Origin of the sequence: Mesorhizobium sp. M2A.F.Ca.ET.043.02.1.1 (assembly GCF_003952405.1) — a bacterium.
GTDB lineage: Bacteria > Pseudomonadota > Alphaproteobacteria > Rhizobiales > Rhizobiaceae > Mesorhizobium.
Genome location: NZ_CP034445.1, coordinates 1,465,566 through 1,521,674, shown reverse-complemented (window position 1 = coordinate 1,521,674; position 56,109 = coordinate 1,465,566). Strand labels below are relative to the sequence as shown.

Below are 56,109 nucleotides of genomic sequence, written 5' to 3'. Positions count from 1 at the left end.
CCCACTTGCCGGCCTTGATGAGATCGTCGGGCGCCACCCACGAGCCGCCGACGCAGATGACGTTGGGCAGGCTCAGATAGTCGGCGGCGTTCCTGGCCGTTATGCCGCCGGTCGGGCAGAATTTCACGTCCGCCAGCGGCGAGGCGAAAGCCTTCAGCGAGGCGATGCCGCCCGACTGCTCGGCCGGGAAGAATTTCAGGAAGCGCAGGCCGGCCTCGCGCGCGGCCATGATCTCGCCAGGCGTGATGGCGCCGGGCAGCAGCGGCACGGGGCTGTCCTTGGCCGCCTCGAGAAGCTGGCTGGTGATGCCGGGGCTGACGATGAATGTCGAGCCGGCGGCGGCCGCTTCGTCGAACTGCCTGGCATCTAGAATGGTGCCGGCGCCGACAATCGCGTCCTCGACTTCGGCCGCGACGCGCCGGATCGCCTCCAGCGCGTCGGCGGTGCGCAGCGTGATCTCGATGGCCCGCAAACCGCCGCGCGACAAAGCACGAGCGAGCGGCACGGCATCGGCGACATTGGCGATCTTGAGCACCGGGATGACCGGCTGACCGTTGAGGAGCGACAGGAGCTTTTCGGTCTTGCTGGTCATGTGCTGGTCTCCGTTTCCATGTTTTAAACCGATTAGCAGAAGGGTCCGCCCAAGTCCACGAAGCCCGGCGTGTCGCGATGCCGCGCGGCGGATCGTGCGCCGCTTGAACTCCTTTGCCTTGAAACCGCTTTGACCACAGTCTAGTGGCATGGCCATGACGACAACCAAGGAAATTCAGCCCATCCAGGTCGCCGCGCTTTACAAATTCGCGCGGCTCGACGGATACGAGACCCTGCGCGCACCGCTCGCCGCCTTCTGTTGCGGGCGCGGTATCAAGGGCACGCTGCTTCTGGCGCATGAAGGCATCAACGGCACCATTGCCGGCAGCGAGGAAGCGATTACGGCGCTTGTGGACCATCTGCAGGCCATCGAAGGCCTTGCCGGGCTGGAAGTCAAATACAGCAGCGCCGCCGAGATGCCGTTCCACCGCATGAAGGTGCGGCTGAAGCGCGAGATCGTCACCATGGGCGTCGAGGATATCGATCCGGCAACCAGCGCCGGCACCTATGTCGCGCCGGCCGACTGGAACGCGCTGATATCGGACGCCGACACCGTCGTCATCGACACGCGCAACGCCTATGAAGTCTCGCTCGGCACCTTCAAGGGCGCGGTCGACCCAAAGACCTCCAGCTTCCGCGAGTTTCCGACCTGGGTGGAAGGGCACCGTGAAGAGCTTGAAGGCCGCAAGGTGGCGATGTTCTGCACCGGCGGCATTCGCTGCGAGAAGGCGACGGCCTATGTGAAGTCGCTCGGCCTCAAGAACGTCTTTCATCTCAAGGGCGGCATCCTGAAATACCTCGAAGAGGTGTCGGCGGAAGAGAGCCTCTGGCAGGGCGAATGTTTCGTCTTCGACGAGCGGGTGTCCGTCTCGCATGGCCTGACCGAGGGCGAGGCGGAGCTCTGCCGCGCCTGCCGGCATCCGCTGACGGTCGAGGACCGGCTGTCGCCGAAATACGCAATCGGCGTTTCATGCCAGCATTGTTTCGAAACGCGGTCCGATGTGGACCGTGAGCGCTATGCCGAACGTCACCGTCAGGTCGAACTTGCGCAGGCGCGCGGCGGCAAGCGTCATATCGGCAGCTAGCCTCACGCGCAAAACCTGCTCCGTCATTGTAATGTCAAAGCGCGGAGCCTACCTCTTGCCGGTCCGAACCTTGCCCGCGCGCATTCGGCCGGGCCAATTCTGGAGGCATTGATGCTCGACCCCAAGAAGCTGCTCGACGACCTTCTCGGCTCGCAAATTCCCGGCACGGGCTCGACCGTTCGCGACAAGGCGGGGCAGGCGGTGCAGATGGCGAAGGACAATCCGCTGGCTGCCGGCACGCTTGCCGCCGTGCTGCTCGGCACCGGCACTGGACGGCAGGTGACGGGCGCGGCCATCAAGCTCGGCGGCCTGGCGGCGATCGGCGGCCTCGCCTACAAGGCCTATCAGAATTACAAGGCCGGCAACGAGCCGGCGCAGCCGCCCGCGTCCGGCGAGCCTGAACTGCTGCCGCCGCCGGCCGATACCGCTTTCGATCCCGCGCAGGCGCCGCAAGGCGAGGCCGAGTTCACGCTGACGCTGGTCCGGGCGATGATCTCGGCGGCGAAGGCCGATGGCCATATCGACGACGAAGAGCGCAAGAAGATCGCCGACAAGCTCAAGCTCGCCGGCATCGGCGCGGAAGCGGAGAAATTCCTGCTTGCCGAGCTCGAAAGCCCGCTCGATCTCGACACGCTGGTGGCCGGCGCCAAGACCGATGCGCAGAAGCTGGAACTCTACACCGCCTCGCGTCTGACCATCGATCCCGACACGCGCGCCGAGCGCGGCTATCTCGACCTGCTCGCCGGCCGGCTCGGCCTGCCGGATGCCCTGGTCGATCATGTCGAGGCGACTGTCTCGGCGGCAAAGGTGCCGGCCGGCAGCGCGCCTAGCTCGCCTTGGTGAAGCGGTGTGGTAAACGCCATCCGGCGACGCCTTGCCGGTCGTTAGTCTCTCGTTAACCAAGCAAGCGCATCATTCTAATCAGTCGGACCGGCTTTTCCTCCTCCCAAGCGCGGTTCAGATCGGGGCGGTCGCCAATGGCCGCCCTTTTTGTTGGCCTCTTGTTTGTCGCCAAGAGCGGCTTGCCATGATCCCCGGCATTTGCGATGCCACGTCTTTCCGAGCATGACCGGGAGGACGACGATGACCGCCATAGCAGAGAAGACCGCCATCGTTACCGGAGCCGGCACCGGCATCGGCAAGAGCGTCGCCACCGCACTGCTCCAGGCTGGCTGGAACACGGTGTTCTGCGGCCGGCGCAAGACGGTGCTGGAGGAGGCGATCGCCGATGCGGGCAAGACGCAAGCCAAGGCATTGGCCGTCGCCTGCGACATCAGCAAGGCGGCGGAAGTCGATGACATGTTCGAGACTGTGCTCGAGGCCTTCGGCCGCGTCGACCTGCTCTTCAACAATGCCGGCATGGGCTACAAGTCGACGCTGATCGACGAGATCCCGGTCGAGGTCTGGAACGATGTCGTCGGCGTCAACCTCACCGGCGCGTTCCTGTGCGCGCGCGCCGCCTTCGGCGCGATGCGGAGGCAGAAGCCGATGGGCGGCCGCATCATCAACAACGGCTCAGTGTCTGCCTATGCGCCGCGCCCGGGTTCCGTGCCCTATACGGCGACTAAGCACGCCATCACCGGGCTCACCAAGACGCTGGCGCTCGACGGCCGGCCTTTCGACATCGCCTGCGGCCAGATCGATATCGGCAATGCGCTGACCGAGATGGCGCAGCCGATGACGGTCGGCGTGCCGCAGGCCAATGGCTCGATCGCCGCCGAGGCGGTGATGGACGTGCAGCGGGTCGCCGACGCGGTGCTGCATATGGCCAGCCTGCCGCTCGACGCCAACGTGCTGTTCATGACGGTGATGGCGACGAAGATGCCGTTTGTCGGGCGCGGATAAGCGCCTGACAGCTCACTTCTTCAGAAACGCCTCGATCCGCTCCAGCGCGCGCAGGATGTTCTCCTCGGAATTGGCGTAGGAAAGCCGGATATAGCCTTCGCCGAGCACGCCGAAATCGGGCCCGCCGATCAGCGCCACGCCGGCATCCTCCAGCAGCGCCGAGGCAAGCTTCTTGGCCTTCCAGCCGGTCTTCGACACGTTGGGGAAGGCGTAGAAGGCGCCCTTCGGCGTGATACAGGAGATGCCGGGGAGCGCGTTCAGGCCCTCGACGACGATTTTCCTGCGGTTGTCGAAGGCGCGCATCATCTTCTCGACATCGTCCTGCGGGCCGTCGATCGCGGCGATGCCGGCAAACTGGCTCGGCGCGTTGACGCAGGACCAGCAATTGACGGCCAGCTTGCGCACCTTGTCGTAGAGATGGGCGCCCTTGTCGCCGTTCGGCCAGATCGACCAGCCCATGCGCCAGCCGGTCATCGCCCAGGTCTTCGACCAGCCGTTGAGCACGATCAGCCTGTCGCGGATTTCGGGGAAGTTGAGCAGGGAGCAGTGCTTCTCGCCGTCATAGGTCATGACGTCGTAGATCTCGTCGGACATGATCGCGACCTCAGGATGCTTCTCAAGCCCCTTGACCAGTTTCTCGATCTCGGCGCGTGGCGTGACGCCGCCGGTCGGATTGGCGGGTGAGTTGAGGATGAGCAGCCTGGTCCGGGGCGTGATCAGCGCCAGCGTCTCGTCGGCCGAGAAGGCAAAGCCGTTCTCCTCGCGGATCGGCACCGGCACCGGCGTTGCGCCGGTGAACTCGATCATGGAGCGGTAGATCGGAAAGCCGGGATCGGGGTAGAGAATCTCGGTGCCGGCCTCACCGAACATCAGGATCGCGGCGAACATGGTCGGCTTGCCGCCGGGCAGGATCATCACATTCTCAGGCGACACCTCGACGCCGGTGGTGGTCAGCGTGCGGCGCACGACGGCCTCGCGGGTGGCGAGCAGCCCGTTTGCCGGCGTGTAGCCGTGGTGGCCGTCGCGCAACGCCTTGATCGCCGCCTCGACGATGTGCTGCGGCGTCTTGAAGTCGGGCTGGCCGATGCCGAGATTGACGATGTCGCGGCCCTGATGGGCAAGCGCGGTGGCCCTGGCCAGCACCGCGAAGGCATTTTCCTCGCCAAGGCGGTCGAAGGCCGCGATCGTGTGGAGCATTTTTCCCGTCCCTGTGGTTCTTTCTGTGAGCGAGCGTTTTTGTGACCGTCCGCTGGGAAAAGTCAACGGATTGGAGTGGTCGGTGTCGGAAGATCTGAAGAATTGGCAGCCGCGCCCACGGCCGGAACGCAAGGCGATCGAGGGACGCACAGTCAGGCTCGAGCCGCTGAGCGCGGCAAAGCACGGCGACGGCCTCTACGAGGCCTCGTCGGTTTCGGATGTCGGCGGACGTTTCGCCTGGCTGCCCGATTACCCGCCGGAGACACGCGCCGTCTTCCAGCCGTGGCTCGACAAGGCGGAAGCGAGCGAGGATCCGCTGTTCTTCACCGTCATCGACAAGGCGAGTGGCAAGATCGCCGGGCGCCAGACCCTGATGCGCATCGACGCCGCCAACGGCGTCGGGGAAATCGGCAACATCTACTGGGGTCCGCTGATCTCGCGCAAGCCGGCGGCGACCGAGGCGCAGTTCATGTTTGCGAAATATCTCTTCGACGATCTCGGCTATCGCCGCTACGAGTGGAAGTGCAACAACCGCAACGAGCCCTCGAAGCGCGCCGCCGAGCGCTTCGGTTTCAAGTTCGAAGGCATCTTCCGCCAGCACCTTGTGGTCAAAGGTGAAAACCGCGATACGGCGTGGTATTCGATCATCGACAAGGAGTGGCCGGCCTTGCGCAAGGCCTATGAAGGCTGGCTCGATCCAGCGAACTTCGATGACGAAGGCGGCCAGAAGCGGCGGCTTGAGGATTTTCGCGCCGACTTCGGAGGGTAACAGGAGTTTGACGATGGCGCACGGTTCGCATGATCACGGTTCCGCCGGTCATAGCCACGGCGCTGGGCATGTGCATGGCTCGACCGACAAGAAACGGGTGCTGATCGCGGCCTGCCTGACCGGCGGCTTCATGGTCGCCGAGGCGCTCGGCGGGCTGCTCACCGGATCGCTGGCGCTGCTCGCGGACGCCGGCCATATGCTTGCCGATTCGATCGCGCTCGGTCTTGCCTGGTATGCCTTCCATCTCGCCGGACGCCCGGCCACCGGCCGTCTGACCTATGGCTTCGGCCGGGTGAAGACGCTGGTCGCCTACACCAACGGCATCGCCATCTTCGTCATCGCGCTCTGGATCGTCTACGAGGCCTGGGGGCGGCTGATGAACCCGGCGCCCGTGCTTGGCGGGCCGATGCTGGTGGTGGCGGTGGCAGGCCTGCTGGTCAACATCGCCTCCTTCTTCGTGCTGCATGGCGGCGACCGCGAGAGCCTGAACATGCGCGGCGCGATCCTGCATGTGCTGGGTGACCTGCTCGGCTCCGCCGCGGCAATCGCGGCAGCCCTCATCATCCTGGCAACCGGCTGGACGCCGATCGATCCTATCCTCTCCGTCCTAGTGTCGCTGCTCATCCTGTCGACGGCATGGTCGCTGATGCGCGAGGCGGCGCATGTCCTGCTCGAAGGCGTGCCGGCAAGCCTCGATCGCGATGTGATCGCCAAGGACATCGAAGGCGCGGTCAAGGGCGTGCGCGAGGTGCATCATATGCATGTCTGGTCGCTCGACGGCACCTCCAACATGGCGACGCTGCATGCCTGCTTGAATGACGGCGTCGATCCGCATGTAGCGGTGAGCGCCATCAAGAAACGGCTTGCCGCCAAGCACGGCATCGATCATGCCACCGTCGAACCGGAATTCGGGCAATGCGCCGACAGTCATGACGAGCATGGCCATCACCGTGATCGCGACCATACGCATGGCGCGCCTGCCGATCGCCGGCACTATCACTGATCAGGATTATGCCTAACAGCCTCGAAGCCAGGAAAGTCTGCTGATGGATCGTGACACACGCAACGCGGCGATTGCCGCGGCTGTGATACTGCTCGTGTTCGGTCTCGCCGCCTATTTCCTGCCAGCCATCATGCTGGCCGCGGGCAAGGTATCGACCATCCTGGCGGCCGTCATCGCGGTGGTCTTCATGGTCGGGCTGTTCGTCGTCCTATGGCTGCGCGGACGCAGCCAACGCAAGAAAGGTCTCTGAAGATGAGAATTCTGATCACGGGCGCGGCCGGCATGGTGGGCCGCAAGCTTATAGCGCGGCTGGCCAAGGACAGCGCCTTGCGCGGGCGCAAGATCACGGCGCTCGACCTGCATGACATCGTGGCGCCGCAGCCGCCGGCGCTCACAGGCGTCGATGTCTCGATCCACACCGGCGATCTATCCGCGCCCGGCGCCATGGCGGCCCTCGTGGCTCCGCGCCCGGACGTGATCTTCCACCTGGCGGGCATCGTCTCGGGCGAAGCGGAAGCCAATTTCGATCTCGGCTACCGGGTCAATCTCGACGGCACGCGCGCGCTGTTCGACGCGGTGCGGCTGGCGGCCTTCGCGCCGCGCCTCGTGTTCACCTCGTCGATCGCGGTCTTCGGCGCGCCCTTTCCGGATGTCATTCCGGACGAGTTCCATCCGACGCCGCTCACCTCATACGGCACGCAGAAGCAGATGAGCGAAGCGCTGCTCGCCGACTACACGCGGCGCGGCTTTTTCGACGGCATCGGCATCCGGCTGCCGACGATCTGCGTGCGCCCCGGCAAGCCGAACAAGGCAGCCTCCAGCTTTTTCTCAGGCATCATCCGCGAGCCGCTCGCCGGGCAGGAGGCGATCCTGCCGGTGCCGCGCTCAGTGCTGCACACCCATGCCAGCCCGCGCTCGGCGGTCAATTTCCTGATCCATGCGGCCGAAATCGACGGCGACAAGGTCGGACCGCGTCGCAACCTCACCATGCCCGGAGTCGCCGTCACCGTCGGCGAGCAGATCGAGGCGCTGGAGCGCATTGCCGGCGCCGAAGTCGCGAAGCGGATCCGCGAGCAACCCGACGAGACCATCTGGGCAATCGTCAAAGGCTGGCCGACACGGTTCGAGGCAAGGCGGGCGCGGGAGCTCGGCTTTGCCGCCGAGAAGAACTTCGACGAGATCATCCAAGCTCATATCGAAGATGAGCTCGGCAAAACGGTGCTTAGGTGAACTCTAAGGGGTCACAGCTTTCCCGAGATAACCTTTACCCGCCTCTCTGCAATTAATTCGATCGTAGGGAGTGAAGGCGAAGGAACGCCCAGTCACCTGCGTTGTCAAAATGTCGTGGTGATGCCACCGTCCACGGCGATTGTCTGGCCAGTGACGAAGGAAGCCGCGTCGCTGGCGAGAAAAACCACGATGCCGGCGATCTCCTCCGGCTTTCCCCAGCGGCCGAGTGCCGTGCGTGTCTTCAGCCAGCGCGCCCAATCCGGATCCTCGGCGAGGCCGGCATTCACCTCGGTCGCGAAGGTTCCGGGGGCGACGGCGTTCACGGTGATCCCGTGGCCGCCGAGTTCGACGGCGAGCGCCCGGGTCAGGCCGTCGATACCGGCCTTGGCCGCGGGATAGGCGACGTCTCCGGCCCGGCCGAGTTGCGCGATGACGGAGGAAACATTGATGATCCGGCCCGGCGCGCCGCGGCGGATCAAGGCACGGGCGACCGTTTGGCTCATCGCATAGGCGGAAACCAGGTGGCCGTCGAGCATGGCGCCGAATTCCTCCGGCGACATGGCGTCGAAGCCGCGGCGATCGCGACGGCCGACATTGTTGACGAGGATGTCGATGTCGCCCAGCCCGGCAAGCGCCTGCTGCGCGGCGTCGCGCCGAGTGACGTCGAACGGCGCGCCATGCGCATCCAGGCCCTGGTCCCGCATTCCGGCGATGGCTGCCTCGAGCGTGGCGGGCTCGCGCCCGTTCAGGATCACGCGGGCGCCGGCTTCGGCCAGGCCGCGCGCCATCTCGAGCCCGAGCCCACGCACCGATCCTGTCACCAGGGCGGTTCGGCCGGCAAGCGAGAAGCTCATGCTGCACGCCATCGAATACCTCGACTGAAACGACCGTTTCAGTTAGGTATTACAGCGGGCATGAAAGGAGCGCAAGATGGCCGGGCATGAAGCAGTGACTGCCGAACCCTCCCTCCGCCGGGCGGAACTGCTCGATGCCAGCTATGCCTATGTGCTCGACCATGGTCTCAATGGATTGTCGTTGCGCCCGCTGGCGGCCGCCATTGGCTCCAGTCCCCGTGTGCTGCTCTATCTGTTCGGCAGTAAGGAGAAGCTGCTGCGCGAACTGCTGGTCCGGGCGCGCACCGAACAGATCGCGCAACTGACTGTCGCGCTCGCGGCCGAGGGCCGAAGCCATGGCCTCGAAGAAACCGCCGGGCGATTGTGGGCATGGATGTCCGCGCCCGAGCAACGTCCGATGGTCAGGCTCACCTATGAGGCGTTCCTGCTTTCTTTCAGCCATAAGCCCGGTCCGTGGGCGGGATTCGCGGCGGAAGCGGCCCAGGACTGGCTGGACCTGCTGATCGACACCCAGACGCAGCTCCCGCGAGCCGAGGCCGAGGCGCGGGCTACCCGTATACTCGCAACGATACGCGGCCTGCTGATCGACCTTCTGGCCAATGGCGATAATGAAAGAATTGCCGCCGCCGTGCGCATGGGCTGGCTCTGAGTTGGACCGGACGCCGCGCGAAGGCGCCCCCTCCATTATTGCGTTGCATACCGACAGCTGTTCCGCTCGCGCAACCGGATGACATCGAAGCTGTTCAGGCCATAGACGCGATTACCGCCAGTCCGGCGACCGCTTCGGGATCGGCCAGCCTGACATTGACGGCCGCGCGCGTCCTTCCTCCATCGTCGGCACTTCAGACGCCGCCCGACAGGCTGGCCGACAGAAGCAGCAAGCCGACGATGAAAATGAAGGCGGCGCCGCCGATCTCGACGATGGAATGGATATGGTTGCCGATGCGGCCGTCGCCGGCGAAGTAGACGGCCCAGTTCTTCGCCAGCACGGCGATCGTCGCCAGTGCCGAGACGGTGATCGCGGTGCCGATCGACATCGCCAGCACCGACAGCAGCCCGCCCAGCCACAGTCCGTTGAGCAGCGCGAAGCTCAGCACGATCAGCGCGCCGGAGCAGGGGCGGATGCCCACGGCGGCCACCGCCGACCAGGCGGTCTTCCAGTCGAAGCGGTCGCCTGACAGCATCGCCGGATCCGGCGCATGCGAATGGCCGCAGGTCTCGCAGACTTCGCCCGGGCCATGGTCGTGATGCTGATGTTCATGACTGTGACTGTGCGCGGCATGGTCGTGATGATGGAGATCGTGCGCGCCGTGATCATGGCTATGTGTATGGTCATGATCATGATCGTCATGCACGTGGAGGGCATGGGAATGCGCGGCGTGCGCGTGCGCATGAGCATGGCCGGCATGGGAATGCGCGTGAGCGTGGGAATGCGCGTGAGCGTGCGCGCGGGAGTGCCCGCCATGCGAATGGCCGGCATGGGCGGCCGACAGGCTGTAGGCGGGCGCTCTGCCGAACAGGCGCAGCGCCGATGGACCGAGCTTGCGCCAAAGCAGCCAGGCGCCGAACAAGGTGACCAGCACGAAGCTGGAGATTTCGAGGAACCAGGCGGCGTCGGTCATCGAGATGGCGGTGCCGCGCAGCACGAAATAGGCAAGCACCATGACGACCACCGCCGTCAGGCCCTGCAGCAGCGCCGAAACGAAGGAAAGCAGGATGCCGCGCCTCAGCGCCACTTCGTTTGCGACCATGTAGGAAGAGATCACCGCCTTGCCGTGGCCGGGGCCGGCGGCATGGAAGATGCCATAGGCGAAGGACAGGCCGATCAGCAGCCAGAGCTTGCTGCCGTCCTGACGCATCGCCTTCATGGCCGCCGCCAGCGAGTGATAGAATTCCTGCTGCCTGAGATTGATCCACATCAGGATATGGGCGAACGGACCTGTGGTGGTCGGCGCCATGCCGTCATTGGTGCCGATGCCGAGCGAGCTTTGCGCATGCGCGGCGCCGGGCAGGTGGGCGATCACCAATGTGGCGGCCAGCAGGCCAAGCGCCAAGCGGATATCCGTGGGATGCCCCACGAATATCCGCTTGGATTCCCTTGTCTGCCGCAGGTTCCGATCGCAAAACCGTGCGACACTTTTGCGGAACCTGCTTGCGCGTAACGACGGTTTCATCACCAAATCATCCTTCCGGCGGGCAGTCCAATTCGAGCTTGGTGGCGAAGATCTTGCTCATGTCCGTGCCTGTCGGATCGTTGAAGAACGCGTCCGTCAGGGTCTTCTGGTTTTCCTTGATCGCCTCGTCCGGATCCGGACGGATGACCTTCTTGGTGCAGGTCGAGGGCAGGCCTTCGACGGTCATGTTGGCGTCGTCGGTGAAGTCGATCGCGGTGTAGAAGGTCGGATCGTAGACACCGATGTCGACCTTGCCGGCAAGCTTGATCGGCGTCTTCGGCTGCGACTCGAACAGGATGATCAACTGATCGTTGTCGAAATTCGCCATCAGATGCGGCGGCGGCACCATGGGCACGTCCTTGCCGTCCTGGGTGACGAGCTGGAAGTAGTTGAACTCGGCCAGCGAGGAATGGACGGTGTCGGCCACTTCCTTGAGCTCTTTGTCGTCAAGCTTCAGATCGGAGTTCTTGTCGAACTCCATCATCACTGTACTCGAAAACAGGTCGTCGAAGCGCCAAAGGTGGCGCAGCGCCGTCACACTTTGGTGATCCTGGCTGAGGATGACGTCGAGCCGGGCTTCGGCGAAGACATGCGGATGGACTTCAGCCTGCTCGACCGAGGCCAATATGGCCGCAAGGGCCGAAGCCAGCATGGTTGCTTGCCGTTTCAGATGCATTCCGTGCCGCGATTCCATTGACTTAGAGCGGTTCTGCGTTCCACGCTGACCCGCTCTAATAATTTGTTTTGCGCAATTCCGGACGGAAAACCGCTACGCACTTTTCCTGGAATTGCTCTCGGGAGCGAGCCCAGAGTTAGCAGAAAGGGGGCGAAATTGGGACGCTCGCTCAGGCGCCCGTGTCGCGCGTCCTGAACCAGTGCACCAGGAAGTCGACGAAGACCCTCACCTTGGCCGGCAAATAGCGGCGGTGCGGGTAGACGGCGAAGATGCCGGTGCCGGCCAGGATGCGATCGTCGAGCGCGGTGACCAGCTTGCCGGACGCGAGGTCGGGGGCGGCGATGAAATCGGGCAGCATGGCAAAGCCCAGGCCGGAGAGCGCGGCGGCTCTCGCCACGATCGGGCTGTTGACCTCGATAGGCCCGGAAACGGCGACGCTGATGGATTCCTCGCCTTCGCCCTTGAAGCGCCAGTTGGCCAGCGAGCGGCCGTTGGTGTCGACGATGCAGGGCAGGTTTGCGAGATCCTGCGGGCGCGTCGGCGCGCCATGCTTGGCGATCAGCTCCGGCGACGCGCACAGCCTGACCGAGAACGGCGCCAGCCGCCTGGCGATCAGCGAGGAGTTCTCCAGCCGCGAGATGCGCACGGCAAGGTCAAAGCCTTCCTCGACAAGGTCGACGAAGCGGTCGTCGAGATGGATGTCGAGCACGATGTCGGGATGCTGCCTGGCGAAGTCGACCAGCGACTGACCGATCGGCGCGTCGGCGAAGGTGCGGGCGGCCGACAGCTTGATCCTGCCGCGGACGTCGCCGGAAGACTGGCGCACCGCCTCGGCAAGGCTGTCAACCTCGCGCACGATCTCCGAGGCGCGCTGATAATAGGTGTGGCCGGCCTCGGTCAGCGAGAACTGGCGCGTGGTGCGGTTCAAGAGCAGCGCGCCGAGCTCGTCCTCCAGCTCGCGCACATATTTCGACAACAGCGCCTTGGAGCGGCCGATCTTGCGCGCCGCGGCCGAAAAGCCCTCCGCCTCGACCACGTCGATGAAGGCGCGCATGCGGGTCAATGTATCCATGGTCAGACCTTTCGTGCCGCGTCGAGAATCTTGCGGCCGAGCCGTATCAGGGCAACGTCGCTGCCGGAAGGCCCAAGCAGCGACAGGCCGAAGGGCGCGCCGTCGACGGAGCCGATCGGCAAGGTGATCTGCGGAAAGCCCGAAAGACCCGAAAGGCATAAGAGATGCAGCGCCCTTTCGCGGTAGGCCTGGAACTGTTCCGGGGTGCTGGCGGCGAGCGGCGCCGCGCCGGGAACGGTGGGCAGGACGAGAAAGCCGTCATTGCCAAGCAGGGCGCCGAGCTCGGCCCGGAAAGCCAGCCGCCGCGCCGCTTCGGCGGCGGCAGTTTTGGCATCTATGGTGCGGCCGAAGGCAAAACGCTCCTCGACGCCCGGGCTGAGGCGACCGCCGGCCGAGATCCACGGGCCATGCTCGCGCCAGGCCTCGAAGGCCTGCAGGCGGCGAAAGCACCAGTAAAGCTCGTCGGGGAATGAAGCGAAGGCGTATTCGGTTTCCACGGGCTGGCCTATGACAGCGGCGGCCAGCGCCTTCATGCGCGCATATTGCGCGGCCTCCGCCGGACCCATGACGAAGGCGTCCAGCCAGCGGATCGAGAGCGGGCGGTTGAGCGGGTGCTGATGCAGGTCGCGGCCGAGCAGCAGCTTGCCGACCGTCTCATAGGTCTCGATGTCGTCGGCGAACCAGCCGAACGTGTCGAAGCTCGATGCCAGCTTCATCGCCCCGTCGAGCGAAATGCGGCCATGGGTGGTGCGTAGCCCGATCAGGCCGCAGAAGCTCGCCGGCGCGCGGATCGAGCCGCCGGTGTCGGAGCCGGTGGCGATGTTCGCCAGCCCGCCGGCAACCGCGGCCGCCGAGCCGGAAGAGGAGCCGCCGGTGACGCGATCGGGCGCGGCGGGATTGACCGGGTATGGGAAATGCGCGTTCTGGCCGAACAGCGAGAAGGCCAGCTCGTCGGTCTGGGTCTTGCCGACGAATCGCGCGCCGGCGTCGAGGATGGCCTGCACCGCTTGCGCCGTGCGCGAGGCGGCATGCGCCTCCTCGTATTTTTGCGGGTTGCCGCAGCCGGTGCGGTAGCCGGCGACGTCATAGATGTCCTTGACGGCCAGGCGCAGGCCGGCGAGCGGGCCCAATTCCGCATCCTCCACAGGCATTTGGCGCAGATTGAGGAAGGCGTTCAGCGGTCCTTGAGTTCCTGGCATCGTTCGATTTCCGGATACAGTCGGACCAACATTGTTCGATGCCAGAAATTTTACAACCTGGGCTTACGATTTTTATTGATTGTGAAACCCTTCGCTCCTATATCGCGCTTGCCCAAAGTCGCACGTGCCTGTGGGTGTCCGCCGATCCTCGAATGGTGAGGGCAATCGGTAAGGTAACTGGAGCCAACCCCTCCAGTCGGTCAGTGGCCAACCACAAGACCGAGGACACCTTGAAGCAACGACGGTGCGGGCCTTTCTGGTTCTCTTCCGGTTGTCCAAAGACCGGGGTTACTAAAGAGGCACACCTTCATTGCCGGCAGTGCGGACGGGGCTCTCCCATCCAAGCCAAGGCAGACAAAGCGAACCGAGGCCGGGCAAGGCCAAGGTTCATCGCCGCGAGACGGCATTTCATGGTTCCGGGGTCTCCACCGGCTGGTTCCATGGATTTGACGTCCCGCCTTTGTTTGACCGCGAGTTCGCGAGGCTGAGCGCCCGCGTTCCGCAGCCTTTGTGCGCGCCGAAAGGCGTTATGGAGAGACCCCGATGGCCACCCAGCGCATCCTTGACTTCCTCGCCACCCGACGTCCGAACGGTCCCTGCCTCGTCGTCGACCTCGATGTCGTGCGCGACAATTTCCGCGCCTTCGAGAAGGCGCTGCCCGATTCCAAGATCTATTATGCGGTGAAAGCAAACCCGGCGCCGGAGATACTGCGCCTCCTTGCTGCGATGGGCTCGTCCTTCGACACCGCATCGGTTGCCGAGGTCGAGATGGCGATGGATGCCGGCGCGCCGGCCGATCGCATTTCCTTCGGCAACACCATCAAGAAGGAGCGTGACATCGCACGCGCCTACCAGCTCGGCATTCGCCTCTACGCCGTGGACTGCGTGGAGGAGGTGGAGAAGATCGCCCGCGTCGCCCCCGGCTCGCGCGTGTTCTGTCGCGTGCTGACCGACGGCGAGGGCGCCGAGTGGCCGCTGTCGCGCAAGTTCGGCTGCGTGCCCGCGATGGCCGTCGACGTGCTGCGCCATGCCAAGGGCCTCGGCCTCGACGCCTATGGCGTGTCGTTCCATGTCGGCTCGCAGCAGACCGACCTGTCGGCCTGGGACCGCGCGCTGGGCGACGCCAAGAAGGTGTTCGCGACGCTCGCCGAGGAAGGCATCGTGCTCAAGATGGTCAATATGGGCGGCGGCTTCCCGACCCGTTACTTGAAGGACGTACCAGTGGCCCAGGCCTACGGCCAGGCGATCTTCTCGGCGCTGCGCAAGCATTTCGGCAATGCGCTGCCCGAGACGATCATCGAGCCGGGCCGCGGCATGGTCGGCAATGCCGGCGTCATCAAGTCGGAAGTCGTGCTGATCTCCAAGAAGGCCGACAATGACAATGTGCGCTGGGTGTTCCTCGACATCGGCAAGTTCGGCGGTCTCGCCGAGACGATGGACGAGGCGATCCGCTATCCGCTGGTCACCCGCCATGACGGCTCGGAGACCGCGCCTTGCGTGCTCGCCGGCCCGACCTGCGATTCGGCCGACGTGATGTATGAGAAGACGCCTTATCCGCTGCCCTTGTCGCTGACCATCGGCGACGAGGTGCTGATCGAAGGCACCGGGGCCTACACGACCACCTACTCGGCGGTCGCCTTCAACGGCTTCGAGCCTCTCCGATCCTACGTGATCTGAGCCGTTCGCAAGAACCGCTCAGATCGACCGGCGCGGGCGCCTGTCGCCCGCCCAGGCTCGCTTGTGGAACAGATCTCCGCTCGTGAAGGATCGCGGATATGGAATACCTGATCAAATCGGCCATCGCGGCCACCGAAATTGCCCCCTCGTCCGGACCGTCGGATGAGCTTTTCTCCGCGGGGGAGAAGAGCCCGATTGCGGAAGTGCTTCGTGGCGCATTTTCTTACGGCGAACCGGTTTCCACTTCGCCTGAAAATGCGCTGGCGCCCTCCCTTGCCCTGCGGGCACAGGCTGGCTCGCGCGGCGCGCCGGACGAGGGGGCCGTCGAGGCGCCTGCCTTCGTCATCGTCGGCGAAAGCGCGGCCGACACCACGGCGCGCGAAGCGCTGCTCGACCGCGCCATGGGGCCGAAGCGCAAGAAGAAGTCGTCCGAAAAGCTGCGGCGCGGCCGCCGGCCCTCGGAGGGACTGGCCTTCGTCGCCCGCGATGCGTCGGGCGTGGTCGTCGGCACGGTGCGGCTTTGGGATGTGAGGCTGGGCGAGGGCGGTCCGGCAGCGCTTCTGCTTGGCCCGCTGGCGGTCGAGCCTGGCTTGAAGAGCGGCGGCATCGGCTCGGCGCTGATGCGGCATGCGATCGCCGAGGCCGCGCGGCTCGGCCATGGCGCGATCCTGCTCGTCGGCGATGCGCCCTATTACGGACGGTTCGGCTTCTCGGCCGACCGCACCGGAACGCTTGCCATGCCTGGCCCCTACGAGCGGCACCGGCTTCTGGCATTGGAGCTGAAGGACGGCACGCTGGATGGCGTCAAGGGCACGATCAAGGCCGCCGGCCGCAAGATCAAGGGGCAGGCGCCGGGCTTTGTCGCCTGACGCCTACTATTCGACAGAAACAAGGCCGCCCGATGGGCGGCCTTGTTTCTTGCGAACGATCAGCCGAGCAGCTGGCTGAGCGCCATGGCGACCGTCATGTCGCCTTCGACCTTTAGCTTGCCGGCCATGAAGGCCATGGTAGGGTTGAGGTCGCCGGCGATCAGCGAATCCAGATCGTCGAGCGACAGCTTCACGGTGCAGTCGGTCGGCGCATCGGTGGTCGAGACGGTCGCACCGTCGATGACGATGACGCCGTCGCCGCCGGTGTCGAACTTGACCGAATGCTCGAAGCCCGCGCTTGCCACGCGCGACCTGATCTTGTCGGCAATCTCCTGAACGCCCATGGCTGTTCTCCTCGTTGGTTGCGTTGACGCGCACCGGCGCTTGGCCGCTGGGCGAGGTAGATGCGCCGCGCCTGCGCGGTCGCCTGTCACCGCGCATATAGCTTCGAGTTGACGTAAACGTCAACGCGGTCACCATGCGTCATGTCGCAACAGGGGTAAGCGCGGCTAGGCATCCGTGCCGGGCGATCAATGCTCCGGCGCGGCCTTGAACGCCTTGGTCATTGCCGCCGCGGTTTCCCCGGCGCCCCTGCGACGGCGCAGCGCGTTGTCCCGGATATCGTCCTTGGAGAGGAAGTTGACCTGGTCGATCAGCACGTCGTGCACCAGCTCGACGCCAATGCGGGTGTTGATGGTATCGCGGATCGACTTGCGGAAGGCGTCGAGATCGATCGATTCCTTCTTCGTGAAATCGATCTGCGGATTGGAATAGAGATAGGAATAGACTTGGTCGGTCATCAACGCCTGCGCCGGCACCGACAGCTTCTTCATCTGCTCCGGCTCGATCGTGTAGACGAGCTTGGTGAGGAAATAGCCGTCGATCGTGCCATCGCGCAGCAGCGGCACCGAGATCATGTCGGTCTTGACGTAGTCGAGGCCGCCCAGCATCGGCTTCGGCGGTTCGGCCGCGCCGCGTTGGCTGGCCGCCTGGAAGGAATAGAAGACCGCGCCCAGCGTCACGGCGCAAATCCACAGCGCGGCGGCGACAAACTTTATCACCGGGTCTTTCCTTGCGCCCAGATCATCTCCATCAGGCTCGGGCCATGCCGAACTCGGCGGCCGAATAGGTGCCGTCCGTATCGGCGCGCTGGATGGCGTTCCTCAGAAGCGTGGCGACCTCGTTGACGGCGTTGAGATGGGCAAGGATCGCCGCTTCGTTCTTGGCCAGCTTCTGGCGCAGCCGCAAAAGGCCCTCGCGATGCTGCTCGAGGAACTCGATCTCGTTGGCGCCCTTGAGCGCCCGGTTGAGCTCGTAAAGATACCGGCTCTTGCGCGCGTTCGAGGCCTTGAGGTCATAGGCCGTTCCACTGCGGATGCCGGCTGTCTCCTCGTCCACGACTTCCTCGATGCGGCCGATGATGGCGGCGAGGTTGCCGGGTCGTGCGGCGGCAGGCGCGTCCGATGCATTGGCGCGAGCGGGAAGGTTGTAAAGGTCCGTCTGGTCGGCCATGTAGGTCCCTAGATATTGATGTCCATTTTTATGGTTGTGTCGTCGCCGGTCATCGACCGTGCGGCCTTGCGCTCAAGCTCCTCGACCATCGAGGTCGAAAGCCTGGTTTGCTGGTCTATCTCGGTTTTCTGCGGTCCGCCGGCAACGGGGCCGACCGGCACCTTGCGCTTGCCATCCAGATAATGGTCGGCAAGCATGGATCGGGCGATGCCGATGCCCCCATGCGCGGCCATGACATCGGCTACCTTCTCGGCGAGCTGCGACTTCCACATGTCGCCGGCCAGGCCCTTGCCGTAAACGCCCTCCGCGTCCTTGGGCATCATGTTCTGGATGAAGGTCGTCAGCACCATCGCCTCGAAGCGCTGGAACTTCTTCGCGGGATTGGCGGCTTCCACCTTGTCGGCAGTGGCGCGCGAGAGCACGGAGCCGGCATCGACCGTGGCGGACTGATCGACAGAGAACGGTGCCGAAGTGCCATTCGCCCTTCTTGCGAGCGCCGCGCGCGCGGCTTCGACATCGGCCGGCTCCGCTGCGCGGGCAACGTCCATGACGATGTCGCTGGGTGGGGAAATGGCCAAGAAAGTCCGCCCTTTGCCGGTTTTGTTATCCGCAACATGACTGAACAAGCTTGTGGCAGGCTTGCGGGAAAAAGGGCGACGGAATGCCGATGTTGGATCGGTTGTCTGCTCGCGCTTCGAGTGGCATTCCCCACGCGATGTTCTGCTGATGTCGCCTTTGGGGCCGCAAGCCGACGGTCTGTTTACAAGACGAATTCGAGGTTTTGATCGGTAGCTCGGCGCATCTCGTCCAAAATAGTCGCCTAGCTCTGTGTGGTCGTGCCGAAGATGACGGCGGCTATTCTCGGCTCAGACTCAATTTGAGAATCGAAACACCCTACCCATTTCGTTAGGCATCATGAAAATCTCCTCCGCCTGGGAGAAGCCGGCGTCCGTGCCCATGCCGAGCCATGTGCCGACCGTCTCCGGGAAATCGGCAAGTCGCATGTGCCTTTCCATCGAAGCGAATTCCTCATCTGAAACTGCCGACCATTCGTCGCGCAGCAAAGAAAATCGTGCCAGCCAGGATAAGCGCTCCTCTCCTTCGAACAGCGCCGGCTCCCAAATTATAAACATGCCCTTCCCGCCCAGAGCGCGGTGGGCGTCGTGCATCAGCTGTGCCTTGCCCGTGGCAGGCAGGTGATGCAGCGACATCCCAATCCAGATTACATCGACAGGCTCAGACCACTTCGCCATGGCCTGGGCGAAATCATTGCACTGCAACTCGACCGGACATGGCATACCGTCGAGCTCTCGTGCCGCCAGTCGCAGAGATGCCTCAGACAAGTCGATGCCGACGTAATTTCCGATCGCCATCGTCTTCAGCATTGCGGCGGAGGCGCTGGCATCTCCACAGGCAATGTCGAGAAACCGGAATGACGCCGGCGCATGCTCGACAAGCAGATCGCGAAGGACGCCGTAGACCTCGCGATGGAACATGAGATTCGCGCCAACGATCTTGCGATAGGTTTGCAGTTCCTTGTTGAACATGTCCTGGGAGCCGACAGCGTCGTCGCCTGCCCTGACTAACGTTGTTTCGTTCGAGGAACCTGCCATGACGTCCTCCAAATAGATTCGGCTATGAGCGTGATCAGAGATTGGAATTCTGGCGCTGCGTCCCCAGTGCATGCAGATGCAGCGCCCGAAAAACCGCCGTGTGGCCTGGCGTGGCGACACCCAACTCAATTCCCAGTTGATGCATGCGCCCGGAAAGCCACGCGACCTCGATGGGTCTCCCACGTTCGAGGTCATTTGCCATCGAGGATTTCACATGCGGAGGAAACGCGGACCACCTGGTCTCGACGCGGCCCGGGAACCCGTCGGCCATTGGGTGGCCGGCCGCTGCGGCTACCGCCATCCCCTCATCCCTCAACTGTTCAATGAAGATGCGTGCTTCCGGATCGGCCAGGATCGGGCCGATGCCAGAGCGCATCAGCGATGTTCCTCCCGAGAAAGCGGCAAGCGTTACAAATTTCTCCCAAAGCACTTCGTCGATGTCTGCGACTGGCTTCAGCTCAAGCCCGATGGCACGATCACACAGCTCCCGCAGTTCCTCGATGACAGGATCATGTTGGCCGCCGACCAAGATGTGCGGCAGCCCGCCCGAATGAATGACCTCGCCGGGCTTGTTGATGAAACCGGAAAGGTATGTGGCGCCACCGATCACGCGCTCGACCTGCACGTGACGACAAAGAATTTCGACGCTATCGATGCCGTTTTGCAGCGTAACGACGCGCGTGTTATCGGCTATGAGCGGAGCGATCGACGCAGCGGCATCCTCGCTGTCGTAGAGCTTCACTGCAAAGATCACCAAATCGACGGGACCGATATGAACCGCCGCTTCGCTCGCGGTCACAGGCGCAAGAACAAAGCTGCCGAGGTCGCTCTGGATTTTCAGACCAGTCTGGAGCATTGCCGCGAGGTGCGCTCCGCGAGCAATGAAGCTCACGTCGCCCCCTGCCTGGGCCAGCCTGGCGCCAATATATCCGCCGATGCCGCCCGCTCCCATCATTGCGATCCGCATGCCGTCCCTCGACGTCAGCTGTCGCCATCAACCCGCCAAGCGTTGCGGACCAATTGGTGAGCCGAACGAATATTAGCAGCTTCTTCAGTGACGAACCAGTTCACAGGTCATTATTCCAGGCCTGCGCGTCGTAGGCCTTCGATATATCTGGCACGGTCCTGTGATCGTATCAGTGGGTGGTATTTTTCGACCCAATCGATGCTGAGATTCGGCTGTAGCCGTTTGCATTCGACGAGTCCTTGACGTGCGATTTCCAGATCACCGGCCAGTCCTGCGGCTGCTGTGAGTGTGCGCCAAGCGGTTCCAAAGTTTGGTCTCATCAGTACAGCCCGACGTTCAGCTCTTACCGCTTCGGCGTAACGGCCGGCGACCAGATGGCAAAGACCCTCCACCGAAAGATTCGCTGCTTGGGTTTGATCAAGGGGACTCAGTCGTCGTGCGATTTCGAGCTGGCGGAGGCCATCTTCAGCAAGCCCCGCATAGCCGTAGGCTACCCCCAAGATTATGTGGACGAATGCAAAGTTCGGGTTACGCTGCAGTGCCTCGTTCAGTTCCTCCACCGCCGGCCCAAATCGTCTCGAAAACGCTGATATGTAACCTGCCGCGAAATGGGCCCATGCGTCGTCGGGATCGAGGTCTATCGCACCTTGGGCAAGCGCGAGGGCACTTGATATGCCTTGCTCAAACTCCAAATTGCCGGAAATTACACGGGTGGCGAAGGCCCACGCGAGCAGGCTGCGGGCGCGAGCGTAGTGGGGATCAAGCTCAATAGCTCGCTTCAGGAGGTTGATGCCAGTGTCCTCGTCTTGAATAACCCATGTCCAGATATAAGGCATTGCTCGCACGACGCAGCCCCACGCATCGAGACTCTCAGGCGCCTTACTTTGAAGGCGAAGGCGTTCAGCTGCGTAAATCTGCGGCTCTATCGCTGCGACAACGCTGTGAGTGATCTCATCCTGCACTGCGAAAATATCAGAGGCGGGGCGGTCGTAGCGCTCTGCCCAGATGTGATTGCCGCTGGCCGCGTCAATAAGCTGGCCAGTTACCCGCAGTCGCTCACCCGCCTTGCGAACGCTGCCTTCCAGTACATAGCGAACACCAAGCTCGCGCGTGACCTGACGGATATCTGGCGCCTTGCCTTTGTACGCGAAGGACGAATTGCGCGCGATAACGAAGAAGCCCCGCAGCTTGGATAAGGCGGTAATGATGTCCTCCGCGATCCCGTCGCCAAAGTATTCCTGTTCGGGGTCGCCGCTCATGTTCTGGAAGGGCAGGACGGCGATCGACGGCTTGTCGGGCGGCGCCAGTCTTCCGCCGGACAGATCGGGCACTGTCGACACGCTTGCGATGTGACGGTCGAAGGCCACGCGATAGACTCGCACCGGCCGTGCAATGTTTTTGAGTTCTTTGTCGCCGAGATCCTCGAATTCTTCCTTCAGCTTGTCGCGCACCTGCTCATATGCCGCACCTGACAGGTAAATCTCACTTGGTTCCGCAATGCTTTCCAGGCGAGCAGCAATGTTAACACCGTCGCCCATTAGGTCACCGTCGCTCTCCTCGACTATGTCGCCGATATGGATGCCGATCCGGAACTCGATACGTCGATCAGGCGGCACTCCGGCATTTCGTTCAAGCATGGCATTCTGCACTTCGATAGCGCATCGGACGGCATCGACCACGCTACGGAACTCGACAAGGGCTCCGTCACCGGTGCGTTTCACCACGCGTCCGATGTGTACCGCGATGGTAGGATCAACCAGATCGCTGCGGAGCGCCCGCAGGCGCGCGAGAGTCCGATCTTCGTCCACGCCAGCCAGTCGGCTGTATCCCACGACATCGGCGGCCAGGATTGCCGCAAGCTTGCGGGTCTCGCTCATTTGCCCCTCCTTCCCTATCCGACATAGCACAGACTCAGGAGGGCCGCTGCATTTAGATCCGTTCCGCCTGGGGCCGCTTCGGGTCTGAACTGCGACACAAACGGCGATGTGTCCTTCCAGGAGGGCAAGGCCGGGCTGCCTGAGTGACAAGTATGCCGATCGTCTATACGTAACGGCGGCTCTCTGGCTAAACGCGACCTCTAGCGAGGTCGCCGGTTATTGGCGCCGGCACTGCACGCTCGCATTGGAGGTAGGACTAGACTACGCTCGCCAGTCGGAGCGATCTATGGGAGAGCCGGGACACAAGCATGGAGCGACGCCTTGCCGCAATCCTTGCAGCCGACGTCGTCGGCTACAGCCGTCTCATGGGAGCCGACGAGGCTGGCACGCTTGCGCATCTGAAGAGGCTTCGCGCCGAAGTTATCGAGCCCAAGATCAAAGAGTCGCGCGGACGGATCGTCGGTTCGGCTGGTGACAGCCTTCTTGTCGAATTCGCCAGCGCGGTCCACGCGGTGCAGTGTGCGGTCGAAGCCCAGGAGGGATTGGCCGCTCACAATGCAAGTTTGCCCGAAGACAAGCGCATGACTTTCCGCATGGGTGTGAATTTGGGCGACGTGATCGCGCAGGACGATACGATCTACGGTGATGGCGTGAACATCGCCGCGCGGCTCGAGAAGCTTGCAGAACCTGGCGGCATCTGCGTCGCGCGCAACGTCTACGAGCAGGTCAAAGGCAAACTAGACTACAGCTACACCGATCTCGGTAGCCATCAGGTCCACAACATCGTGGAAGCGGTGCGCGCCTATCGGGTCAGTCGAGCGAAACCCACTTCGGTATTCTCCACAAAGGATATGCTGGCGCTTCCCGAAAAACCGTCCATCGCGGTCTTGCCATTCGACAACATGAGTGGCGACCCCGAGCAGGGCTACTTCGCTGACGGCATGGTCGAGGAGATCATCACCGCGCTTTCCCGCACGCGCTGGCTGTTCGTCATCGCGCGCAACTCGAGCTTTACCTACAAGGGCCGGGCCGTGGACATCAAGCAGGTCGGACGCGAGCTTGGTGTGCGCTACGTGCTTGAAGGGAGCGTCCGCAAGGCGGCGAGCAGGGTTCGCATCACCGGTCAGCTTATCGACGCGACAACGGGAGCACATCTATGGGCCGACCGTTTCGACGGCGGGCTGGAGGATGTTTTTGATCTGCAGGAGGAAGTGACCCGGAGCGTCGTCGGAGCGATCGCTCCGAAGCTGGAACAGGCAGAGATCGAGCGGGCCAAGCGCAAGCCGACCGAACACCTTGACGCTTACGACTACTATCTGCGCGGGATAGCAAGCCTCCACCAATTGACCAGGGAATCCACCGCAAACGCCCTTCAGTTGTTTTACAAGGCCATCGAACTCGACCCTGAATTCGCCTCGGCATACGGCATGGCCGCGTTCTGTGCTGTCATGCGCAAGGCGAACGACTGGATGGCCGACCGTGAGCAGGAAACCGTCGAAACAGAACGCCTGGCTCTGAAGGCAGTGGATTTGGGCAGGGATGACGCGGTTGCGCTCTCACTCGGCGGGACCGCACTCGCCTTCGTCGTGGGCGACAACAATAGCGGGGCAGCGTTCATTGATCGCGCGCTTGCGCTCAACCCGAACCTGGCTACTGCGTGGCTATTCAGCGGCTGGGTCAGAGTCGACCTCGGCGATACGGAAACCGCCGTCCAGCACCTCGCGACTGCGATACGCATGAGCCCGGTCGACCCGCTCATGTTCGACATGCAGAATGCGCTTGCAGTGGCTTATCTCTTCGCTGGTCGATATGAGGAGGCATCATCCTGGGCCGAAAGGTCGTTACAGGAAAAGCCGGACTTTTTGGGTTCATTGCGCTATGCGGCTGCAAGCTATGCTCATGCTGGCCGAGCCGATGAAGCACAAAAGGTGGTGAGCCGAATTCTCGCCCTCAATCCCGGCCAACGAATTTCCAATCTGGCTGATGTCATGCCGACCTGCCGTCCGGCCGATTTGGCTCTGCTTGTAGAAGGCTTGCGAAAGGCGGGCCTGCCGGAATAGCGCTGTCGGGCTGGCGCATGACAGCGAGTGGGGAACGCACCGGGATCGCGAAAGACAGCCCCGTGGGTTGCGTTGGCCCGGCACAAGTCGCCGCAGGACGCCGTACAAAGCGATCCGCGTCATGTGAGGGGTGAGAGGTCCTGATCCCAACTCGTCGCCTGTGCCGGCGATTGGGGCGCCACCTGCTCGAAATCGAGCCAGTCGGCGATCCTTAGGACGTAGGCAACGGCTGCTTCGCAAGACAACGGCTGATCGTCCGTTTTCGTCGCTACCACCACCTCCTAGTCGCTCGGCAACGTCCACTTTGAGGAAGCTGCGAAGCCGACCTCTATGGCCGAGATAGGCGCAAAGCGGTCGTGGTATCGCCCGTAAATCACCTTCGGGTTGTTACCGAGCTACTCCTCGGCCCGCTTCTGCGTGATGAGATCGAGCCGCTCGCGGTCGGAGCATTCGCGTTCGTCGCGGCGGCGCACGTCCTTGTAGGCGCGCTCGACCATGTTGGTGCGCGCCGTCGCGGTGGCGATCAGCGCGGCTTCGTGCTTGGCATCTTCCAGGTTCTGTTTCTGGCGGCCGAGCGCGTCGGTGATGCGCTTGTGGTAGAGCGCGGGAAAGAGGCCTGCCAACGATCTGTCGGTGTCGAAATGCTCGATCAGTTCCTTGGCCTCCGCTTCTGCCTTGACGGCGGCGGCGAGGAAGCCGGCATGGCGGGTCTCGTGCAGCGCCTTCAGTTGCTCCTGCACCTTGACCAATTTCTTCAGACGATCCTTGCGCGTGGTCATGGCTATCTCGCCAGCGTGAGGTCGACGAAGCCGTCGACGAAGAGCGACAGCAGCGTGCCGACGGCGAAATAGAAGATGATCATGCCGCCGGCGATGACGAAGGGCAGCGAGATGAAATAGACCGGGATCTGCGGCGTCAGCTTGTTGACGAAGCCGATCGTCAGGTTAACCAGGATGGCATAGGCGACGAAGGGGCTGCCGAGCCGGATGACCAGGAAGAAGGCATCCGACACGGTGTCGGTGACATCGACCAGCGCCGCCTGCGGATTGAAGAACACGTTGACCGGCGCGACCTGATAAGAGGCGACCAGCGCCTTGACGATCTCGTGGTCGAAGTCGAAGACGAAGAGCAGAAGCAGGGCCGAGAACGAGATGATGGCGGCAAGGGCTGCCTGCGGCTCCGGCTCCTCGATCGCCGGCCCGCCCGAGCCGCCATAGCCGATCAGCGTGGCGATGGCCGAGCCCATGAAACGCAGCGCTTCCATATAGAGCCTTGTCATGGCGCCGATCAGCCCGCCGACCAGCAGCTCGGAGACGATCATCGGCGCCAGGATCTGCGGGCGCGGATCGACGAATGGATAGATGCGATCCCACAGGAAAGCGAGCAGGCCGCCGGTCGCGGCCACTGAAACGAACAACCGGATCTGCAGCGGTACGCGCGCGCTGGACAGGCCGGGCATCAGCATGAAGCAGGCGCCGATGCGGCAGAAGGCGAGGAAGGCGGCGATGACGACGCCTTGCGAGAGCGCGTTCACGAGATCGTTCCGAGCACCTTGATCTCGACGCCCTTGGCGATCTCGACATGGCTGAGAACGGGAAGCGTCGTGAACAGCCGCTCGATGATCATGCGCACATAGGGACGCGCGTCGGGCGCGGTGACGAGCACGAAGCGCTCGCCGGCCTCGAGATGCTTGCGGATCGCCTTGCTCGCGTCCTGGCCGAACTCCTCGAGCTGGCGCGGATCGATGTCGAACTCGCGCACCTCGCCCTTGGCGTCACGCTTGAGGCTTTGATGGAAGGCGAGGTCCCAGCGGTTGCCGAGGCGCAGCACCTTGAGCGTGCCGCCTTCGGAGAGGTCGCCGCAGATCTGCTGCGCCATGCGGATGCGCACATGCTCGACGATCTGCTCGGTGCGGCGCACATGCGGCGCGATCTCGGCGATCGCCTCGATGATCAGGTGCAGGTTGCGGATCGAGACGCGCTCGGCGAGCAGCAGCTTCAGCACCGCCTGCAGGCCGGGGTAGGAGATGTGCGAGGTGCAGATCTCGTCGGCGAGCTTGCGGTATTCGGGGTCGAGCCGCTCCAGCAGCGCCTTCATGTCCTTGTAGGAGAGAAGCTGCGGCAGGTTGTTGCGGATCACCTCGGAGAGATGCGTGAGCAGCACCGACATGTTGTCGGCGAAGGTGAAGTTCTCGCGCTTCAGATCCTCGGCGAAGGTTTCGAGCACCGAATAGGCGCGCATGCCGAAGGCCGGCTCGCGGATCTCCTCGCCGGGGATGTCCGGCACGCCGCGCGTGCCGAGCAGCACCATGATTTCGCCGACGCGCATCTGGTATTCGGCGACCACCGTGCCGTGCACCTTGATCTGGTAGCTCTTCGGCGGAATGGCGAAGTCGTCGGCGACGCGCACTTCCGGCACGACGAAGCCATATTGCTGGGCGAATTTCTTGCGCATCTTCGACATGCGGAAGACCAGTTCCTGGTGCGCCACCATCAGCCTGGTCGAAAGCTGCTTGCCGATCAGCAGCTCGATCTCGGCGGTGGCCAGCGAGGCCTTGACCGAGTTTTTCTCTTCCTCGACCTTGTTCGCCTTCTCCTGCGTCTTCAAGGCTTCGGCGGCGGCAAGCGCGCGGTTGTGGCGCAACGGGATGATATAGCCCAGGCCGGCCATGCCGCCGGCGAGCGCGAAGAAGGGGAACAGCGGCAGGCCGGGCATCAGGCCGAGGATGACCAGCAGCGAGGCCGCGACATAGAGGGCGCGCGGATGCGCGCCGAGCTGGCCGAACACCGCCTGGTTGGCCGAGCCGCGCGTGCCGCCCTTTGAGACGAGCATGCCGGCGGCGAGCGAGACGATGAGGGCCGGGATCTGGGTGACGAGGCCGTCGCCGACCGACAGCTTGATGAAGACATCGGCGGCCTGGCCGAGGCCCATGCCGTGGCGCAGATAGCCGATGGCGATGCCGCCGACGATGTTGATGGCGGTGATGATCAGGCCGGCGATGGCGTCGCCGCGCACGAATTTCGAGGCGCCGTCCATCGAGCCGAAGAAGGAGGATTCTTCCTCCAGCTCGCGGCGGCGCAGCTGCGCCGTCTTCTCGTCGATCATGCCGGCGGAGAGATCGGCGTCGATCGACATCTGCTTGCCGGGGATGGCGTCGAGGGTGAAGCGCGCGCCGACCTCGGCGATACGGGTGGCGCCCTTGGTGATGACGATGAAGTTCACCACGATCAGGATCATGAAGACGATGAGGCCGATGACGAAGTCGCTCGACATCACCAGCTTGGAGAAGCCGGAAATGACATAGCCCGCGGCATGCGTGCCCTCATTGCCGTGCGACAGGATCATGCGCGTGGTGGCGATGTTGAGCGATAGCCTGAGCATCGTGGCAATCAGCAGCACGGTCGGGAAGGACGAGAAGTCAAGCGGGCGCTGGATCCACAGCGCCACCATCAGGATCAGAACGGACAGCGCGATCGAGAAAGCGAGGCCGATATCGATGAGGAAAGCCGGGATCGGCAGGAACAGCACGGCCAGGATGACGACGATGCCCAGCGCGAAGAAGACGTCGCGGCCGTTCTTCGCCACCACGCCGGACGGGAGTGTTTCGCTGATCGCCATGTCGTCCCCAAATCAAGACCCGCCACGCACAGGTCAGGCCCTTGACCGTAACCCTCCAAGCTTGCGCGAAGGTGGGACAGCGGCTACGGGACCTTGCCACGGTCTTGCGAAAGGATGGCAAATGCTTCTGATCACCGGCACGGTTCGACTGCCGGCCGAAAGGTTCGAACAGGCAAAGCCGGCGATGCAGCGAATGATCCTGGCGAGCCGCGCCGAGCCGGGCTGCCTCCACTATTCCTATGCGCAGGATGTGCTGGATGCCGGGCTCATCCATGTTTCGGAAGCCTGGAGCGACCGCGCCGCGCTCGAAGCGCATTTCAAATCGGCGCATATCGCCGAGTGGCGCGCGAGCTGGGCTGAGCTCGGCATCGGCGACCGCAAGCTTACGCTTTTCGAGACGGATGGCGGCGCGCCGACTTGAGAGCCTCGGCTTTCTGGCTAAGGTCGCGTAGGAGGGCAGTCAGGCGGTTACCTACACTCAGGGCCAGACCTGGTTCGAAGCGCCGGGCGCGATCCACGCCTTCGCCGAGAACGCCGGCGCGGCCGAGCCGGCCGAGCTGCTGGCGATCTTGGTCGCGGAGGACAACGGCGGCCCGCTGACCATCCCGGCAGCTGATTAAATCTATTGCCTTTGTCGCGGCGGAAGCCTTCTTAACGCTAATTCGCGCAACGCCAAATTGGCGCCACATGCGGTCGGCATTGCGATTGCCACGCAAAGCCGCCGCGCGTATCAGGCACGGCAGTCTTTTCTTTCGCATACCGGCGAGCCGTTCCGTTGCCTGCCAGAAACGACCCACAAGTCTTCGCCCGCCGGCTTCGCGCGGTGCTGATCAGCTCGATCCCCGTGCTCGAGGCGCGCGGCATCGTCATCGTGCTGATGGCCGGCATGGTCGGCGCCATCGCGGGCGCGCTGGTCACCGGCATGAGCGCGCTGGTGCAAGGCATGCACTATCTGCTGTTCGACGTGCAGCCGGGCGGCCGGCTTTCGGCGATGTTCTCGCTCGCCGATCCGGTGCAGGCGATGTTCCCGGCGATCGGCGGCCTGCTGCTCGGGCTTTCCGTCATTTGGCTCAGAAAGCGCAAGTTCCGCACGCCGGTCGACCCGATCGAGGCGAACGCGCTCTATGGCGGGCGCATGTCGCTCACCGACACGTTCATCATCGTGGCGCAGACGATGATTTCCTCCGGCTTCGGCGCCTCGGTTGGATTGGAAGCCGGCTACACGCAGATCGGCTCCGGTATCGCTTCCAGGCTTGCCCGCGCCTTCCGGCTGCGCCGCAACGATGTGCGCATCCTGGTCGGCTGCGGCGCGGCCGGCGCCATCGCCGCCGCTTTCGATGCGCCGCTGACCGGCGCCTTCTACGGTTTCGAGCTGGTCATCGGCATCTACTCGGTCGCCAATGTGGCGCCGGTGATGACGGCGGCGATCTCGGCGTCGCTGACGGCGGAAATGTTCGGCGGCGTGCCGTTTCCGCTGGAATTGTCGGGCCTGCCGAATTTGACCGCCAGCGAATATGTGCCGTTCCTGCTGCTGGGCCTGCTTGGCGGCGCCGCCTCGATCGCCATCATGCATCTGGTCAGCATCGTCGAGCGCGTCTTCGTGCGGTTGGCGATCGACGCGTCGGTCAGGCCGTTCATCGGCGGCATCTTCGTCGGTCTGCTCGGGCTGGTCACGCCGCAGGTGCTTTCGAGCGGCCATGGCGCGTTGCACCGCGAGTTCGCCATGAACTACGCGCTGCCGGTCGTGGCGAGCGTCTTCGTGATGAAGCTGGCGGCCTCCGCCATCTCGCTCGGCTCGGGCTTCCGCGGCGGCCTGTTCTTCGCCTCGCTGTTCCTGGGCGCGCTGCTCGGCAAGGTCTTCGCGGGCGTCATGGCGATGACCGCGCCGTCCGCGGGCATCGACCCGGCGGTCGCCGCCGTCGTCGGCATGACCTCGCTTGCGGTCGGCGTCGTCGGCGGCCCGCTGACCATGACGTTCCTGGCGCTGGAATCGACCCGCGACCTGACGCTTACCGGCGTCGTGCTGGCGGCCTCGATCATGTCGGCGATCCTGGTGCGCGAGACCTTCGGCTACTCCTTCTCGACCTGGCGCTTCCATCTGCGCGGCGAGACGATCCGCAGCGCTCATGACGTCGGCTGGATGCGCAGCCTCACCGTCGGCTCCATGATGCGCAAGGACGTCCGCACCATTCCCGCCTCGACGACGCTCTCGGAATTCCGCAAGGAGGTCCCGCTCGGCTCCGCCCAGCGCGTCATTGCCGTCGAGCATGCCGACCAATATGTCGGCATGCTGCTGGTGCCGGAACTGCACAGCGATCGTTCCGACGGCGATACGCCGGTGAGCGCGCTGGCCCAGTTCAAGGACGCCGTGCTGGTGCCCTCGATGAATGTCCAGACCGCGGCCGAGACGTTCCAGCGCACCGGCGCCGAAGAACTGGCGGTGGTGGAGGATTTTGATGAGCGCATCGTCCTTGGCCTGCTCACCGAAAGCCATCTGATGCGCCGCTATGCCGAGGAGCTCGACAAGGCGCGGCGCGATCTGTCGGGCGAAGGTTGACCCGATCGACAGCCCGGCCAATAAGAGGCCGTTTGGAAATCCACTCCGCCGGCCATCTGATGGCGTTTTCTGCGCTTCCGGTGCTCACGGACCCGAATGTCCGCTCCGCTCCGGTTCTCGAAACCACCACCATATGACTCGCCGAAGCGAATTTCGAAACGGTCTCTAAGACGTCACTCCTGGAAGCCATCCCATGCAAGTCAAGCGCAACGGCGACATCTCGTTCTGGTATGCGGATCTGGGCGGCATCCCCGCGCCGTGTCCGCCTTTGCCAGGCGACATCGAGGCGGATGTCGCGATCGTCGGCGCGGGCTATACCGGGCTTTGGACGGCCTACTATCTGAAGAAGGCGAAGCCATCGCTGCGCATCGTGCTCGTCGAACGGGAGTTCGCCGGCTTCGGCGCCTCGGGGCGCAATGGCGGCTGGCTGTCGGGCGGTTTCGGCTGGTCGCGCGAGAAATATCTGAAGACCTCGACACGCCCGGGCGTCACCGCCATGCAGCAGGCGATGGCCGGCTGCGTCGACGAGGTCATCCGGGTGGCGACGGAAGAGGGCATCGATGCCGATATCCGCCGCGTCGACAATCTGACGGTCGCCACCAATCCGGCGCAGCTGGAGCGCGTGCGCGAGGAATGCGAGACGACCCGCTCCTGGGATGCCGATCCCGAACGGATCGAGCTGCTTGACGCCGAGGCGACACGGGCGCGCATCAACATCCGCAATGTCATGGGTGGCTTCGTCATCCGCGGCCAGGCGCGCGTGCAGCCGGCCAAGCTGGTGCGCGGGCTCGCGGCGGCGGTCGAGCGTCTCGGCGTTTCCATCTATGAGAAGACAACGGTCACCGCCATTGCCAAGGGCATCGTGGCCACGGACCGCGGCACGGTGCGGGCCGAAACCATCATCCGCGCCACCGAAGGGTTCACGGCCGGCATCCCAGGGGAAGAACGGACCTGGCTGGCGCTCAACAGCGCGCAGATCGTCACCGAGCCGCTGCCGGAAGAGCTCTGGCACAAGATCGGTTGGCAGGGGCACGAGCTGCTCGGCAATGCCGCGCATGCCTATTGCTATGCCCAGCGCACACGCGAAGGACGTATCACCATGGGCGGGCGCGGCGTGCCTTATCGCTACGGCTCGCGCACCGACATCAACGGCCAGACACAGCAGGCAACGATTGACCAGCTGCACACGATCTTGACCACGCTGTTGCCGCAGACCGCGGGGTGCCGCATCGATCACGCCTGGTGCGGCGTGCTCGGCGTGCCGCGTGACTGGTGCACGACGGTGGGGCTCGACCCGGCGACGCGCATCGGCTGGGCCGGCGGCTATGTCGGGCTCGGCGTGTCGAGCTCAAACCTCTCCGGGCGCACGCTGACCGATCTGGTGCTTGGCCAGGATACCGAACTCACGCGGCTGCCCTGGGTCAACCGCAAGGTGCGGCCCTGGGAGCCGGAGCCGTTCCGCTGGCTGGGCGTGCATTCGATGTATCAGCTCTACCGCATCGCCGACCAGCGCGAGGCGGCGGGGCTCGGCCACACGTCAAGGCTGGCCGCCCTCGCCGACAGCATCACAGGCCATTGATCGGCCAGAAGATCAGTGATCGATCGGCCCCTTAGGCGAGACAAGCGCTGTGCCAGCGGTGGTCGGGCGCTCGATCATGCGGCGTACGCGCGGCGGGTTCTCGCCGCTGTGCAGCGCGCGGATGCGTTCGCCGACCACAGCGTCGGCATGGGTGGCGCGGCGGTTGTGGCGGATGTACTCGACCCAGGTCGGCGTGTGGTAGTGCTCGATCCAGACCGACGGATCTTCGAGATCCCGCGCGAGCGTCCAGTTGCGGGCGCCGTCGCGGCGGCGGATGCGGCCGCGCTCTGCCATGGTCGCTAGGAATTCCGGCACGTCGTCCTCGCGGATGATGTACTCGATCATGACGGCGATCGGGCCGCTGCGCGGCTTGAGATCGAGCGACAGCGTCGGCTCCTTGAAGCGGTTGAGCGGATCGAGGTTGAGAACCGTCTGCTTCGGCAACGGCAGGACGAAGCCGATGGCACCGCCGGCAAGCATGGCGATCGCCGCCGCGATCAGCGCGGTCTCCGCCCCATGCGCGTCGGCGACGACGCCCCAGATCCAGCTGCCCAGCGCGATGCCGCCGAAGGTCGCCGTCTGGTAGATCGACAGCACGCGGCCGACCACCCAGCGCGGCGTCGACATCTGCACGGTGACGTTGAAATGCGAGAGCGCGATCACCCAGCAGGCGCCGCCGATGAGCAGGCCCGCTGATGTCTGCCAGCCATTGTGGCTGATGGCGGCGTTGAGGGCGCAAAGCGCGAAGCCGGCAAAGGCCATGCGCACCATCACCTCGCTCGACAGCAATTGCCTGAGCCGCACGCTGATCAGCGCGCCGCCGACCGCGCCGATGCCGAAGGCGCCGAGCATGATGCCGTAGGTCAGCGCGTCACCCTTGACGACGTCGCGCGCCACCAGCGGAAGAAGCGCGAGCACCGCGCCGGCGCTGAAGCCGAAGGCAGAGCCGCGGACCAGCACCTTGGCGATGTTGGGCGACATGGCGACATAGCGCAGGCCCGCTCCCATCGCCGCGCCCAGCGACTCGCGCGGCAGGGTCTGCTCGGGCAGCGCCGGCTTCCAGCGGGCGAGCACGACGATCAGGCCGATATAGCTGATGGCGTTGGCGGCGAAGGCGGCCGCGGCACCCGCGGCGGCGACGATGACGCCACCGATGGCCGGGCCGACGCTGCGGGTGATGTTGAAGCCCAGCGAATTGAGTGCGACCGCCGCCGGCACCTTGGCGCGCGGCACCATGTCGCCGACCGAGGCCTGCCATGACGGGCTGTTCAGCGCCGTGCCGCTGTCGATCAGGAAGGTGAAGGCCAGCAGCGTCCACGGCGTCATCCAGCCTTGCCAGGTGAACAAGGTGAGCAGCGCCGAGACGACCAGCATGAAGGTCTGCGCCACCAGCATCACCTTGCGGCGGTTGAAGCTGTCGGCAATGGCGCCGGCGACCAGCGCGAACAGCATGATCGGCAAGGTGGTCGAGGCCTGGACCAGCGCCACCTGGTAGGACGAGGTGGCAATCGTGGTCATCATCCAGGCGGCGCCCACGCCCTGGATCAGGCCGCCGAAATTCGACACCAGGCTGGCCGCCCAGACGGCTCGGAAGATGCCGTGCCGGAACGGCGCCAGCGCGGAGACGCGTTCGCTTTCCGGCTCGTCGTCGATCATGGTTGGGCCTTCGTCCGCTATCGAGGCTCGCCGCGCCCGAAGAGGCCGGCGACTCGCCAAAGAGTGAGACCCAACAACAGGATGGCAAAGGCGAAAATGCGTCGGCGAAGCTTTAAACCAAGCATCTCGCCGGTCTGGACCAACCCCGGGCTATTTTTCGCCTCTCGTCTCGGCGTGCAGGGCCTCGGTCAGGTCGCCTGTGGTGTCGCCGCGCATGTAGAGCCTGAGCAGCATTTCCATGCCGACGAGCCGCAGGCGCGACGTTTCCTGGCTTCTTGCCATGTCGATCAGGTCGTCCAATTCGGAGGACGACCATTTCATCGCGTCGCGGAGCAGACCGCCGCGCAGCAGCTCTTGCGTGCCGGCCGAAAAAGCATCGGCCATGTCGAAGCCGATCTTTGCCGCACGAATGTTTTCGCGCGGGAGATGGTGTTCGGCGACCTTCTTCAGCAGCCACTTGCCGGTTCCGTCGCGGTATTTCTGACGGCGCGGCAGGTGAAGGGCGAAGTCGATGAGCCGGTTCTCGAGGAACGGCACCCTGAGCTCGACGGACGCCGCCATGCTCAGCCGATCGTGCCTGTGCAGCAGGTCCTGCAGATGCGAGTACAGGTCGTAGAAGCAGCTTGCCAGGAAGGCGCGGTCGTCGAGCGGCGTGACGCCGTCCAGCCTGTCGAACAGCTTCGTCTGCAGGAAATTCAACTCGGGCGACAGGGCTCTGAGCGCCATGCTGCGCTCGGAGGGCGAGCCGCGGCCGATCGAGTTGCGGAACGGTGCGCGGCGCAGTTCGGCGAATTTGCGGTCGCGTCTTGCCTTCGAGCGGAACAGGCGCTGCAGCCAGGAGTGGCGCCAGAGCCGCATTGTCGATGCCTGCCATTTGTAGCCGCCGAAAAGCTCGTCGGAGCCCTCGCCGGTGAGCAGCACTTTGACGCCGTCGGCGCGGCACTGCTCGGCAAGCGCCAGCAGCGCCGCGTGGCTGGCATGCCAGCCGTCGGTCTCGAGGTGCCAGACCGCACGCGGCCAGAACTCGAGGAACCGCTCCCTGTCGAAAGGAACCCGGCGCAGGCCGATACCGATATGGCGGCCGGTGCGTTCGGCGTCCGGCGCCTCGCTACGGCCGAGCTTCTGGTCGATGACATAGCCGTGCAGCTCCGGCCTGAAGCGCTTGGCGAGCGCGGTGATCAGGCCGGAATCGACGCCGCCGCTGCAGGCGGTGGCCACGCTGGTGTCAGCGATGCAATGCAGCTCGACACTCTCCTCCAGCAGCCTCTCGAGCGTCGCCATGTGCTCGGCGTCGGATGTCTTGTCTTGGGCGATGCGCACCGTCGAGATCACATCGAGGACATGCCAAAAGCGGCGCTTCTCGATGCCAACGCTGGCAATCTTCCAGAGACCGGCGGGCGGCAGCCGTTCTATGCCGTCAAAGACGCTGTAGCTGGAATCGCGGCTCTGCCAGGCCAGCCGCAATGTCAGCTCGCGCGTGTCGATCCGGCGCGCAAAGTCATGGCAGGCGAGAATCGCCTTGTCCTCGGAGGCAAACAGCAAGCGCTCGCCGGTGTCGGCGACCGACAATGGCTTGATGCCGAGCCTGTCACGGGCAAGCCACAAGGCCCCGTCGCGGGCATCGAAATAGGCGAAGGAGAACATGCCGTCGAACAGCGGCACCGCTTTCTGCGGGCCCCAGTGATGCAGGGCCTGAAGCACCACTTCGGTGTCGGACACCGTGCGGAAGGTCAGGCCTTCCTCCTCCAGCGTCTTGCGTAGCGCGCGAAAATTATAGACCTCGCCATTGTAGCACAGCACGCCGTCGCCGGATGCGGTCAGCATCGGCTCGCGCGCGGCGGGTGAGGGGTCGATGATGGTCAGCCGGCGATGCCCGAGCGCCAAGCGGGCGTTGTTCCAGTTGCCGTGGTCGTCGGGACCGCGATGCGCCAATGCCTGCATCATGCGCGCGACATCGGAAAGATCGCCGCTCCCGATCGGATCGCGCTTTCGCCAGACGCCGGCTATTCCGCACATGGCCCGCCGGCCGTTCTTGCTTGATGCATCGCTTCCTGAATCGCCGTTTGCGACAAAGACGCCGGCCGATACCGGCACGGCTACAATCTAGCCGCAAAGAAGGCCACCGCAAGCGATCCCGCGGCTTGCAAACGGACCGCCGGAGGTTCGCTGCGGCATCGCGTCAGAAGCCGTGTTCGATGCGCTCGAAGATAACGTTGGTGAAGGCCGATATCTGGCTGCCGATGAATGGGCCGGTCAGCGCCACCACGAGCATGATGGCGACGATCTTCGGCACGAAGGTCAGCGTGATTTCCTGGATCTGGGTCAGCGCCTGGATGAGGGCGATGCCGATGCCGACCACCATCGCCACCAGCACCACGGGGGCGGAAGCGGTGAGAACCGTCCACACCGCGTACTGGACGATATCGAGGGCATCGGCCTCATTCATGCGGGCACATCCCCAGCGGTCAGACTAAAGCGCGCCGCGATCCTTCGGATTCGCTCCATGCGCTTTAGGTCTTTAGCTGGCCGGCTTGATCGAGACGCCGGCGCCGACCGGGACCTTGGTGCCATCCTGCAGCACGGCGATCAGACCGTTGCTGGAGAGCGTCACCGAAGCCACCGTGCCGGTGGTCTTGCCGTCGGCCGAGGTGATCGAGCGGCCGATCAGCGCGTCGGCCTGCGAGAGCGCCGATGACTGCATGATCTGGTCGAGCTTGGTGTTGGTCTGCACCGACTGCTCGACCTGGGAGAAGGTGGCGAGCTGCGCGACATATTGCGTGGAATCCATCGGCTTGGTTGGATCCTGGTTCTTCATCTCGGCGATCAGGAGCTTCAGGAACGACTGGTAGTCCACCGCCGTCTTCGAGGTCTGCTGGCTGGCCTGGTTGGCGCCAACCGGGATCGTTGTCGTCATGTCGACGGCCATCTTATGCTCCTACGGCCAGTGCGCGGGGCGCTTCGGAAATCTCGTCAGTGTCTTCGAGCGCCTTGCGCTCGAGCGGATAGAGCGCGCGGATCCCCTTCAGCGCCTCGTAGATCTCGTCCTCGCCGACCATGCGGTCGATCTGCTTCAGCCTGTTGCAGATGTCCTGGTTGTCGAAGCTCGCGATCAGCATCGGCAGCGAACGGCGGAACATGTCGCGCGCCTCCGCGGCGCCCGCCGGGTTGATCAGCATGATCTGCACGATGAAATAGAGCTGCCTGAGCGGCGTCGAGGCCTGGTCGGCCTGGATGACATGGCTTTCGAGCAGGAACTGCACATCGTTCATCAGCTCGATGGTGACCTTGCGGTCGACGCGGATGACAGCGCCGTTGATGTAGATCTTCTCGTTGGGCTTCAGCGAGATCTTCAGCGTGTTGGTCATTGGATGCCGTCTCGGATGATCTGGGAGACCTCGATCAATCCTTCGAAATTGTTGGTGCGGCCCTGGCGGATGTCCTCGGTCTCGCGCAGCAGCCACAGGCCGATGGAGATCAGGTTGGCGCGCAGCTCCTTGGGGAGCGCGTTGTCGCTGGAGCCGAGATCCTCGACGAAGGTGGTCCAGATGCGGTTGGTGAAATGCAGCGCCTCGACCGCCTCCATGGAGTCGGTGCCGACCGCGGCCGCCGCCGCCAGCATGTCGATCGAGCGGGTGAGCAGCTGCCGCTCCCGGTCCTTGGCGTCGGCGACGGAGTCGGTCTGGATGTCGGCGTAGGAGAATTGATACATCGTCGGCGCTCTGGCGTTCCGGTTTACGTGTTCAAGTCAGATAGTTGAGCAGGCTGAGCTGCTGCAAACGCGCGGTCAAGGCAAAGGATGTCTCGATATGCTGTGTCAGGTCGGCCACGCGGGTCGCCGCTTCCGTGGGATCGACACCTTCGAGATCAAGGATATGCTTCTCGAAGAGGTCGACCTGGGTCTTCATGCGGTCGCTGGCATCGGACACCCGTTGCTGGGCAATGCCTGTTTCGGCCCGTATCTGGGTGATGCCGCCGATGGCTTCGCCGACCAGCGCCTGCGCGCGGCTGACGACCGCGTTCTGCGCGGCCTCGCTGATGCTGCCCGTCATCAGGCTGCTGACCATGGCGGCCGCCATGGCGAGCTTGCGGATACCTTGGTCGTTGGCGCTGATCGAGGTCTGGGTGGTCTCGTTGAGCGAAATGCGGCTGGTGATCTGCTCGTCGGTGGCGCTCGACCAGTTGGCCTGCCAGCCGGAGCCCAGGAATTGCGGCTCGACCTGCGTGGTGATGAAGTTATCCATCTGCGCGGCGGTGATGTTGGCCGCAGCCGGGTCGGTCTGGGCAAAGCCGAAATAGCTGGTGAAAGCGGCGTCGAACGCCGCCTTGGCCGGCGAGCCGGCGGCGTTGAAATCGTCGATCGGCTTGACGTCGGTGTTGGTGCCGGCAAACAGATATTCGCCGTTGACGCTGGTGTTGAGGATGCCGGTCATCTGCTGCAGCGCCGAGGCGCCGGCGGTCCGCAGGATGCTGGTCGAGGAGTCGCCCGACACGCCGCTGGTCAGTGCGGACAGGAAGCTCTGCGCGCTGGCGGCGATCTGGCCGAGCGAATCCTGGGTCGATTTCAGGCGGGCCGAGACGAGCGCGTTGGAATCGACAATGCCGTTCAATCGGTCGAGGTCGCGCTGGAAGGTGACGGCCTGGGTGGTGCGGCTGCCGAGCGCCAGGCCGATATCGGCGACCGTGCCGGTCTGTGATTCCTTGGTCGCCTTGATGAGCTCCGCCTGCATCTTCGCCTGCTGGTAGCGCAGCGCGTTGGATATGGCAGCCGAGGAAACGCCTGTCGCTTTCATGAATTATCCCACCGCCGCCAACAGGGAATCCAGCATGTCGCCCACCGTCTTCATCATATGCGCCGATGCCTGATAGGTGTGCTCGAGGTCGAGAAGCAGGGACATCTCCTGATCGATATTGACCCCGGTGTCGTTGGACAGCGCCTCGGCCGTGCGTGCGGCCAGCGCCTGCTTGTTGTCGGCATTGGTCGAAGCCTGCTGGCGCACGCCTTCGAACCAGCCGATGGCGTTAGCCGCATAGTCGGAGACGCCGGAGCTGACGGCAATGCCGGTGGACGTATCGAAGGCCATCGGCTGATCCAGCTTGTTGCCGTAACCGATCAGCAGGTCCGCATAGGATGCGCCGCCGCCGGTGTTGGCGACATAGGCGGCGCCGTTGGCGCCGCCGTCGCGCAGCAGCGCGGGATTGCCGCCGGCGCTCGGATCAAAGGCGTCGTTGACGCTGATCGACCCGGCGAGGCCGTCGACCAGGGTGCTGGCGGGCGGAATTGCCGGCGCGCCGGGCCATGTGAACAGGCCGGTCGCGTTGGGCTGCGACGGCGCGGTCTCGGCAAATGCCGTGATCAGGCCGCGCGCGATTTCGTCGAGCTGGCTCTGCATGGTCGAGGCGACGCCGTCGCGCAGCTTCAACAGGCCCGCCAGCTTGCCATCGGCGGTGGTGTTGTCGCCGGTGCCCGCGGAAACCGGCACGTTGTCGATATAGATCGTGTTGCCGGGCGTGCCGGCCGAATAGCCGGACGACGGCGTGAAGGTCACCGAGCGCGGCACGGTCTCGAACAGCGTCGTGCCGTCCTTGGTGGTAACGACCATGTCGTTGTCGCCGCGCGTGAAGGTCGAGACCGGGACATATTCCGATATCTTCTTCAAAAGCGCGTCGCGCTGGTCGAGCGCGTCGGACACGTCCGTGCCCGAGCGTGTGCCCGAGATGACGGCCCTGTTGGCGTCCTGGAACTGGCTGAGCAGCGAGTTGAGATCGTCGACGGCGGTGGCGATCTGGCTGTCCGCCTGGGTGCGGAAATCCTGGATCGCCTGGGTGCCGCTGTTCAGCGAATTCACCACCTGCTTGGCGGCGTCGACGACGCTGGTGCCAAGGTTCTGGTTCGACGGCGTTGTGGCGTAGAGCTGCAGGGCTTTCTGCAGGTTGGCGATCGCCGTCGAGGGCGATGACGCGTTGTCGACCCCGTTGACCGACAGATCGAGCTGATCCATGCCGTCGTAAAGCGCGCTTTGGCCGCTCCATGCCGACAGAGCCTGGAGGTTCTGCCGAAACAGCAGATCATTGGCGGTACGCTGGATTTCCACCATTCTGGCGCCGGGCGCCGTGCTGGTCACCACGGCGATGCGGCGGGTATAGTCCGGGTTCGAGGCATCGGCCACATTGCGCGATACGACGCTGGTCTGCTTGGAGGTGGCCAGAAGCGCCGACTGGGCAATGCTTAGTGCGGAGGAAAGCGACATGCTGATCTTTCACGGGCGGCGCCCGTCGGTTATCTCTTCAGGTTGACGAGGACGTCCATCAGGTCCGAGCCGGTCTGGAAGACCTTGGAATTGGCGGTGTAGCTGCGCTGCGCCGCAATCATGTTGGTCAGTTCCTCGGCGATATCGACGTTGGAATTTTCAAGCGCCCCGGAGACGATGGAGCCGAGCTTGCCCTCATTGGCAAAGCCGATATGGACCGCGCCGGAATCGGTGCTCTGCACATAGACGTTGCCGGGCATGGCGGTGAGGTTGTCGGGACTCTGAACATCGGCAAGCGGGATCTTGTAAAGCGCCTTGGTCGAGCCGTCCGCGAACTGCGCGTAGATGACGCCGTCCTGGCCGATCTGCACCTTCTGGATAGAGCTCGGCGCGTTGCCGTTGACCTTGGCGTCGGCGACGGTGAAGCCGGTGCCGAGCTGGGTCAGCTTGGAGAGATCGAGGTTGAGGGTCTGGCCGCCCGGAACCGTGAAGGAAACGCCCGTGGTCGCGCCGGTGAGCTTGCCGGTGGTGGTGTCGAAGGTGAGGTTGGCCGATCCCAGCATGCCCCCCGTATAGGGGAACGAGGTGCCCGGGGTCGCCTTCGACTGGTCGAAGACCGCGACCTGCCAGGTGCCGGCGCCGGTGTTGGTGAAATAGACGTCGAGCAGCTTCTTGTTGCCGAGATTGTCGTAGGCGACCAGCGAGGTTTTCGACGTGTACTGGGCGGTCGCGCTGTTGGTGGAGGGCAGACTGCCGGCCGCGACCGGAGTCGCGCCTGCCGGCAAGTTGCCGCTGAATATTCCGCTCGTGCTCGGCGTCGCCGTCATTTCCTGGTCGGAGATCTGCACCGGCACCAGGCCCTCGAAACCGTTGGCGGTCGCCGCCGGATCGCCGTTGGCATAATCGTAAGCCATGAGCTGGTAGCCAGCGGCATTGACCAGCCGGCCTTGCGCATCCGGGACGAACGAGCCGGCGCGGGTCAGATAGGGGGTGCCGCCGGCGTCCTGCACGACGAAGAAGCCGTCGCCGTTGACGGCAAGATCCGACACCGAAGTGGTGTAGGTCATGACGCCCTGGGTGCTGACGGCCGAGCGGATCGTCGTCGTCACGCCGCCCGAATTATAGGCGCCGCCGGTGCCGGGCATGATCAAGGACGAGAACTCGGCCGAAGAGCGCTTGTAGCCGGTGGTGTCGGAGTTGGCGATGTTGTCGGCCACCGTGGACAAGCGGTTGGCCTGCGCGTTCATACCGGAAACGCCGGTCCGCATCATTCCGTAGAGGCTCATCGATGGATCTCCGCAGTGCCTGGGTAGGAGGCCACAAAACTATGCCTCGTGTCTTGCGCGAGGCTGGCGCGGGATGTGCCTTGGACGTGATGGCGTTTCGTTGAATCGCCATCACGCCCAAACTCTTTGTTGGAGCATGATCTTGGTCCGAAAACCGCTTCCCACTTTTCGGGATCATGCTCTAGGACGGCCATCAAAACACCAGCCGGTAGCCGAGGAACCGCTTGGAATCGATCGGGTCGTGGCCGAGCTTCTCACGCAGCTTCTTGCGCAGCTTCGAGATGTGGCTCTCCACCACGTTCTCCTCGACCTCTTCGTCGAAGATGCCGTAGATGGCGTTGAAGACCTGTGTCTTGGTCACTCGCCGGCCGCGGTTGCTGGCCAGATATTCCAGGATGCGCCGCTCGCGCCGCGGCAGCGGCAGCGGCTCGCCGTCGATCTCCGGATCGCGGCCATCCATGAAGATGCGCATCGAGCCGACTTCGGTGTAGGCGGCCTCTTCGGAGCCGCGGCGGCGAATGGCGGTGATGCGGGCGAGAATCTCGCGGATATGGACAGGCTTGCGGACGACATCGTCGACGCCGCTTTCGAACAGGCGCAGCGTATGTTCGAGCGAGTGATGTTCGCTGAGCGCGATCACCGGTGCGCCGGTCCGGTCGCGGATCTGGCGCGCCGATATTGCGCCCTCGCGGCAGTCGCCGATGAGAAAGGCCCTGACGGATCTGAGATCGGTGTCGGCGGCGGAGCTCACCCATTCGCCGAATTCGCCTGGCGCGAAACCGGCCGTGGCCACGCCCTCGCGATCGAAAAGTGAAGAGTAGCCCTCTGTCACGAGCTCCCGCTCGTCAACGATCACGATCATCGGCCCGCCCTCCGAATCAATTCATTTGCCCCGTGGGGAAAGGGGTAGCCGGGTCGGCGAATCCTGAAAAACCATCATTTCTTGTAGCTATTTTCTTGGGAGTTTTTTTGGGAGCCGTAATAAAAGCGATCGTGCAAGTGTATTCGCGCCAGCTGTTGCGGGATGAATATTGGCGCTGGCGGACATGCCGGCGACGGCCGACCGGCATTCAGGGTCATGCAACTATTGATTGCAAAATGTGCTGGCATTCGGCGTCCATTTGCCGAAGCCGGTGGCGACCATGTTGGCGATGACGCGGCAGACATAGACCTTCTGAGCCGGGTCGTTGTCGGGACCGGCATGGTAGCGGGCGACGGCCAGCGACCAGGTCATCTGCCGGGCGTGCAGGGCGGCCAGGAAGCGTGCGGCATAGTCGACGTTCTGATGCGGGTCGAGCATGTCCACGACGCTGCGGAAATGGTCGCCGTGATAGTGCTGGTTGATCTGCATGCAGCCGAGGTCGATCAATGTCTTGCCTTCGCGGCGGGCATTCTCGAAGGTGACGAGAGCTTCATCAAGGCTACGCGGGAACACAGCTTTTCCCTCTATATTCAAAGCATTGGGCTGAAGGCTGCCTTTCTTTCCGGTCTCTGTCAGGCCGACCGCATTGAGAATGCCGGCCGGCACGCCATAGCGATCCGCGGCGCGCAGGATCTCCGGCTCGCAGGGATTTGTAGCGGCGCTCGCGCCACCGGCCGCCAAGCTAGATATACATATCGTCGCCAGCGCCCTCGCGAAGAGGAGAAGCCGGGCGGGCAAATTCCTGTGCGCCATTGCTGTCGTTCCTTCCCGGTTGCCGGCCGCCGCCCGCGCCGTTGCCACCCGAGTTCCCGGGCTGGAACGAAGGCTGGTCGCGACCTGTCGACATCGGCATGGCGCTGTTGGCGTCGGTGCGGCTCGCCGCATGCGCTGCTAGCGAAGGTTGCAGGATGGTGACCTTGTCGACAGCGAAGCCGAGGCTGCGCATCGACTTGACGATTGCATCGCTGTCGGTGGTGAGACGGCTATATGCCTCGTGCGTCTCCGGCTTCATCTCAATCGAAAGTTGCTCGCCCGATAGCCGCAGGCTGGCGGTGACCGCCCCGAGCTCCGCAGGGTGGAGCTCGATCTTGAGCACGTGTGTCGGAACGGCAACAGAATTGGTCGTCTGGGAGCCTGCCGAGGCGCTTGCGAAAGCCTGCTGAACGCCGTTGTCTGAGGCAAGCGCCTCAACCAGCGCCGACGCCGTCTGGCCGATCGGGTTTTGCGCCGGCGCCGGGAAGCTCTGCTGGCTGACGACTTCCATGCGTGTGGCGGATGAAGACGGCTTGACCGGTGTCTGCGGCGCGGCCGGCTGCGATTGTTGCGATGCCTTGGAGGCGGAAGCCGGTCGCCAGCCCTGCGGCGGCAGAGGGCTGTCGGCCTGCGGCTCATTCCCTTGCATCGGCAAGATTCCGGTTTCGCCGCGGCCGGGCATGTCGAGAGCCATATCCGCCTTCACCGGCTTCTGCCCGAAGTCGGGCCCGGAAGGTTCAGCGGCCGTCGAACGGGCGGATCGCGACTGCGGCTCTGCGGAACTGCCGACCGGCGCGCGTTTGCCAATGCGCAGTTGCAGCTTCAGTGCCTCGTGCTCGCCGGCGCCTTCTCCATCGGCAGCCGAATCCTTCCCGTCCGCGCCCGACGATTGCGCGAAGTGCTTCATGTCGCTCAATGCCATCAGCATAGGCAAGCGGTCCTGCAGCGGTGCGGAATCGCCGGCTTGCGCCGTGGCGTCCTTGTCGGTCGTCGGCTTCGCCTCGTCGGCCCGGGCGGCCGCGGTCCTCGTGGACTTTCCCGCCGCTTTCTGCGAGCCGGTTTTCCCTTGCGGATCCTGGTCAGGCTCCTGCTTGCCGTTGTCGGCCGCCGAGCGCTTTGCCAGATGAGCGCCCGGCAATACGGCCGCGTGCTTGTCCTGCGGCCGATCAGGCCTCTCGGTTCCCTGCACCATCTCGCCGAAACTCTGATCCTTGTCCTTGTCGCCGGCGGCGTGCTGCCGGGGCTGGGTCGAAGCGAAGCCCGGCAAGGTCTGGTTGACGCTGGTCATTTGGGGGCTGCTCCGAGGAGTTGGTCGATCTGGTCGAGCTGCCGGCGCGTGCTGGCCACCGCGGCGTCGATGGGGTCTTCCGCCTTCGAGGCCGTCGGCGCGGAGGCCTGGACCACTGGCGCGGCGTCAGCTTGCATGGGAGCGGCGGCCGGCGTTTCATCCGCTGTTCGCGCCAGTGGCTCGGCAGACGGCGGCGAAGCCGCGGGCCGAGTGTCCTTCGCCGGATCGCCCGACGCGACCGGCGGATCGCTTGACGCGACCGCTGGCTGGTCGGGCATCGCTCCTTCCACCGGCGGCAGGTCCGCATTGGCCGGATTGGTCGAGGCCTCGGCCGCCGCCTTCGCCTCGTCTCCCTTTGCTGCGGCCGGCGCGGCTTCCACCTTGACGGGGGTCTTTACCGGCGCCACCACTTCGCCCGCCACGGCCTGCGCGGCATCAAGCAGGTCCCGGTCGTTTTGCGAAAGCTTGCCGCGGTCGATCTTGCCGAGCTTGGCACGCACTTCATCGACGCTGGCCGATGTCATGGTGGAAAGGCTCGAATAGAGTTGGCTGCGCGGGTCGTCCTGGCTGCCGCCGCCGTTGCGGCCCAGTTCCGCCTTGGCCGCGGCAAAGGCCGAGAGCTCCGTCATCCCGTCGATCGCGGCGTGGCGCGCGATGCGCAGATAGATCACCTTCTCGCGCTCGGGATCCATCATCGAGGTGATGTCGGCGATCTTGTCCTGGCTGATCGCCATATGCAGCGTGATGACGCCGGAAACGAAGGCATCGGCGAACTGGCTGGCGTAGGGCGAGTAGAGATAGGACGCGACATATTGGGTCGACGCCAGCGCGAAACGGGCGGCGTCGCCCTGCGCGGCCGCGATGCCCACGGAGCGGCGAAGCGCCGCTTCCTCGACCAGCGTGCCGGGGCTGAGCAGGCGCGCCTCGTCCAGCAGGGCGAGCGCCTGGGCGGGGTCATCGGCCGCAAGCAGCGAACCCTTGACCAGCGCCAGAAAGGCGCCGATGTCCGGAGGCACGCTCATCGGATCGATCGGCTTCAGCATTTCGATCGCATTGGCCGGCCGGCCGTTCAGATAGGCGACGACGCCCTTGGCGATGGCGAGGCTTTGCGGGTCGGTCATCGCGCGCGAAGCCGCCGCCGCGACCGTCACCGGATTGCCGCCGCTCATGCCGTAGACCAGCAAGGCGCGGAAATTCTTCGGCTCTTTGAAGTCCTCGGCATTGGCATCGCGCATCCGGGCGTCGATCATTTCGAGGAGCTTCGCCTGCATCGGCAGCGCGGCATGATCACCGCCGGCAATGCGGTCCTGGATCAGCTGCAGCGAACGCACCAGCTGATAAGGCTGTAGCACGTCCTGCGCGAAGGCCGCCGAGGGCGACCCCGCCGCAAGCAATAGCAGCGCGATCGCGCCGCCGATGATGCTTCTGGCCTTCATCCGCCGGCCGTCATCAGGATTTCGATGCGGCGGTTCGTGGCCGCCATCGGATCGGACGCGATCTTGGGCTGCCGGTCGGCGAAGCCCGCGACCTCGGTGATGCGGCTTTCGTCTACGCCGCCGCGAACCAGCATGTAGTAGGCCGCATGGGCACGCGCGGTGGACAGCCGCCAGTTGTCGTAGGTGTCGCTGCGGAACGGCCGCGCGTCCGTGTGGCCGCTGATGGTGATGGTGCCCTTCTTCTCGTTGATGATGTGGCCGATCTTTTCCATCGCCAGCACCAGCTCGCGGCGCGGCATGGCCGAGCCGATCTCGAACATGCCGAAATCGAGCTGATCGGTGATCGAAATGACCACCCCCTTGTCGGTGGCCTCGACCGAGACGCCGTCGGCGAGCTTTTCGCCCGGCAGGAATGCCTTGGCGAGTTCCTTCTTGATGTCCGCGGCCTGCTGGAGGGCGGCTTTGCTCGGCGCCTTGCCGCCCTTGTCGGCGGCCTGCTCTTGTTCGGTCTTTTCCGCCTTCGCCGCTTCGGCTTTGGTGTCGCCGGCCGCGGCCTCGCGCTTGTCGGCTTCGGCTTTCCCGCCCTGTGCCTTGTCAGTCTTGTTACCTTCACCCGACGGCTTTTCGACCTCGCCCTGCGCGGCCTTCTGACCGCTCTTGGCCTCGGTCTTTTCCGAAGTTGCCAGCGGCTCCAGCGGCGCGGCCGTCATCGGGGGAGCCGCCGGAGCGGCCTTTGCCTTCGGCACCGCGACCGTTGCGACCTTCTCGCCAGGCTTGGCGGGATCGCCATCGATCTTGGCGCGTTCGGCGGTGGCCTCGGCGCCAGGCGCCGCCACCTGCTGCGACCAGAAATCAGGCGCGAAGGGGTCGCGATAGGATTCGCCGCCGGAAGCGCCGGTCGCCGGGCCGGCCGTCTGGGCGCCGCCTTCGCCCTTGGCGCTGACATTCTGCAGCACCCCCGTATCAGCGGCGATCTCCGCCAGCACCGCATAGGGATCGGCAAACAGCTTTTCTTCGGAAAGCTGCGCATCCTGCGCACCGTCCTTGGTCTGCCGGCGTTCGGACGAGCCGGCGCCGCCCTTGCCGTCCTCGCCCGCCTTGGTCGCGCCCTGCTGCGGATTGTCCGCGGTCAAACCGACCTTGCTCGGGCCGTCGCCGAGATCCTCGAGGCCCTTGCGGCTGGAATTGCGGTCGATCAGCTCGACCGGATTGAAATAGCTGGCGACGGCTGCCTTGGTCTGCTCGTTGGCGGCGTTGATCAGCCACATGACGAGGAAGAAGCACATCATCGCCGTCATGAAATCGGCGAAGGCGATCTTCCACACGCCACCATGGTGATCATCGTCATGACCGTCGTGATTGCGCTTGACGATGATGATCTCGTGCCGGGGCTCGGCATGGTCGATGGCGCTCATGACAGAACCTCGGACAAGGACGCGGACCACTCGGCGATACGCGTCTCGAACACCATTTCGTCGATGCTCACGGTCAGGTCGAAGCCCGGCGCCTCGGCGAAGTCGAGATTGGCCGCGCGGGATCCAAGCGCCGCCTTCAGCGGCTCGAACAGCGAGAGCGGTCCCCGAACACCGATGCGGACGGCCTCGTTGTCCGCGACCGCGGCGGCGATGGCGCGTGAAAGGGCCTGCAGCGAACGTTCCTGCAGGTCGTCGCTGAGAAGGCCGCCGATGATGCGGGCAACAGTCGCGCCGGCAAGCTCGGCAACGCGCTGCTCCATGGCGTCGATGCGCGTGGCGACAGCGGCGCCGAGGTCGCCGCCGAAGCTTTCAAGAAAGGCTCTCGCGGCATCGTCGCTGGCCTGGCGCTCGGCGTCGAGCGCGGCCTGATGGGCGAGCGCAAGCCGTGCCTCGAGCGTGGCCTCCGCATCGGCCACCGCCTCGGCGATTAGCGCGCCGATGTCGGCCTGTGGCGCGTGCGGTGCCGGCGCGGCCGGCATATGCGCGGCTTCGCGCGGGGTCGCCGCCTGGCTGGCGTACGGGGTCCGCGAGCCGAAATCGGGCAGGAGGTCGAAGAGGGCCGCCGAGACCATGGCCTAACCCACGGCTTCCGGGGCGGCAGCCCATTTGCGCAGAATCTGCGCGGTGCGCTCCTCATTGAGATCGACCATGCGGGCAAGCCGCTCCTGCGGCGCCGGCCGGATCTTCTGGCGCAGATCATCGAGCGGGGTTGCGCCGGCGCGCGCGCCGGGTAGCGGCGGTGTCTCGGCGGTGATCGCGGCGACCGGCGCGTCGGGCGTCGGCAGCGAGCGTTGCACATCATCGAAGCTTGGGCCGGCAATGGCCGCGGGCTTTGCCGATGCCGTCAGCGCTGCGGCCATGGGCTTCAGGCCGAAGAAGGCAACCAGGAAAACAACGACAATAAAGGCGCCTGCATTGATGAGCGTGCCGGTATGGGTGCCGATCGAGGCGAGGATGCCCGGCTGTTCGATCGGCTCGCCGTCGAGGCCGTTGATGAACTCGACCGCCGACACGTCGATGACGTCGCCGCGCTTGTCGTCGAAGCCGGTCGCCGACGCCACCATCTTCTGGATATCGGCGACGCGCTTGGCGATCTGCTCCGGCGTGGCGTCCTTGCCGAGGATGGTCTTCAGCCGATCCTGGTTGACGACGACCGCGATCGACATCTTGTTGACCGTGTAGCCGTTCGAAACGGTCGCGATCTTCTTGGAGTTGATCTCGTAGTTGGTGATTTCTTCCTTGCGGTCGTTCTGCGAGGAGGACTGCGGCCCCTCGGTGCTGGTCGTTTGCGTCTCGGGCAGGTTCTGCTCGACGCTGGTCGGGGTCGAAGCCTGCTTCTGGTTGCTGGCCTCGTTGGTCTTGACCGATTGCACCGAACGTTCGACGCGCGAGTTCGGATCGAAGATCGTCTCCTCGGTCTGGCGGCTGTCGGTGTTGACGTCAGCCTTGACGCTGGCGCGGAAATTGTCGGGGCCGAGATAGGGGGTGAGCGCGCGGCGGATGTTGTCGCCGATCTGCGCCTCGACCGTCTGCTCGACCCCCAGCGTGCGCGCGGCGCTCGTGTTGGAAGGATCGTCGCCGGCGGCCAGCAGATTGCCGTTGGAATCGAGCACGGTGACCTTGTCGGCCGAGAGGCCGGGAACCGCCGCCGCAACCAGATGACGGATCGACATGGCGCTTTTCTCGGCATCGTTGCCGGTATAGCGGATGACCACCGAGGCGGAGGGCTGTTGCTCGTCGCGGCGGAAATTGGCGCGCTCGGACATGACTATATGGACGCGCGCCGCCTTGACGCCGGAGATCGACTGGATCGTGCGCGCGATCTCGCCTTCCAGCGCGCGCACACGGGTGATCTGCTGCATGAAGGAGGTGAGGCCGAGCGAGCCGACATTGTCGAACAGCTCGTAGCCGGCATTGGCGCTGGTCGGCAGGCCTTTCTCGGCGAGCAGCATGCGCGCCTGCGCGGTGGTGCCGGCAGGCACCAGCACGGAAGTGCCGTCGGAGCCGACATCGAAGCCGATGCCGGCATCGGCCAGCACAAGGCCGATCTGGTTCACGTCGGAACGCTCGAGGCCGACATAGAGCGTCTCATAGGCCGGGCGATTGAGATAGACGGAAGCGATGCCGATGACGGCCATGACCAGGGCCGCGATGCCGCCCATGAGCGCCAGACGCCGCACGCCGAAGCTCTTGAAATTCGCGATGATGCTCTGGATCTGTTCCGGCACGATTCAACGGCTCCCAGCACGACTGTCCGCCGGAAGACTAGACCGCGAAGCTTGTGCGAGGATGATAGGGCGCGCCGGCAAAGAGCCAGCAAGATGCCGAACGCGCAACTTCCTTCCGAGAAACGAAAAAGGCCGCGTTTCAGACACGGCCTTTTCGTCGGTCGAAGGTGAGCAGGCGACTTAGCCGTTCTTGAACAGCTGCAGGATCGACTGCGAGGAGCTGTTGGCGATCGACAGCGACTGGATGCCGAGCTGCTGCTGGACCTGGAGCGCCTGGAGGCGCGTCGATTCCTTGTTCATGTCGGCATCGACGAGCTGGCCGACGCCGCGATCGATGGAGTCCATCAGGCTCTGGGTGAAGGTTTTCTGCAGGTCGATCGAGCTCTTGGCGGCGCCGAGCACGGTGGCGGCGTCAGTAAGCTGACTCATGACGTTGTCGATCTTGGTGACCATCTGCGTGATGATATCGTCGGTCACGCCCGTTGCCGTGATGTCGAGATTGAAGGCGGAGACGTTGTCGATCTTGACGGGCGTGCCCGTCACCGCGGCTTGGGCGGTGGTGTTGGCGGCGATGTCGGTAGCGCCGCCGGCGATCGCGGTGGCATAGGCGGCGTCATACGCCGACTGGTCCGCGGCCGTGGAATAGATCGAGGTCTTGCGATCGAGGATGCCCTGGTTCTTGACGGCCGTGGCGAGGCCGGAATCGAACAGCTTGGTGCTCTCGACATTAACGTCGATCGTTCCAAGCGAGATGGCGCCTGACGAAGAGCGATTGAACGAAGAGACGATCTTGGCGTCCGGCTGGACGCCGTCATTGGCGGCTGCCACCTGCGTGGACGTCACCGAAAGGTAGTTCGAGCCGGAGAAGGTGGCGGCGTCGGCGAAGGATTTCATCTGCGCCTGGAGCGCGGTGATTTCGGTCTGCGTCTTGGCCTTGTTGGCATCCGACTGGCCGACGGCCGACAAAAGCTTGGTCTTGATCTGGCCGATCGTCGAAAGGACGTTATTCATGCCGGTATAGGCGGTGTCGACCTTCGAGGCGCCAAGGCCGAGCGCGTCCTGTACGGTCGACAGCGCCGAGTTGTCGGAGCGCATGGTGGTAGCGATCGACCAGTAGGCGGCGTTGTCGGAGGCCTCGGAGACCCTGTAGCCGGTCGAGATCCGCGCCTGCGTCTGCTCGAGCGATTTGTTGGTGGCGTTGAGGCTTTGAAGTGCGGTCAATGCCGCAGCGTTCGTCATGATGCTCGCCAAGAAACTCGCTCCTTCTCAAAAGCCGGCATGCCACGCAGGCCTCGACCTGCCCATCGGTTGCGATCGTGCCGGGCGGGCCGATTCGACAACCTGTATCAATTGGTTAACCATACCTAGCGCGATATGGTTAATGGCCTGTTAAAAGTCGGCTTCGGAGAAGTTAAGAAACGAGGGTTGCGCGAGCCTTGAGCAAACGCAAATCGGGCCGCGCTTTTGGCGCGGCCCGGTGCTTTGGCGTGGTCAGTATAGAGCGATCAGCCGCGGAAGAGCGACAGGATCGACTGCGACGAGCCGTTGGCGATCGACAGCGCCTGGACGCCGAGCTGCTGCTGAACCTGCAGAGCCTGGAGGCGGGTCGATTCCTTGTTCATGTCGGCATCGACGAGCTGGCCGACGCCGCGATCGATGGAGTCCATCAGGCTCGAGGTGAAGGTCTTCTGCAGGTCGATCGAGCTCTTGGCGGCGCCGAGCTTGGTCGCAGCGTTCGTCATGGACTTGAGCGCGGCATCGACGACGTTCATCATCGCCTGGATCTGGGTGTCGCTGGCAGCGGTGGTGCCGGAGAAGATCTTCAGGCTGGCGACAGTGTAAGTGTCGGTGGCCACCGCAGCCGCGCCGAGGGTCGGGGCCGAGGCCGTGGCCACAACGCTGCCGTCGGTGCCGAGGCGGTTGGCGTCGAGGATGCCCTTCGACACACCTGCCGCGGTGCCAGCCTCATACAGCTTGATGCTTTCCACGTTGACGTCGATCGTGGAGATCGAAACCGCGCCGGTGGAGCTGCGGTTGAAAGCCGAAACGATCTTGACGTCGGCCGCGCTCGTGGCGGTGGCGCCGCTGTTGACCGACAGCATGTTGGTGCCGGAGAAGGTGGCGCCGTCTGCGTAGGCCTTCAGCTGGTCCTGAAGAGCCTTGATTTCAACCTGGGTCTTTTCCTTGGACGCGTCGGTCTGGCCGTAGGATGCGGTCAGCTTCTGCTGGATCTGGTTGATGGTGCTGATCGCGCTGTCCATGCCGGTGTAGGCCGTGTCGACCTTCGAGGCGCCGAGGCCGAGAGCGTCCGAAACGGTGGACATGGCCTGGTTGTCGGAGCGCATCGTGGTTGCGATCGACCAGTAGGCGGCGTTGTCGGAAGCCTGAGAAACGCGATAGCCCGTCGAGATGCGGGCCTGGGTGGTGTCGAGGTTCTTCTGGGTGGCGTTCAAGCTCTGCAGAGCGGTCAACGCCGAGGCGTTGGTCATGATACTGGCCATGGTACTCGTACCCTATTTTTACACTGATTTTTTGACATACCGGCGTGTCCGGTATGACGGTGCGGCATCATGCCAATGATCTGTGAAACCCGATCACCCGCCATCTGCGAGCAATATGCGGGCCAGTCCCTACCAAAGCGCTAAATCGCAGGGTTAATCGAAAATATATTGCGCAAAAATCGAGCGCGGATCCGGCGCCGGCCTCTGCGGCTTCAAGTGAAGGATCGCACCAGGCTGCCGACGAGAAGGTTCCAGCCGTCGATCAGCACAAAGAACAGGATCTTGAACGGCAGCGACACCACCGTCGGCGGCAGCATCATCATGCCCATTGCCATGGTCACGGTGGCGACGATGAGGTCGATGACGAGGAAGGGCAGAACAATGAGAAAGCCGATCTCGAAGCCGCGGCGGATTTCCGAGATCATGAAGGCCGGCACCAGGATGCGCAGATCGACGGTCTCGCGCGAGACAGTCTGGCCACGCTCGCGGGCGAGGTCGGCGAAAAGGTCGAAGTCCTTGTCGCGCACATTGTGCAGCATGAAGTCGCGGAACGGACCGGAAATCTTCTCGAACGCCTCGCCTTGCGTGATCTGGTTGTCCATCAGCGGCTTCACGCCGGTGTTCCAGGCCTGGTCGAAGGTCGGCGCCATGACATAGAAGGTCATAAACAGCGACAGCGAGATCAGAATCAGGTTTGCCGGCGTCGACTGTAGGCCGATGCCGGCGCGCAGGATCGAGAAGGCGATGACGAAGCGGGTGAAGCTCGTCACCATGATGAGCAGGCCCGGCGCCACCGAAAGCACGGTCAGCAGGCCGAACATCTGGATCAGGTAGCCGACGGTCGTGCCGTCGGCCTTGCCGATGCCGCCGAGATCGAGCTGCTGGGCCGCGGCGACGGAGGTGGTGACGACGATGAGCGCCGTGGCTATGAGGAACTTTCTCATTCGAGCAGCATCGTCCTGACGAGAACCTGTTTGACGTGGCCGCCGCTGCGCAGCGCCGCGCGCTCATCGAGATCGGCCTTGAGATGCTGGTAGCCGCTGGCGCCTTCGATCTGATGCAGCTTGATAGTGCGCACGAAGGCGAGCAGATCCTGGTGGATCTGCTCGGTCACTTCCGGCGGCTGCGGTGCGTCATAGAGAACCGATGCCTCCAGCCGGATCCAGACGTCCGACGGCGAGGCGAGATTGGTGGTGATCGGCGCCAACTGAGCCAGCGTCGGCCCGGCAGCGGCCTTGCCGGCTTCGCCGGTCTTCTCCGCCTTGCCGGTATTCTCCGGCGCCGCGGGCACTGGCGCCGGCGTCTCGCCCTGCTTGAGATAGCCGCCGGAAACCCAGCCCATGCCGATGGCCGCGCCCGTCATGACCAGCAGGATGGCGAGCTGGATCACCAGGGAAGGTCCCTTCTTGGGCTGGACCTGCTCAACATTGGCCATCGCAGCGTTCTCCCGGCCCTAGAAAGGAAGAACCTGGTCGAGGACCTGCTGGCCATAGGCCGGCTGCTGGACCTCGCTTACACGGCCGCGGCCGCCATAGGAGATGCGCGCTTCCGCGATGCGCTCGTAGGGGATGGTGTTCTCCGCGCCGATGTCGGATGGACGAACCATGCCGGCGATGGTGAGGACCCGCAGTTCGTAGTTGACGCGGACCTCCTGTGAGCCCCTGATCATCAGATTGCCGTTGGGCAGCACCTCCGTCACGACGGCGGCGACGTTGAGCTCGATGTCTTCCGAGCGCTTGATCTCGCCGTCGGCATTGGTCTCCGTGCTGGAGCTCAAGCCAGCGTCGCCCTTGCCGCTGGTGCTCTTGCCGTCCCATCCGAGCGTGACGTCATAGCCGAGCTTGCGCGCGGCGGTGCGGCTGCGATCGTTCTGGTTCTTGAAATTAGCCCTGTCGTTGAGCTTGATGTTGACGGTCAGGATGTCGCCGGCGCGCAAGGCGCGCGGATCGGTGAAGAGCCGGCTCTGGCGGTCGTCCCACAGTGAAAATTTCTTCGGCCGCGAGGCAGGCGGCTCGGGATAGGTGTAAGGGCCGGAGGCACCGATGCCGGAACCGACGGGTGACATAGCAGGCTCCCGGCCGATCTCCTTGAAATTGGTGCCGCAGCCGGACAACCCCGCAACCGCGACGAGGACAAAGAACTTCAACTTCATGACGGATCAACCCTTCGCGCCGCGCTGGCCATGATGCCGGTGAGCGTCGCCGCCGCCTTCTGGTCCATTTCATTCAGGATGACGCCGGCCTTGCGCGAATCGAGCTTCATCAGGATGGCCGCCGCGAGCTCGGCATTGACCATCGCCAGCCGCTCGGCGGCGGCGTCCGGCTTCATGCCGGCATAGATCTTGACGACGCCGTCCTCGGCGCGCGCCAGGAACACTTCGCGGCGCTTCAGCCACTCTTCATATTCGGCTTTCTTCGCCTCCAGCGCTTTCATGCGCTCGTCGATGCCGGCCTGCAGCTGCTTCAGCTCTTCCGCCTGCAGGGCGTAGCGGCGGTCGCGCGCGGCATCCGCGATGTTTGAGCAGAAGCGCTGGACCTCGCTTTCGTCAGGCGCTTTCCCGACCGCAAGTCCAACCGGCTGGGCCGATGCCGTCTCGCGCGTGAGTTGGGCCGGCTGAGCCGGCGCCTGACCGCCGAGCAATACCTGGCGCACTTCATCCGCACGGACCGCGCCGCCCGCCAACGCGACGATCGCGCTAATGGCGAGGAGTCCGGTCACGGGGTGAAGTCTTGGGCGGCGATGCAGTGTCGAGGAGAGGAGCGCGATCATCGGCGTGCCTATTGGAGGACCAGGTCGGCCTGCAGGGCGCCGGCAGATTTGATGCCTTGCAGGATGGCGATGATGCCGTCCGGCTTCACGCCGAGGCGATTGAGGCCGGAGACAAGCGTTTCGAGATCGGGGCCATCGAGCACGGCGACGCGGGCGTTGGGCCGGCTCGCATCGATGGCCGTGGACGGTTCCACCGCGGTCTCACCTCTGGAGAAGGGTTCAGGCTGAACGATCCGAGGCGCTTCGGTGATGCGTACGGTAAGCGTGCCGTGGCTGATCGCCACGCGCGAGATCCTGACATTGTTGCCGATGACGACGGTTCCGGTGCGCTCGTCGATGACGACGCGGGCAGGGGAATCCGACTCGACGACGAGGTTTTCGATCTCGGCATAGAAGCGCGCGGCGGAGACATTCTTCGGCCGCCTGATCTGCACGGTTCGGGCGTCGCGCTCGGCGGCGACCCGCATGCCGAAGCGCTGCGAGGTGTAGTCGTTGACGGCATCGGCGATGCGGATGGCGGTCGAGAAATCGGGATTGCGCAATTGCAGTGTCAACACGCCCTGGTCATCGAACTCGGCCGGAACGGCGCGCTCGACGATCGCGCCGTTGGGCACGCGGCCGGCGGTCGGCACGCCTTGCGTGAGTTCCTCGGCCTGACCCTTGGCGGTGAAGCCGCCGACAATCACCGAGCCTTGCCCGACGGCATAGATCTCGCCATCGGCCGCCTTCAGCGGCGTCATCACCAGCGTGCCGCCGGCGAGCGAGGAGGCGTCGCCCATCGAGGAGACGTCGATGTCGATGCGGGCGCCCGACTGGACGAAGGGCGGCATGTTGGCGGTGACGATGACGGCGGCCACGTTCTTGGCGCGCGCGCTGCCGCCTTCAGTGGCGATGCCGAGATTCTCCAGCATGGCGCGGATCGACTGCTCGGTGAAGGGCGAGTTGCGCAGGCTGTCCCCGGTGCCGGCAAGGCCGATGACCAGGCCGTAGCCGACGAGCTGGTTGTCGCGCGCGCTCTGCAACTGAGCAATGTCCTTGATGCGCGCGGCCACCTGGCCGGGCGGCAGCGTGCTTGGTCCGGTGGAAACGCGGAACATGCGCTGGGTCGTCGCCGGATCATATTCGGGATCGTCGTAGACGCCGCCGTTCTTCTGCGCGAGCTCGCGTTTGGCCTTGGGCGTCAGCCCATCCGCCAAAGCCGGCTGAATGCCGATGGCCGCCGCGAGCAGAAGGACAAAGGCGCGCATCACGAAGCGCCGACCTTGATGGTGCCGTCGGCCATCACCGTGCCGGAGATGATCTTGCCGCTGTCGATGTTGCGGATCTTGATCTGGTCGCCGGCAGCGCCTGGCTGCAGCGTGACGCAGGCGGCCGAAATGGTCAGCGCGCCGGCGGTGAAATAGACCTGCACGGAAGCGCCCTGTTCGACCAGCCAGGCGTCGCGGATAGCGGTGACCGGGATGTAGCGGCCGGGCAGTAGCGTGCGCTTGGCGACCTTGCCCTGAAGCTCCTCGGAACGCGTC

55 protein-coding genes (2 of these 55 running past the window's edge) are annotated in these 56,109 nt (G+C 64.4%); 14 read left to right on the top strand and 41 right to left on the bottom strand.

Annotated elements, in window-relative coordinates; all coding sequences use genetic code 11:
* A protein-coding gene (locus EJ068_RS07210) for a 2-dehydro-3-deoxy-phosphogluconate aldolase (protein WP_127249782.1) crosses the window boundary here: on the bottom strand, positions 1-592 show its 5' portion. The gene continues 47 nt to the left of window position 1, outside the view; 592 of the gene's 639 nt are visible here — the first part of the coding sequence; its start codon is at positions 590-592; its stop codon lies off the left edge, out of view.
* Between the two features lie 154 nt (positions 593-746).
* On the opposite strand from EJ068_RS07210, the gene EJ068_RS07205 reads away from it, so the two are divergent.
* The 3 genes from EJ068_RS07205 to EJ068_RS07195 all read left to right on the top strand — a co-directional run bounded on the left by EJ068_RS07205 (position 747) and on the right by EJ068_RS07195 (position 3,521).
* Complete coding sequence (locus EJ068_RS07205) at positions 747-1,676, top strand: rhodanese-related sulfurtransferase (RefSeq protein WP_127249781.1); 930 nt, start codon at positions 747-749, stop codon at positions 1,674-1,676.
* Positions 1,677-1,787: 111 nt separating this feature from the next.
* Entirely contained in the window at positions 1,788-2,519 is a 732-nt protein-coding gene (locus tag EJ068_RS07200; RefSeq protein WP_127249780.1) for a tellurite resistance TerB family protein, read from the top strand.
* 240 nt (positions 2,520-2,759) lie between these two features.
* The gene (locus EJ068_RS07195) at positions 2,760-3,521 is read left to right on the top strand and encodes an SDR family oxidoreductase (RefSeq protein WP_126081485.1); all 762 of its coding nucleotides are present in this window, start codon (positions 2,760-2,762) and stop codon (positions 3,519-3,521) included.
* Between the two features lie 12 nt (positions 3,522-3,533).
* Here the strand turns inward: EJ068_RS07195 and EJ068_RS07190 are convergent, their stop codons facing one another.
* Positions 3,534-4,718: a pyridoxal phosphate-dependent aminotransferase gene (locus tag EJ068_RS07190; RefSeq protein ID WP_127249779.1), complete on the bottom strand. Its 1,185-nt coding sequence runs from the start codon at positions 4,716-4,718 to the stop codon at positions 3,534-3,536.
* A gap of 82 nt (positions 4,719-4,800) precedes the next feature.
* Between EJ068_RS07190 and EJ068_RS07185 the strand changes: the two genes are divergently transcribed.
* The 4 genes from EJ068_RS07185 to denD are packed head-to-tail and all read left to right on the top strand — an operon-like array spanning position 4,801 to position 7,720.
* On the top strand, positions 4,801-5,487 hold the full coding sequence (locus EJ068_RS07185; protein WP_127249778.1) for a GNAT family protein: 687 nt from the start codon (positions 4,801-4,803) through the stop codon (positions 5,485-5,487).
* 13 nt (positions 5,488-5,500) lie between these two features.
* Positions 5,501-6,490, top strand: coding sequence for a cation diffusion facilitator family transporter (locus tag EJ068_RS07180; RefSeq protein WP_127249777.1), 990 nt, complete (start codon positions 5,501-5,503; stop codon positions 6,488-6,490).
* A 43-nt stretch (positions 6,491-6,533) separates the two neighbouring features.
* Positions 6,534-6,740 (top strand): hypothetical protein, encoded by a 207-nt coding sequence (locus EJ068_RS07175; protein WP_042640563.1) that lies wholly within the window; start codon positions 6,534-6,536, stop codon positions 6,738-6,740.
* A 2-nt stretch (positions 6,741-6,742) separates the two neighbouring features.
* Positions 6,743-7,720 carry a D-erythronate dehydrogenase gene (denD, locus tag EJ068_RS07170; RefSeq protein WP_127249776.1) on the top strand — a complete coding sequence of 326 codons (978 nt, stop codon included), beginning with the start codon at positions 6,743-6,745 and terminating at the stop codon, positions 7,718-7,720.
* 104 nt (positions 7,721-7,824) lie between these two features.
* Here denD and EJ068_RS07165 read toward each other — a convergent pair whose 3' ends face one another.
* Complete coding sequence (locus EJ068_RS07165; protein ID WP_210211606.1) at positions 7,825-8,574, bottom strand: SDR family oxidoreductase; 750 nt, start codon at positions 8,572-8,574, stop codon at positions 7,825-7,827.
* 76 nt (positions 8,575-8,650) lie between these two features.
* Here EJ068_RS07165 and EJ068_RS07160 point away from each other — a divergent pair, with 76 nt between their 5' ends.
* On the top strand, positions 8,651-9,223 hold the full coding sequence (locus EJ068_RS07160; protein WP_126081491.1) for a TetR family transcriptional regulator: 573 nt from the start codon (positions 8,651-8,653) through the stop codon (positions 9,221-9,223).
* Between the two features lie 193 nt (positions 9,224-9,416).
* Here the strand turns inward: EJ068_RS07160 and EJ068_RS07155 are convergent, their stop codons facing one another.
* The 4 genes from EJ068_RS07155 to EJ068_RS07140 form a co-directional block, all read right to left on the bottom strand.
* Positions 9,417-10,652: a nickel/cobalt transporter gene (locus tag EJ068_RS07155; protein ID WP_245463362.1), complete on the bottom strand. Its 1,236-nt coding sequence runs from the start codon at positions 10,650-10,652 to the stop codon at positions 9,417-9,419.
* Between the two features lie 103 nt (positions 10,653-10,755).
* Positions 10,756-11,424 (bottom strand): DUF1007 family protein, encoded by a 669-nt coding sequence (locus EJ068_RS07150; protein WP_126081493.1) that lies wholly within the window; start codon positions 11,422-11,424, stop codon positions 10,756-10,758.
* A 169-nt stretch (positions 11,425-11,593) separates the two neighbouring features.
* Positions 11,594-12,496, bottom strand: a complete 903-nt coding sequence (locus tag EJ068_RS07145) for a LysR family transcriptional regulator (protein ID WP_042640557.1) — start codon at positions 12,494-12,496, stop codon at positions 11,594-11,596.
* Between the two features lie 2 nt (positions 12,497-12,498).
* The gene (locus EJ068_RS07140) at positions 12,499-13,695 is read right to left on the bottom strand and encodes an amidase (RefSeq protein ID WP_126081494.1); all 1,197 of its coding nucleotides are present in this window, start codon (positions 13,693-13,695) and stop codon (positions 12,499-12,501) included.
* Between the two features lie 543 nt (positions 13,696-14,238).
* On the opposite strand from EJ068_RS07140, the gene odc2 reads away from it, so the two are divergent.
* Together odc2 and EJ068_RS07130 are read left to right on the top strand one after the other, a co-directional pair.
* Positions 14,239-15,372, top strand: a complete 1,134-nt coding sequence (gene odc2, locus EJ068_RS07135; protein ID WP_126081495.1) for an ornithine/lysine decarboxylase — start codon at positions 14,239-14,241, stop codon at positions 15,370-15,372.
* A gap of 344 nt (positions 15,373-15,716) precedes the next feature.
* A complete protein-coding gene (locus tag EJ068_RS07130) occupies positions 15,717-16,241 on the top strand; it encodes an N-acetyltransferase (protein ID WP_245463442.1) in 525 nt (174 codons plus the stop codon).
* A 59-nt stretch (positions 16,242-16,300) separates the two neighbouring features.
* Here the strand turns inward: EJ068_RS07130 and EJ068_RS07125 are convergent, their stop codons facing one another.
* From EJ068_RS07125 to EJ068_RS07095, 7 genes are all read right to left on the bottom strand, one after another.
* Positions 16,301-16,585 carry an SCP2 sterol-binding domain-containing protein gene (locus tag EJ068_RS07125; protein ID WP_126081496.1) on the bottom strand — a complete coding sequence of 95 codons (285 nt, stop codon included), beginning with the start codon at positions 16,583-16,585 and terminating at the stop codon, positions 16,301-16,303.
* Positions 16,586-16,771: 186 nt separating this feature from the next.
* Positions 16,772-17,302: a hypothetical protein gene (locus EJ068_RS07120; protein WP_126081497.1), complete on the bottom strand. Its 531-nt coding sequence runs from the start codon at positions 17,300-17,302 to the stop codon at positions 16,772-16,774.
* Between the two features lie 31 nt (positions 17,303-17,333).
* Complete coding sequence (locus EJ068_RS07115; RefSeq protein ID WP_126081498.1) at positions 17,334-17,753, bottom strand: hypothetical protein; 420 nt, start codon at positions 17,751-17,753, stop codon at positions 17,334-17,336.
* An 8-nt stretch (positions 17,754-17,761) separates the two neighbouring features.
* Entirely contained in the window at positions 17,762-18,331 is a 570-nt protein-coding gene (locus EJ068_RS07110) for a rod-binding protein (protein ID WP_245463361.1), read from the bottom strand.
* 294 nt (positions 18,332-18,625) lie between these two features.
* Positions 18,626-19,366 (bottom strand): class I SAM-dependent methyltransferase, encoded by a 741-nt coding sequence (locus tag EJ068_RS07105; RefSeq protein ID WP_189342585.1) that lies wholly within the window; start codon positions 19,364-19,366, stop codon positions 18,626-18,628.
* A 34-nt stretch (positions 19,367-19,400) separates the two neighbouring features.
* A complete protein-coding gene (locus EJ068_RS07100; RefSeq protein ID WP_245463156.1) occupies positions 19,401-20,333 on the bottom strand; it encodes a 2-dehydropantoate 2-reductase in 933 nt (310 codons plus the stop codon).
* A gap of 110 nt (positions 20,334-20,443) precedes the next feature.
* Positions 20,444-22,210, bottom strand: coding sequence for an adenylate/guanylate cyclase domain-containing protein (locus tag EJ068_RS07095; RefSeq protein WP_126081500.1), 1,767 nt, complete (start codon positions 22,208-22,210; stop codon positions 20,444-20,446).
* A 308-nt stretch (positions 22,211-22,518) separates the two neighbouring features.
* Here EJ068_RS07095 and EJ068_RS07090 point away from each other — a divergent pair, with 308 nt between their 5' ends.
* Positions 22,519-24,270 (top strand): adenylate/guanylate cyclase domain-containing protein, encoded by a 1,752-nt coding sequence (locus EJ068_RS07090; RefSeq protein WP_127250731.1) that lies wholly within the window; start codon positions 22,519-22,521, stop codon positions 24,268-24,270.
* Positions 24,271-24,665: 395 nt separating this feature from the next.
* Here the strand turns inward: EJ068_RS07090 and EJ068_RS07085 are convergent, their stop codons facing one another.
* Genes EJ068_RS07085 through flhA form a run of 3 tightly spaced genes read right to left on the bottom strand, consistent with a single transcriptional unit; the run spans position 24,666 to position 27,888 of the window.
* Positions 24,666-25,049: a hypothetical protein gene (locus EJ068_RS07085; protein WP_129554502.1), complete on the bottom strand. Its 384-nt coding sequence runs from the start codon at positions 25,047-25,049 to the stop codon at positions 24,666-24,668.
* A gap of 2 nt (positions 25,050-25,051) precedes the next feature.
* Positions 25,052-25,804, bottom strand: coding sequence for a flagellar biosynthetic protein FliR (gene fliR / locus EJ068_RS07080; protein ID WP_095817132.1), 753 nt, complete (start codon positions 25,802-25,804; stop codon positions 25,052-25,054).
* Positions 25,801-27,888 (bottom strand): flagellar biosynthesis protein FlhA, encoded by a 2,088-nt coding sequence (gene flhA / locus EJ068_RS07075; protein ID WP_127250729.1) that lies wholly within the window; start codon positions 27,886-27,888, stop codon positions 25,801-25,803. The genes fliR and flhA overlap by 4 nt, the downstream gene beginning before the upstream one ends.
* A 121-nt stretch (positions 27,889-28,009) precedes the next feature.
* Between flhA and EJ068_RS07070 the strand changes: the two genes are divergently transcribed.
* The 3 genes from EJ068_RS07070 to EJ068_RS07060 all read left to right on the top strand — a co-directional run bounded on the left by EJ068_RS07070 (position 28,010) and on the right by EJ068_RS07060 (position 32,024).
* Positions 28,010-28,309 (top strand): putative quinol monooxygenase, encoded by a 300-nt coding sequence (locus tag EJ068_RS07070; protein WP_127250728.1) that lies wholly within the window; start codon positions 28,010-28,012, stop codon positions 28,307-28,309.
* 354 nt (positions 28,310-28,663) lie between these two features.
* Entirely contained in the window at positions 28,664-30,445 is a 1,782-nt protein-coding gene (locus EJ068_RS07065) for a chloride channel protein (protein WP_127250727.1), read from the top strand.
* 193 nt (positions 30,446-30,638) lie between these two features.
* Positions 30,639-32,024: an FAD-binding oxidoreductase gene (locus tag EJ068_RS07060; RefSeq protein ID WP_127250726.1), complete on the top strand. Its 1,386-nt coding sequence runs from the start codon at positions 30,639-30,641 to the stop codon at positions 32,022-32,024.
* A gap of 12 nt (positions 32,025-32,036) precedes the next feature.
* Here EJ068_RS07060 and EJ068_RS07055 read toward each other — a convergent pair whose 3' ends face one another.
* The 24 genes from EJ068_RS07055 to flgA form a co-directional block, all read right to left on the bottom strand.
* The gene (locus EJ068_RS07055; RefSeq protein WP_129554501.1) at positions 32,037-33,680 is read right to left on the bottom strand and encodes an MFS transporter; all 1,644 of its coding nucleotides are present in this window, start codon (positions 33,678-33,680) and stop codon (positions 32,037-32,039) included.
* 150 nt (positions 33,681-33,830) lie between these two features.
* Entirely contained in the window at positions 33,831-35,696 is a 1,866-nt protein-coding gene (gene asnB / locus EJ068_RS07050; RefSeq protein WP_127250724.1) for an asparagine synthase (glutamine-hydrolyzing), read from the bottom strand.
* Between the two features lie 163 nt (positions 35,697-35,859).
* Entirely contained in the window at positions 35,860-36,126 is a 267-nt protein-coding gene (gene fliQ / locus EJ068_RS07045; protein WP_040989996.1) for a flagellar biosynthesis protein FliQ, read from the bottom strand.
* Between the two features lie 72 nt (positions 36,127-36,198).
* Positions 36,199-36,606 carry a flagellar hook assembly protein FlgD gene (gene flgD / locus EJ068_RS07040; protein ID WP_126059607.1) on the bottom strand — a complete coding sequence of 136 codons (408 nt, stop codon included), beginning with the start codon at positions 36,604-36,606 and terminating at the stop codon, positions 36,199-36,201.
* Position 36,607: 1 nt separating this feature from the next.
* On the bottom strand, positions 36,608-37,045 hold the full coding sequence (gene flbT / locus EJ068_RS07035; RefSeq protein ID WP_127250723.1) for a flagellar biosynthesis repressor FlbT: 438 nt from the start codon (positions 37,043-37,045) through the stop codon (positions 36,608-36,610).
* Entirely contained in the window at positions 37,042-37,389 is a 348-nt protein-coding gene (flaF, locus tag EJ068_RS07030; RefSeq protein WP_042640513.1) for a flagellar biosynthesis regulator FlaF, read from the bottom strand. The genes flbT and flaF overlap by 4 nt, the downstream gene beginning before the upstream one ends.
* A 31-nt stretch (positions 37,390-37,420) precedes the next feature.
* Positions 37,421-38,470, bottom strand: coding sequence for a flagellar hook-associated family protein (locus EJ068_RS07025; protein WP_127250722.1), 1,050 nt, complete (start codon positions 38,468-38,470; stop codon positions 37,421-37,423).
* A 3-nt stretch (positions 38,471-38,473) separates the two neighbouring features.
* Positions 38,474-39,928, bottom strand: a complete 1,455-nt coding sequence (gene flgK / locus EJ068_RS07020; protein WP_127250721.1) for a flagellar hook-associated protein FlgK — start codon at positions 39,926-39,928, stop codon at positions 38,474-38,476.
* 29 nt (positions 39,929-39,957) lie between these two features.
* Positions 39,958-41,214, bottom strand: a complete 1,257-nt coding sequence (locus EJ068_RS07015; protein ID WP_126059611.1) for a flagellar hook protein FlgE — start codon at positions 41,212-41,214, stop codon at positions 39,958-39,960.
* A gap of 193 nt (positions 41,215-41,407) precedes the next feature.
* Entirely contained in the window at positions 41,408-42,076 is a 669-nt protein-coding gene (locus tag EJ068_RS07010; RefSeq protein WP_127250720.1) for a response regulator transcription factor, read from the bottom strand.
* A 222-nt stretch (positions 42,077-42,298) separates the two neighbouring features.
* Positions 42,299-42,889, bottom strand: coding sequence for a transglycosylase SLT domain-containing protein (locus EJ068_RS07005; protein WP_127250734.1), 591 nt, complete (start codon positions 42,887-42,889; stop codon positions 42,299-42,301).
* Complete coding sequence (locus tag EJ068_RS07000; RefSeq protein WP_129554500.1) at positions 42,819-44,177, bottom strand: flagellar hook-length control protein FliK; 1,359 nt, start codon at positions 44,175-44,177, stop codon at positions 42,819-42,821. Before EJ068_RS07000 ends, EJ068_RS07005 begins: the two co-directional genes overlap by 71 nt.
* Complete coding sequence (locus EJ068_RS06995) at positions 44,174-45,613, bottom strand: chemotaxis protein MotC (RefSeq protein WP_127250718.1); 1,440 nt, start codon at positions 45,611-45,613, stop codon at positions 44,174-44,176. Before EJ068_RS06995 ends, EJ068_RS07000 begins: the two co-directional genes overlap by 4 nt.
* Entirely contained in the window at positions 45,610-47,028 is a 1,419-nt protein-coding gene (locus EJ068_RS06990; protein ID WP_127250717.1) for a MotB family protein, read from the bottom strand. The genes EJ068_RS06995 and EJ068_RS06990 overlap by 4 nt, the downstream gene beginning before the upstream one ends.
* Positions 47,025-47,660: a hypothetical protein gene (locus EJ068_RS06985; protein WP_127250716.1), complete on the bottom strand. Its 636-nt coding sequence runs from the start codon at positions 47,658-47,660 to the stop codon at positions 47,025-47,027. Before EJ068_RS06985 ends, EJ068_RS06990 begins: the two co-directional genes overlap by 4 nt.
* Positions 47,661-47,663: 3 nt before the next feature.
* Positions 47,664-49,316 (bottom strand): flagellar basal-body MS-ring/collar protein FliF, encoded by a 1,653-nt coding sequence (gene fliF, locus EJ068_RS06980; protein ID WP_127250715.1) that lies wholly within the window; start codon positions 49,314-49,316, stop codon positions 47,664-47,666.
* Positions 49,317-49,496: 180 nt separating this feature from the next.
* A complete protein-coding gene (locus EJ068_RS06975) occupies positions 49,497-50,567 on the bottom strand; it encodes a flagellin (protein WP_127250714.1) in 1,071 nt (356 codons plus the stop codon).
* Positions 50,568-50,821: 254 nt separating this feature from the next.
* Positions 50,822-51,817, bottom strand: coding sequence for a flagellin (locus tag EJ068_RS06970; protein ID WP_127250713.1), 996 nt, complete (start codon positions 51,815-51,817; stop codon positions 50,822-50,824).
* Positions 51,818-52,029: 212 nt separating this feature from the next.
* A complete protein-coding gene (fliP, locus tag EJ068_RS06965) occupies positions 52,030-52,761 on the bottom strand; it encodes a flagellar type III secretion system pore protein FliP (RefSeq protein ID WP_095766375.1) in 732 nt (243 codons plus the stop codon).
* Positions 52,758-53,252: a flagellar basal body-associated FliL family protein gene (locus EJ068_RS06960; RefSeq protein WP_126081521.1), complete on the bottom strand. Its 495-nt coding sequence runs from the start codon at positions 53,250-53,252 to the stop codon at positions 52,758-52,760. Before EJ068_RS06960 ends, fliP begins: the two co-directional genes overlap by 4 nt.
* Before the next feature lie 18 nt (positions 53,253-53,270).
* The gene (gene flgH, locus EJ068_RS06955; protein WP_126059621.1) at positions 53,271-53,969 is read right to left on the bottom strand and encodes a flagellar basal body L-ring protein FlgH; all 699 of its coding nucleotides are present in this window, start codon (positions 53,967-53,969) and stop codon (positions 53,271-53,273) included.
* Positions 53,966-54,535: a MotE family protein gene (locus EJ068_RS06950; protein ID WP_245463360.1), complete on the bottom strand. Its 570-nt coding sequence runs from the start codon at positions 54,533-54,535 to the stop codon at positions 53,966-53,968. The genes flgH and EJ068_RS06950 overlap by 4 nt, the downstream gene beginning before the upstream one ends.
* A 59-nt stretch (positions 54,536-54,594) precedes the next feature.
* Positions 54,595-55,683: a flagellar basal body P-ring protein FlgI gene (locus tag EJ068_RS06945; protein WP_245463441.1), complete on the bottom strand. Its 1,089-nt coding sequence runs from the start codon at positions 55,681-55,683 to the stop codon at positions 54,595-54,597.
* A 149-nt stretch (positions 55,684-55,832) separates the two neighbouring features.
* On the bottom strand, positions 55,833-56,109 hold the 3' portion of the coding sequence (gene flgA / locus EJ068_RS06940) for a flagellar basal body P-ring formation chaperone FlgA (RefSeq protein ID WP_127253672.1). It continues 248 nt past the right edge of the window; the window shows 277 of its 525 coding nt (coding positions 249-525); its start codon lies off the right edge, out of view; the stop codon is at positions 55,833-55,835.

What these genes read in the sequence shown, in the direction of transcription:
- EJ068_RS07190 (WP_127249779.1), bottom strand. Translation starts at nt 4,718, where the DNA reads ATGCTCCACACGATCGCGGCCTTCGACCGCCTTGGCGAGGAAAATGCC.
- EJ068_RS07085 (WP_129554502.1), bottom strand. Translation starts at nt 25,049, where the DNA reads ATGACCACGCGCAAGGATCGTCTGAAGAAATTGGTCAAGGTGCAGGAG.
- flaF (WP_042640513.1), bottom strand. Translation starts at nt 37,389, where the DNA reads ATGTATCAATTCTCCTACGCCGACATCCAGACCGACTCCGTCGCCGAC.
- flgH (WP_126059621.1), bottom strand. Translation starts at nt 53,969, where the DNA reads ATGAAGTTGAAGTTCTTTGTCCTCGTCGCGGTTGCGGGGTTGTCCGGC.
- EJ068_RS07200 (WP_127249780.1), top strand. Translation starts at nt 1,788, where the DNA reads ATGCTCGACCCCAAGAAGCTGCTCGACGACCTTCTCGGCTCGCAAATT.
- EJ068_RS07205 (WP_127249781.1), top strand. Translation starts at nt 747, where the DNA reads ATGACGACAACCAAGGAAATTCAGCCCATCCAGGTCGCCGCGCTTTAC.
- EJ068_RS07090 (WP_127250731.1), top strand. Translation starts at nt 22,519, where the DNA reads ATGGAGCGACGCCTTGCCGCAATCCTTGCAGCCGACGTCGTCGGCTAC.
- flgK (WP_127250721.1), bottom strand. Translation starts at nt 39,928, where the DNA reads ATGTCGCTTTCCTCCGCACTAAGCATTGCCCAGTCGGCGCTTCTGGCC.
- denD (WP_127249776.1), top strand. Translation starts at nt 6,743, where the DNA reads ATGAGAATTCTGATCACGGGCGCGGCCGGCATGGTGGGCCGCAAGCTT.
- fliQ (WP_040989996.1), bottom strand. Translation starts at nt 36,126, where the DNA reads ATGAATGAGGCCGATGCCCTCGATATCGTCCAGTACGCGGTGTGGACG.
- EJ068_RS07095 (WP_126081500.1), bottom strand. Translation starts at nt 22,210, where the DNA reads ATGAGCGAGACCCGCAAGCTTGCGGCAATCCTGGCCGCCGATGTCGTG.
- EJ068_RS07005 (WP_127250734.1), bottom strand. Translation starts at nt 42,889, where the DNA reads ATGGCGCACAGGAATTTGCCCGCCCGGCTTCTCCTCTTCGCGAGGGCG.
- EJ068_RS07100 (WP_245463156.1), bottom strand. Translation starts at nt 20,333, where the DNA reads ATGCGGATCGCAATGATGGGAGCGGGCGGCATCGGCGGATATATTGGC.
- EJ068_RS07060 (WP_127250726.1), top strand. Translation starts at nt 30,639, where the DNA reads ATGCAAGTCAAGCGCAACGGCGACATCTCGTTCTGGTATGCGGATCTG.
- EJ068_RS07125 (WP_126081496.1), bottom strand. Translation starts at nt 16,585, where the DNA reads ATGGGCGTTCAGGAGATTGCCGACAAGATCAGGTCGCGCGTGGCAAGC.
- EJ068_RS06990 (WP_127250717.1), bottom strand. Translation starts at nt 47,028, where the DNA reads ATGAGCGCCATCGACCATGCCGAGCCCCGGCACGAGATCATCATCGTC.
- EJ068_RS06995 (WP_127250718.1), bottom strand. Translation starts at nt 45,613, where the DNA reads ATGAAGGCCAGAAGCATCATCGGCGGCGCGATCGCGCTGCTATTGCTT.
- EJ068_RS07015 (WP_126059611.1), bottom strand. Translation starts at nt 41,214, where the DNA reads ATGAGCCTCTACGGAATGATGCGGACCGGCGTTTCCGGTATGAACGCG.
- EJ068_RS07175 (WP_042640563.1), top strand. Translation starts at nt 6,534, where the DNA reads ATGGATCGTGACACACGCAACGCGGCGATTGCCGCGGCTGTGATACTG.
- EJ068_RS06960 (WP_126081521.1), bottom strand. Translation starts at nt 53,252, where the DNA reads ATGGCCAATGTTGAGCAGGTCCAGCCCAAGAAGGGACCTTCCCTGGTG.
- EJ068_RS06970 (WP_127250713.1), bottom strand. Translation starts at nt 51,817, where the DNA reads ATGGCCAGTATCATGACCAACGCCTCGGCGTTGACCGCTCTGCAGAGC.
- EJ068_RS07070 (WP_127250728.1), top strand. Translation starts at nt 28,010, where the DNA reads ATGCTTCTGATCACCGGCACGGTTCGACTGCCGGCCGAAAGGTTCGAA.
- EJ068_RS07000 (WP_129554500.1), bottom strand. Translation starts at nt 44,177, where the DNA reads ATGACCAGCGTCAACCAGACCTTGCCGGGCTTCGCTTCGACCCAGCCC.
- EJ068_RS07105 (WP_189342585.1), bottom strand. Translation starts at nt 19,366, where the DNA reads ATGGCAGGTTCCTCGAACGAAACAACGTTAGTCAGGGCAGGCGACGAC.
- EJ068_RS07115 (WP_126081498.1), bottom strand. Translation starts at nt 17,753, where the DNA reads ATGGCCGACCAGACGGACCTTTACAACCTTCCCGCTCGCGCCAATGCA.
- EJ068_RS06945 (WP_245463441.1), bottom strand. Translation starts at nt 55,683, where the DNA reads ATGTTCCGCGTTTCCACCGGACCAAGCACGCTGCCGCCCGGCCAGGTG.
- EJ068_RS07165 (WP_210211606.1), bottom strand. Translation starts at nt 8,574, where the DNA reads ATGAGCTTCTCGCTTGCCGGCCGAACCGCCCTGGTGACAGGATCGGTG.
- flbT (WP_127250723.1), bottom strand. Translation starts at nt 37,045, where the DNA reads ATGACCAACACGCTGAAGATCTCGCTGAAGCCCAACGAGAAGATCTAC.
- EJ068_RS07150 (WP_126081493.1), bottom strand. Translation starts at nt 11,424, where the DNA reads ATGCATCTGAAACGGCAAGCAACCATGCTGGCTTCGGCCCTTGCGGCC.
- fliP (WP_095766375.1), bottom strand. Translation starts at nt 52,761, where the DNA reads ATGAGAAAGTTCCTCATAGCCACGGCGCTCATCGTCGTCACCACCTCC.
- odc2 (WP_126081495.1), top strand. Translation starts at nt 14,239, where the DNA reads ATGGCCACCCAGCGCATCCTTGACTTCCTCGCCACCCGACGTCCGAAC.
- EJ068_RS07055 (WP_129554501.1), bottom strand. Translation starts at nt 33,680, where the DNA reads ATGATCGACGACGAGCCGGAAAGCGAACGCGTCTCCGCGCTGGCGCCG.
- EJ068_RS07180 (WP_127249777.1), top strand. Translation starts at nt 5,501, where the DNA reads ATGGCGCACGGTTCGCATGATCACGGTTCCGCCGGTCATAGCCACGGC.
- flhA (WP_127250729.1), bottom strand. Translation starts at nt 27,888, where the DNA reads ATGGCGATCAGCGAAACACTCCCGTCCGGCGTGGTGGCGAAGAACGGC.
- EJ068_RS07145 (WP_042640557.1), bottom strand. Translation starts at nt 12,496, where the DNA reads ATGGATACATTGACCCGCATGCGCGCCTTCATCGACGTGGTCGAGGCG.
- EJ068_RS07160 (WP_126081491.1), top strand. Translation starts at nt 8,651, where the DNA reads ATGGCCGGGCATGAAGCAGTGACTGCCGAACCCTCCCTCCGCCGGGCG.
- EJ068_RS06985 (WP_127250716.1), bottom strand. Translation starts at nt 47,660, where the DNA reads ATGGTCTCGGCGGCCCTCTTCGACCTCCTGCCCGATTTCGGCTCGCGG.
- asnB (WP_127250724.1), bottom strand. Translation starts at nt 35,696, where the DNA reads ATGTGCGGAATAGCCGGCGTCTGGCGAAAGCGCGATCCGATCGGGAGC.
- EJ068_RS07025 (WP_127250722.1), bottom strand. Translation starts at nt 38,470, where the DNA reads ATGAAAGCGACAGGCGTTTCCTCGGCTGCCATATCCAACGCGCTGCGC.
- EJ068_RS07010 (WP_127250720.1), bottom strand. Translation starts at nt 42,076, where the DNA reads ATGATCGTGATCGTTGACGAGCGGGAGCTCGTGACAGAGGGCTACTCT.
- flgD (WP_126059607.1), bottom strand. Translation starts at nt 36,606, where the DNA reads ATGGCCGTCGACATGACGACAACGATCCCGGTTGGCGCCAACCAGGCC.
- EJ068_RS07140 (WP_126081494.1), bottom strand. Translation starts at nt 13,695, where the DNA reads ATGCCAGGAACTCAAGGACCGCTGAACGCCTTCCTCAATCTGCGCCAA.
- EJ068_RS07195 (WP_126081485.1), top strand. Translation starts at nt 2,760, where the DNA reads ATGACCGCCATAGCAGAGAAGACCGCCATCGTTACCGGAGCCGGCACC.